The 43,612-nt window shown below is 67.4% G+C and carries 38 protein-coding genes and 1 pseudogene; 21 read left to right on the forward strand and 18 right to left on the reverse strand.

The window, feature by feature from the left end; genetic code table 11:
• The first annotated feature begins 162 nt into the window (after nucleotides 1-162).
• Entirely contained in the window at nucleotides 163-900 is a 738-nt protein-coding gene (locus AU192_RS15435) for a hypothetical protein (protein WP_064397669.1), read from the forward strand.
• A 7-nt stretch (nucleotides 901-907) separates the two neighbouring features.
• Nucleotides 908-2,491 carry an HD domain-containing phosphohydrolase gene (locus AU192_RS15440; RefSeq protein ID WP_064397734.1) on the forward strand — a complete coding sequence of 528 codons (1,584 nt, stop codon included), beginning with the start codon at nucleotides 908-910 and terminating at the stop codon, nucleotides 2,489-2,491.
• Nucleotides 2,492-2,500: 9 nt separating this feature from the next.
• Here AU192_RS15440 and AU192_RS15445 read toward each other — a convergent pair whose 3' ends face one another.
• Entirely contained in the window at nucleotides 2,501-3,634 is a 1,134-nt protein-coding gene (locus AU192_RS15445; protein ID WP_064397672.1) for an NAD(P)/FAD-dependent oxidoreductase, read from the reverse strand.
• A 60-nt stretch (nucleotides 3,635-3,694) separates the two neighbouring features.
• A complete protein-coding gene (locus AU192_RS15450; protein WP_064397675.1) occupies nucleotides 3,695-4,063 on the reverse strand; it encodes a VOC family protein in 369 nt (122 codons plus the stop codon).
• 57 nt (nucleotides 4,064-4,120) lie between these two features.
• Here AU192_RS15450 and AU192_RS15455 point away from each other — a divergent pair, with 57 nt between their 5' ends.
• Nucleotides 4,121-4,849: a DUF3060 domain-containing protein gene (locus AU192_RS15455; protein WP_064397735.1), complete on the forward strand. Its 729-nt coding sequence runs from the start codon at nucleotides 4,121-4,123 to the stop codon at nucleotides 4,847-4,849.
• On the opposite strand, the gene AU192_RS15460 is transcribed toward AU192_RS15455, so the two are convergent.
• Complete coding sequence (locus AU192_RS15460) at nucleotides 4,846-5,742, reverse strand: haloalkane dehalogenase (RefSeq protein WP_064397676.1); 897 nt, start codon at nucleotides 5,740-5,742, stop codon at nucleotides 4,846-4,848. The two genes, AU192_RS15455 and AU192_RS15460, sit on opposite strands and share 4 nt — an antisense overlap.
• 172 nt (nucleotides 5,743-5,914) lie before the next feature.
• Between AU192_RS15460 and AU192_RS15465 the strand changes: the two genes are divergently transcribed.
• Nucleotides 5,915-6,154 (forward strand): hypothetical protein, encoded by a 240-nt coding sequence (locus AU192_RS15465; protein ID WP_064397679.1) that lies wholly within the window; start codon nucleotides 5,915-5,917, stop codon nucleotides 6,152-6,154.
• 58 nt (nucleotides 6,155-6,212) lie between these two features.
• Here the strand turns inward: AU192_RS15465 and AU192_RS15470 are convergent, their stop codons facing one another.
• From AU192_RS15470 to AU192_RS15480, 3 genes are read right to left on the reverse strand one after another with little or no spacing between them, the layout of a single operon-like run.
• A complete protein-coding gene (locus AU192_RS15470; RefSeq protein WP_064397681.1) occupies nucleotides 6,213-7,061 on the reverse strand; it encodes a sulfurtransferase in 849 nt (282 codons plus the stop codon).
• Between the two features lie 2 nt (nucleotides 7,062-7,063).
• Nucleotides 7,064-7,672, reverse strand: a complete 609-nt coding sequence (locus AU192_RS15475; RefSeq protein WP_064397683.1) for an HD domain-containing protein — start codon at nucleotides 7,670-7,672, stop codon at nucleotides 7,064-7,066.
• A gap of 14 nt (nucleotides 7,673-7,686) precedes the next feature.
• Nucleotides 7,687-8,166, reverse strand: coding sequence for an LppP/LprE family lipoprotein (locus tag AU192_RS15480; protein ID WP_066810635.1), 480 nt, complete (start codon nucleotides 8,164-8,166; stop codon nucleotides 7,687-7,689).
• Between the two features lie 94 nt (nucleotides 8,167-8,260).
• Here AU192_RS15480 and recC point away from each other — a divergent pair, with 94 nt between their 5' ends.
• The 9 genes from recC to AU192_RS15525 all read left to right on the forward strand — a co-directional run bounded on the left by recC (nucleotide 8,261) and on the right by AU192_RS15525 (nucleotide 24,378).
• Nucleotides 8,261-11,503, forward strand: coding sequence for an exodeoxyribonuclease V subunit gamma (gene recC, locus AU192_RS15485; RefSeq protein WP_064397688.1), 3,243 nt, complete (start codon nucleotides 8,261-8,263; stop codon nucleotides 11,501-11,503).
• Nucleotides 11,503-14,790: an exodeoxyribonuclease V subunit beta gene (gene recB / locus AU192_RS15490; protein WP_064397737.1), complete on the forward strand. Its 3,288-nt coding sequence runs from the start codon at nucleotides 11,503-11,505 to the stop codon at nucleotides 14,788-14,790. Before recC ends, recB begins: the two co-directional genes overlap by 1 nt.
• A 5-nt stretch (nucleotides 14,791-14,795) precedes the next feature.
• Nucleotides 14,796-16,475 carry an exodeoxyribonuclease V subunit alpha gene (gene recD, locus AU192_RS15495; protein WP_064397739.1) on the forward strand — a complete coding sequence of 560 codons (1,680 nt, stop codon included), beginning with the start codon at nucleotides 14,796-14,798 and terminating at the stop codon, nucleotides 16,473-16,475.
• Between the two features lie 243 nt (nucleotides 16,476-16,718).
• Nucleotides 16,719-18,323, forward strand: coding sequence for an SLC13 family permease (locus AU192_RS15500; protein ID WP_064397690.1), 1,605 nt, complete (start codon nucleotides 16,719-16,721; stop codon nucleotides 18,321-18,323).
• A complete protein-coding gene (locus tag AU192_RS15505; RefSeq protein ID WP_064397692.1) occupies nucleotides 18,320-19,366 on the forward strand; it encodes a tartrate dehydrogenase in 1,047 nt (348 codons plus the stop codon). The genes AU192_RS15500 and AU192_RS15505 overlap by 4 nt, the downstream gene beginning before the upstream one ends.
• A 145-nt stretch (nucleotides 19,367-19,511) precedes the next feature.
• A complete protein-coding gene (locus AU192_RS15510) occupies nucleotides 19,512-19,835 on the forward strand; it encodes a WXG100 family type VII secretion target (protein WP_064397694.1) in 324 nt (107 codons plus the stop codon).
• 9 nt (nucleotides 19,836-19,844) lie between these two features.
• Nucleotides 19,845-22,139, forward strand: a complete 2,295-nt coding sequence (locus AU192_RS15515) for a TPR repeat domain-containing protein (protein WP_064397697.1) — start codon at nucleotides 19,845-19,847, stop codon at nucleotides 22,137-22,139.
• Between the two features lie 41 nt (nucleotides 22,140-22,180).
• Nucleotides 22,181-22,627 carry an SRPBCC family protein gene (locus AU192_RS15520; protein WP_064397699.1) on the forward strand — a complete coding sequence of 149 codons (447 nt, stop codon included), beginning with the start codon at nucleotides 22,181-22,183 and terminating at the stop codon, nucleotides 22,625-22,627.
• Nucleotides 22,624-24,378, forward strand: coding sequence for a sulfatase family protein (locus tag AU192_RS15525; RefSeq protein WP_120275666.1), 1,755 nt, complete (start codon nucleotides 22,624-22,626; stop codon nucleotides 24,376-24,378). Before AU192_RS15520 ends, AU192_RS15525 begins: the two co-directional genes overlap by 4 nt.
• Here the strand turns inward: AU192_RS15525 and AU192_RS15530 are convergent.
• Both AU192_RS15530 and AU192_RS15535 read right to left on the reverse strand, forming a co-directional pair.
• Nucleotides 24,302-25,519: a fatty acid desaturase family protein gene (locus AU192_RS15530; RefSeq protein ID WP_064397703.1), complete on the reverse strand. Its 1,218-nt coding sequence runs from the start codon at nucleotides 25,517-25,519 to the stop codon at nucleotides 24,302-24,304. The two genes, AU192_RS15525 and AU192_RS15530, sit on opposite strands and share 77 nt — an antisense overlap.
• Before the next feature lie 264 nt (nucleotides 25,520-25,783).
• Nucleotides 25,784-26,203: a pyridoxamine 5'-phosphate oxidase family protein gene (locus AU192_RS15535; protein ID WP_174523646.1), complete on the reverse strand. Its 420-nt coding sequence runs from the start codon at nucleotides 26,201-26,203 to the stop codon at nucleotides 25,784-25,786.
• 168 nt (nucleotides 26,204-26,371) lie between these two features.
• Here AU192_RS15535 and AU192_RS15540 point away from each other — a divergent pair, with 168 nt between their 5' ends.
• From AU192_RS15540 to AU192_RS15550, 3 genes are all read left to right on the forward strand, one after another.
• Entirely contained in the window at nucleotides 26,372-27,247 is an 876-nt protein-coding gene (locus AU192_RS15540) for a formylglycine-generating enzyme family protein (protein ID WP_064397743.1), read from the forward strand.
• Nucleotides 27,248-27,329: 82 nt separating this feature from the next.
• Nucleotides 27,330-27,662, forward strand: a complete 333-nt coding sequence (locus AU192_RS15545; RefSeq protein WP_064397705.1) for a hypothetical protein — start codon at nucleotides 27,330-27,332, stop codon at nucleotides 27,660-27,662.
• 264 nt (nucleotides 27,663-27,926) lie between these two features.
• Complete coding sequence (locus tag AU192_RS15550) at nucleotides 27,927-29,291, forward strand: flavin monoamine oxidase family protein (RefSeq protein WP_064397707.1); 1,365 nt, start codon at nucleotides 27,927-27,929, stop codon at nucleotides 29,289-29,291.
• Between the two features lie 16 nt (nucleotides 29,292-29,307).
• Here the strand turns inward: AU192_RS15550 and AU192_RS15555 are convergent, their stop codons facing one another.
• Nucleotides 29,308-30,294: an ERCC4 domain-containing protein gene (locus AU192_RS15555; RefSeq protein WP_064397710.1), complete on the reverse strand. Its 987-nt coding sequence runs from the start codon at nucleotides 30,292-30,294 to the stop codon at nucleotides 29,308-29,310.
• Nucleotides 30,295-30,373: 79 nt separating this feature from the next.
• On the opposite strand from AU192_RS15555, the gene AU192_RS15560 reads away from it, so the two are divergent.
• Nucleotides 30,374-32,710: an AAA family ATPase gene (locus AU192_RS15560; protein WP_082695029.1), complete on the forward strand. Its 2,337-nt coding sequence runs from the start codon at nucleotides 30,374-30,376 to the stop codon at nucleotides 32,708-32,710.
• A 3-nt stretch (nucleotides 32,711-32,713) separates the two neighbouring features.
• Here AU192_RS15560 and AU192_RS15565 read toward each other — a convergent pair whose 3' ends face one another.
• Together AU192_RS15565 and AU192_RS15570 are read right to left on the reverse strand one after the other, a co-directional pair.
• Nucleotides 32,714-33,088 (reverse strand): type II toxin-antitoxin system death-on-curing family toxin, encoded by a 375-nt coding sequence (locus AU192_RS15565; protein WP_064397712.1) that lies wholly within the window; start codon nucleotides 33,086-33,088, stop codon nucleotides 32,714-32,716.
• Nucleotides 33,085-33,291, reverse strand: coding sequence for a hypothetical protein (locus AU192_RS15570; protein WP_064397715.1), 207 nt, complete (start codon nucleotides 33,289-33,291; stop codon nucleotides 33,085-33,087). The genes AU192_RS15565 and AU192_RS15570 overlap by 4 nt, the downstream gene beginning before the upstream one ends.
• Before the next feature lie 68 nt (nucleotides 33,292-33,359).
• Here AU192_RS15570 and AU192_RS15575 point away from each other — a divergent pair, with 68 nt between their 5' ends.
• Nucleotides 33,360-34,007, forward strand: a complete 648-nt coding sequence (locus AU192_RS15575; protein WP_082695030.1) for a DUF2293 domain-containing protein — start codon at nucleotides 33,360-33,362, stop codon at nucleotides 34,005-34,007.
• Between the two features lie 79 nt (nucleotides 34,008-34,086).
• On the opposite strand, the gene AU192_RS15580 is transcribed toward AU192_RS15575, so the two are convergent.
• The 4 genes from AU192_RS15580 to AU192_RS15595 are packed head-to-tail and all read right to left on the reverse strand — an operon-like array spanning nucleotide 34,087 to nucleotide 38,252.
• Entirely contained in the window at nucleotides 34,087-34,410 is a 324-nt protein-coding gene (locus tag AU192_RS15580; protein ID WP_064397720.1) for a hypothetical protein, read from the reverse strand.
• A complete protein-coding gene (locus AU192_RS15585) occupies nucleotides 34,403-35,218 on the reverse strand; it encodes an SPFH domain-containing protein (RefSeq protein WP_064397721.1) in 816 nt (271 codons plus the stop codon). Before AU192_RS15585 ends, AU192_RS15580 begins: the two co-directional genes overlap by 8 nt.
• On the reverse strand, nucleotides 35,218-35,862 hold the full coding sequence (locus AU192_RS15590; RefSeq protein WP_064397723.1) for a hypothetical protein: 645 nt from the start codon (nucleotides 35,860-35,862) through the stop codon (nucleotides 35,218-35,220). The genes AU192_RS15585 and AU192_RS15590 overlap by 1 nt, the downstream gene beginning before the upstream one ends.
• Nucleotides 35,859-38,252, reverse strand: a complete 2,394-nt coding sequence (locus AU192_RS15595) for a nitric-oxide reductase large subunit (protein WP_066811274.1) — start codon at nucleotides 38,250-38,252, stop codon at nucleotides 35,859-35,861. Before AU192_RS15595 ends, AU192_RS15590 begins: the two co-directional genes overlap by 4 nt.
• 161 nt (nucleotides 38,253-38,413) lie before the next feature.
• Here AU192_RS15595 and AU192_RS15600 point away from each other — a divergent pair, with 161 nt between their 5' ends.
• Nucleotides 38,414-39,430 carry a TIGR03617 family F420-dependent LLM class oxidoreductase gene (locus AU192_RS15600; protein WP_064397725.1) on the forward strand — a complete coding sequence of 339 codons (1,017 nt, stop codon included), beginning with the start codon at nucleotides 38,414-38,416 and terminating at the stop codon, nucleotides 39,428-39,430.
• Nucleotides 39,431-39,434: 4 nt separating this feature from the next.
• Here the strand turns inward: AU192_RS15600 and AU192_RS15605 are convergent, their stop codons facing one another.
• From AU192_RS15605 to AU192_RS15615, 3 genes are all read right to left on the reverse strand, one after another.
• Nucleotides 39,435-40,313: a hypothetical protein gene (locus tag AU192_RS15605; RefSeq protein ID WP_064397727.1), complete on the reverse strand. Its 879-nt coding sequence runs from the start codon at nucleotides 40,311-40,313 to the stop codon at nucleotides 39,435-39,437.
• 63 nt (nucleotides 40,314-40,376) lie between these two features.
• On the reverse strand, nucleotides 40,377-40,730 hold the full coding sequence (locus tag AU192_RS15610) for a hypothetical protein (protein WP_064397729.1): 354 nt from the start codon (nucleotides 40,728-40,730) through the stop codon (nucleotides 40,377-40,379).
• Nucleotides 40,731-40,792: 62 nt separating this feature from the next.
• On the reverse strand, nucleotides 40,793-41,548 hold the full coding sequence (locus AU192_RS15615; protein WP_064397731.1) for an SseB family protein: 756 nt from the start codon (nucleotides 41,546-41,548) through the stop codon (nucleotides 40,793-40,795).
• Between the two features lie 191 nt (nucleotides 41,549-41,739).
• Between AU192_RS15615 and AU192_RS15620 the strand changes: the two genes are divergently transcribed.
• A complete protein-coding gene (locus AU192_RS15620; RefSeq protein WP_120275669.1) occupies nucleotides 41,740-42,054 on the forward strand; it encodes a type VII secretion target in 315 nt (104 codons plus the stop codon).
• A gap of 9 nt (nucleotides 42,055-42,063) precedes the next feature.
• A pseudogene (locus AU192_RS15625) lies at nucleotides 42,064-43,612 on the forward strand (hypothetical protein); the annotation flags it as partial.

Raw genomic sequence — 43,612 nt, forward strand, 5'->3', positions numbered from 1 at the left:
AACGAGCCATACCTCATCGTTTCGTGCTCACCGGCCAACACAAAGGACATCCATCGGCATTTCGCAACAGCCACTCACCGATCGAAGTCACTCACAAATCGCAACAGTTTTGGGGCGCTTGCCTCATGTCGGCGGCCTGCCCGGCGGCGCAGGATCACGACCATGACCAAAACACCTCAGGCCTTCGCGGCCGCCACCAAGACCATGCCGCTGCCCGATGGCGACGAGGAGCGTGTCGTCGGCTTCGGCGTCATGGGCCTGCCGTTCTCCAACGGCCACTACCTCGCCTACCGGGATTTCCCCGAGACGTCGTTCTCCCCCGCCTACAAATCGGTGTGGCATCGCACGCCGGATGGGGTGTGGACGTTCTACGCCACCACACCGGGACCGCAGAGCTGCTCGCGGTACTTCAGCTCGGCGACACCGGTCGACCCCGTCGTCTGCGCCATCAACGCCGCGTGGCTCACACCGTGGTCGCTGTCGATTTCCATTGCCGGAGCGCTGGATTGGCGCGTTGACATCGCAACCACAGCGGCCACCCGCCTGATGAGCGTCCTCGGGTCACGCATCCCCGCCGCCGCGGCGCGCAACCGCCCAATGCTGATGGCGATGAGCCGCATCGTCGGCCCGGTGCTGGGCGTCGGCAAGGTTCGGCTGACCGGCAACCTGCCCAACGGGCAGGAATTCCGCATCGCACCCCGGCGGGTGTGGGCAGTGGCCGACTCGTCGGCCGTCGCGCACGGCGTCGACCTCGGTCCCGTCGGGCCGCACCCGATACAAGGCAGCCTGGCCGACTTCCAGCTGCCGCAGCGGGGTATCTGCGTGGTCGCCCAGGGCCGGTTCGAGGCGTTCGACGTCACTCGTCACCGCGATGCGGTCCGTCTGGACCTATCGCACTGATCCGGCGATGCAAACGGTGCAGAATCGGGCTGTGGCCGGCGCTCGAACCCCGCAGGAGCCTCCGACCCGGGCGGAAGTGCTCGCGGCGCTCTCTGTCGCGGTCGACCTCGGACTGGGTCAGCCCGCCGAGCACATGCTGCGATCCGCACTCATCGCGACGCGAGTGGCCGACCGGCTGAACCTCACTGCCCGGCAGCGTGACTGCATCTACTACACGACGCTGATCATGTGGATCGGTTGTCACGCCGACTCGCACGAGTACGCCCGGTGGTTCGGCGACGACATCGCGGTGCGACGAAGCTCCTACCTCGTCGACTGGTCGGGCCTGCCGTATCAACGCTTCCTGCTGACCAACGTCGGCCGCGGGGAGTCACTGCTGACCCGGTTGAGGACGGCGGCGACGCTGTATCCCAATGCGCGAGGGCATATCTCGCAGCTGATCCACTCGCACTGTACGTCGGCCGGCCTGCTTGCCGAGCGCATCGGCCTGGACGCCGACGTACAGCACGCGCTGCGGTACACCTTCGAACGCTACGACGGCGGCGGACTGCCGACCGGCGCGTCCGGTGACGCGATACCAATCGAGATGCGGGTCGCTCAGGTCGCCGACATGGTCGAGGTGCACCAGCGCGAGTACGGCATCGACGGCGCGGTCGCGATGGCGCGCAGCAGGCGCGGGGGTCAGTTCGACCCCGCGGTGGTCGACGCGTTCGTCACCGATCCGGCCGACGTGCTCGCGGTCCCGTCGACCGGAGACGTGTGGGCGACGGCCCTGCAGCACGCACCCGATCGCGGAACGCGCCTGGACTCCGGGTCGCTCGACAAACTGCTGATGGCCCTCGGCGAGTTCGTCGACCTGAAATGCCCGTTCACACTGGGACATTCACGCACGGTGGCCGATCTCGCCGCAGCCGCCGCCGAGGTGCTCGGGCTCGACGACGAGGCTGTCGCGACGACACGACGCGCCGGGTATGTGCACGATCTCGGCCGCATCGGGGTGTCGAACCAGGTCTGGTCGAAACCCACCGCGCTGACCATGGCGGAGTTCGAGCGCATGCGCCTGCATCCTTACCTGACCGAGCGGATCCTCTCTCAGGTGCCGGCCCTCAAGGACATCGCGTCGGTGGCGGCCAACCACCACGAGTGTCTCGACGGCTCCGGGTACCCGCGGGGTCTGGGTGCACGGCAGCTGACGATGCCCGATCGGTTGCTGGCGTGTGCGGTCAGCTACCAGAGCGCGCTGGAACCGCGGCCGTACCGGGAGGCGCTCGGCCCCGCGGGCGCGGCGAGGCGGTTGCGCGAACGGGTGTCGAAGGGGCAACTGGATTCCGCGGCCGCCGATGCGGTCCTGCGCGCGTCCGGGCACGCGTCGCGCAGGCGCCAGCCCCGCCCGGACGGTCTCACGAGCCGAGAGGTCGAGGTGTTGCGACTGGTCGCACAGGGCGCGAGCAACAAGGCAATCGCCGCCACGCTGGTGCTCAGCGAGAAAACGGTGCGCAATCACGTCGAGCACGTGTACGCCAAGATCGGCGTCTCGAATCGGATCGGGGCCAGCGTGTACGCACTCGAGCACGGCCTCGTGCCGGGCTGAAGACGTCCGTCAATCCGCGCCGAGCAACTCACCGGCGCGGCGGTGGTCGTCGTCGGCGTTGAGGGTCAGCACACCGACGACGTCGCCGCCCGCCTCATACCAGACCGTGAACCCGGTGTGGTGGTCGACGAACCGGGCCTCGTCGAAGTCGACACCCCAGCCGCGGTACTTGAGCACGGAAGTGCCGATGGTGCAGGAGAACCCGGGCACGGTGTCCCAAACTGCGCGGTAGCCGGCCGCGGTCAGGCCGGCGACATGGCCTTGATGCGCGGCGTCGCGCCAGTGTTCGGCGGCGATGGGCCTGCCGGCGGTGACGTTGTGCGCCAGCGCCGCATCGCCCGCGGCGTACACGTTGCGTGCCGACGTGTGCATGTGCGCGTCGACGACGATGCGCCCGTCGCGGGTCTGAAGTGCGGCGGTTTCGGCGAGGCGGATGTCGGGGCGCACACCCGTCGCGCACACGACGAGGTCGGCGTCGACGGCCTCACCGCTGTCCAACACCACGCGGGTGTCCTCGACCGCGGCGACGGTCGTCTCACCGGCGAACCGGACCCCGTTGTCCGACAGCAGTTTCGCGACGCGCTCACCGGCCTCGACCCCGAACCGGCGCTGCAGCGGGACGTGTTCGCCGGCCACGACCATCGTCGCGACCCCGCGCTCGGCCAAACAGGATGCGGCCTCGCAGCCGATCAGGCCGCCGCCGATGACCACGGCGCAATCGGAGTAGCGGGCGGCCATCTTGAGCGCGACAGCGTCGGCGAACGACCGCAGCGTCAGCGCCGACTCGACACCCGGGATGGGCGGTCGCACCGGGATGGACCCGGAGGCGACCACGAGATGCCAGTAGGGATAGCGCTGACCACCCGCTGTCACGACCTCCTGGCGGTCCACGTCGATGCGCTCGACGGTGATGCCGCGGACAAGGTCGACGGCATTGCGTTCGAACCAGTGCTCGCTGTGCAGCGCGAGCTTGGTGTCGCGGCCGCACAGGAAGTCCTTGCTCAGCGGCGGCTTCGCGTACGGCAGCGCCGGGTCGGTGGTCAGGACGCGCACGGGGATATCGGGGTGCTTGCTGCGGAACGTCTCCGCGGCGCTCACCCCGGCAGCACCGCTGCCCACGGCAACGAACCCTGGAGCCACCACGGAATGTGAGTACCAACTTCGGGCCCGCGATAACCGTGGGTCAGCAAATCGCCTTCGCCGCTAGTCGGTGATGCCCCAGACCAGACAGAACGTGTGTCCGGCGGGGTCGCGGAACACCCGGAACTTCGCGTCCTCCTCGGCGTCGGAGACCCGGGTGGCGCCGAGGTCGAGCACTTGATGTTGGGCGGCGTCGGGGTCGTCCACCGCGATGTCGAGGTGGAACTGTTGCGAACCGCGCGGATCCGGGAAGCGGGGCGGCTCGTGTTCCGGCGAGAGCTGGAACGCCAGCCGTCGGCCCTGCGGATCGGTGAGCACCACCCAGGTGTCGTCCTGCTTCTCGATCTGCCCGCCCAGGACGTCCGCGTAGAAGGTGGCCAGCCGCATCGGGTCCCGGCAGTCGACGACGGTGGATCGCAGCTTCCCAATCATGATCGTCGGGTTGCCGTTATTCAGGCGGCACAAACGACGGTGTGGCACCATCTGCGCATGAAACCCGAGGACGACCCGGAGGCGCGTATCCGGCAGCTGGAGCAACCGCTGGCCGACTACGGCGCGGTCGAATTGGGCACCTCACAGCCGCCCGGCACCGACTACCAGACGTCGGCCCTGCCCCCGCCGGTCTACGGTCCGCCGCACCAGCAGCCCTACCCCGCGCAGTCTCCCTACAGCGCACCGCCGTTCGGTGTCTCGTTTCCCCCGGGGCCGACGAAGAGCGGCGCGCCGTTCGGGTTGATCTTCGGGTTGGTTGCGGTCGTCGTGGTGGTCATCGTCGCAGGCATCGGCGCGCTTGTGTGGACGTTGTCGTCGGCGACGGAGGAGATCGCAGGCCGGCCCGGCATTTCCATCGCGACCGGGGACGATCCCCGCGGCGGCAGCGTGACGATCGGGCCGTCGCGCGAGGCGCCGACGTGGCTTCCGGACGACGAGCCGCCCAAGGTCGCCGTGGCACCGGCGGGCGGGCAGTACAGCGTGTCCGGGGTCGACGAAAACGAGACGATCGAGTGCAATGGCGCCAACATCAGCGTCAGCGGCGTCAACAACACGGTAACCCTGCTCGGTCACTGCCTGAGCGTGTCGGTGTCGGGCGTCGAGAATCAGGTCACCATCGACAGTGTCGACCAGATCGGCGCGTCGGGGTTCGACAACCAGGTGACCTACCACTCCGGGAACCCCGAGGTGAACGTCACCTCGAGAAACACTGTCACCCGGGGTTAGGTGCGCCAGCCCAGTATTCGCTCGGCCAACTCGGGTCCGCAGTCCTCCTGTACGAAGTGGCTTCCGTTGATGCGGGCGTGGGGTTGCCCGGCTGCGCCGGGAACATGGTCGATCAGCGGACGGTCTGCGCGGCCGAGGATGGGATCCTTGGCGCCGAACACGCACAGGAACGGTTTCTCCCAGCGCCCCAACGCTTCCCAGGCCGCGCGGTTGGCCGGTAATGCCGGATCGTCCGGCTCGGTCGGTACCAGCGCCGGGAACGCGCGCGCCCCAGCCTGAAATCGTTTGGCGGGAAACGGCGCATCGTATCCGGCCCGGATGCGTGCGGGTACGTCGGTGACTGTGCCGAAGGCGACGATGCGTCCGGCAGGCAGTATCGGTGAGTGACGCGCGAACGCCCGCCAGATCCGAAAAGGTAGGTTGGCCGGGGTCTGACCGGCAGGCAGAAAGCCGTTGGCGACGACGATGCGCGCGACGCGGTCGTCTTGTTCGGCGGCGATGCGCAATCCGATCAACGAACCCCAGTCCTGCACGAAGATCGTCGTGTCGCGCAGGTCGAGCGCCGAGAACCACGATGTGACCCATTCGACGTGACGCTGATACGTGTAATCCTCGATGCGACTGGGCTTGTCGGAGCGGCCGAACCCGATCAGGTCGGGTGCCAGTACCCGGTAGCCGCCGGCGGCCAGCGGCGGAATCATGGTGCGGTACAGGTAACTCCACGTCGGTTCGCCGTGCAACAGGACGACGACCTTGCCGTCGTGTGGGCCTTCGTCGACGTAGTGCATGCGCAGCGCCTCGGTGTCGGACGCGGTGACGTCGACGTAGTGCGGCGCGAAGGGATAGCCCGCGAGGTTGGTGAAGCGGTCGTCGGGCGTGCGCAGAACGTCCATGGTGAGCTCCTGTCCGCCTCCTGCAGCTTAGGACCTGTCCCCCGATCGGTGGACACATGATTCGTCCGGTTCACCCGCCGGTCGGTCGACAGACATCGGCGCCGCGGTGCAGCACTGTTGAGTCATCGCCGGAGAACCGGCGCACAACCGGACTCGACGAGGAGATCCCGACATGAACGCCAACACCGCCCGCCGCACCGCCCAGTTCTTCGCCCTGCCGATCGTGGCAGCCGGAATCCTGGCCCTCGCCCTCGCCTTCGCCGGAGCCGCCAACGCCGAGACCAACTCCCCCGCGCCGCGGCCGCCCAGCATCGTCGCAACGCCGACGGTCACCGCGCACCCGGCCCCCGGCGCCCCCCACACTCACGGCATCCCTCATCTGCAGCAGGTTCAGCCCGGCTACCAACGCTGACCCCACAGCCACTCATCACAGAGGTCCTCCAGGTCGCTCTATCTCTGGAGGGCCTCAGTCATGGTCGGGAGCCGCGCGCCACCGGGCGCGACGGGTCCGAACTCCACTGCGACCAGGAACCGGGGAACAGCGCCGCGTCCACACCCACCGCCGCCAGGCCCGCGATCGTCAGCGCCGCGGTGACGCCCGACCCGCAGTAGACCGCCACCTCCCCGTCGCCTACATCCCCGAACGCTCGGGCCAGCTCGTCGTCGTCCAGCAGGGCCCCGCCGTCGCTCAGCAGGCTGGTGCTCGGCACGTTGACCGCGCCGGGGATGTGGCCGGCGACAGGGTCGACCGGTTCGACGTCGCCGCGGAACCGTTCGGGGGCCCGCGCGTCAAGCACCAGCCGGCCCGGCTCGAGCAGCGCGTCGGCGGTGACGGTCCGGCGAGCCCCGGCGTACAGGTCGTCGTGGGCGACGGTCACGTCGCCGGGCGCGGGTTCGACGACGCCGAATTCCAGTCGGCCGCCCGCCGCAGTCCACCCCGCGAGCCCGCCGTCGAGGATGCGGACGTCGTCGATGCCTGCGGCGGTCAGCACCCACCAGGCGCGTGCGGACCCGGCGCGGTTCCAGTCGTCGTAGACGACAACCGGCACCCCGGCCCGCACGCCCCACCGGCGGGCGGCGGCTTCAAGCGCCGACCCGGACGGCAACGGGTGCCGCCCAAGGTCTTCGACGGTGTGATCGCTCAGATCGTCCTCGAGCGACACGTAGACCGCACCGGGCAGGTGCCCCTGTTCGTATGCCGCGCGGCCGTCGGGTTCCGCGAGGCTCCACCGCACGTCCAACAGCGTCAGGGTTTCACCAGCATCCAGCCGCCGCGCCACCTCTGCGGCCGAGATCCACACCGTGTCGCGTGCGCTCATACTCAGACGGTAGCGGCGACCGGCGGGCCGATCTCCTCGGCCAATGTCTCGACGACGCGGGACAGTTCGTCGACCAACCAGCTGTCGCTGCGGCGCCGGTACACCTCGAGCAGCGAGCGGTAGTACCACAGATGCTCGTGCGGGTCGTCGGTGTTGAAGCGCTGCCACACCTTCGGACCGAAGCGGCGCAGGTCGCGCAGGATTGCCCTGGCGTTGTCCAGCTTGTCGGCCATCGACACGCGAATCGTGCTGTCGGAGGCGGTGTTCAGGTGTTCGATGTAGCTCTGCTTGCGCTCGCGCCACGGCGGTTTGGGTGTGACGACGGTGTCGCTGCACTCCTCGACGATGGCGGCGACCTCGGGTCCGAAGCGCTCCTCGATGAGCACCAGTGTCGCGTCACCGCCCTGATCCTCGGCGGCGTCGTGCAGCAGCGCGGCGATGGCCTCGGTTTCGGTGCCGTCGGCCTCGATCACCAGCCCGGCAACCGACAGCAGGTGCCCGACATAAGGGACCTCGCTGGCCTTGCGGGTCTGGGTGCGGTGCAGTTCTGCGGCGAACCCCAGCGCCTCGTGGAATTTCGGGCCAAGGCGCGGTGACGTCGTTTCGCTCACCTCGCGCTCCTTCCTCAGGCCGTCGGTGGCGGCGGATCGAGCATCACGGCGCGGTCGCCGTTCCAGCGGTACCGGGCGCTGTGGATGGCCGCCGGCTCGCAGGCAGTGCACTCGCCCGGCACCTTGTAGGTCAGCACCACCATGTCGTCGCTGCTGGCCGCGGTGTCCAACGAGGTGAAGCCGTACGCCTTGGAAGTGCCCGTTCCCAGGTATTCACCGCGATGGAACAGCAGCGCCTGCACGGGCGAGCTACCGGTGCCGCCCTCGGTGGTCACCAAAATCGTGGACAGTTCCGCGCACGGGTCGTAGTTGCTGTCGACGGGCGTGGTGTCCCACTTGGCGCCGGTGAGCGGCTCGAACGGCAGCTGCGCGAACGCAAGGCGCAGCGCGTCGGCTTGGTCGGGACCGCAAGATGGCTGCGCGTTCGCGACCGGCATCGCGATCAACGGGATACAGGCGGCCACGGTCATCATCGCGGCCATCGAACGAAACATCGAGTGTTGGCTTCCCTGGCTTCCTCGCTTGCAAACGTCGACCGCCACCGTAAACCCCGCGCCGCGTCGGACCGACCTCCTATCGTGGGCTGCGATGGCGCTTCACATCCATCGGGCAGAACGCACCGATCTTCTCGCCGACGGGCTCGGCACGCTGCTTTCCGATCCCCTACCTGACCCGTTCGCCGAGGAACTGGTGATCGTTCCGGCCAAGGGTGTCGAGCGCTGGCTGAGCCAACGACTGAGTCACGCGCTCGGGCGTGGCGCCGGCAGCGACGGCGTCTGCGCCGGCATTGCGTTTCGCAATCCCCGTTCATTGATCGCCGAGCTCACCGGCACCGAGCAGGATGACCCGTGGTCGCCAGACGCGATGGTGTGGCCGCTGATAGAGGTCATCGACGCCACCTGCTCCGAGGATTGGTGCACACCGCTGGCCACCCACCTCGGCCACTTCGAAACCGGCGAGGAAAAGGAGCTGAGGCAGGGCCGGCGTTACGCCGTCGCCCGCAGGTTGGCCGGGCTGTTCGCCTCCTACGCCCGCCAGCGCCCGCAGCTGCTGATCGACTGGGAGAACGGCGCCGACGGCACCATCCCGGCCGACCTCGCCTGGCAGCCGCCGCTGTGGCGCGCTCTCATCGAGCATATCGACGCCGACACGCCGCACATCCGGCACGCCAAAACCGTTGTGAGGCTGATGGAGTCGCCGACCGATCTGCCTGACCGGCTGTCGTTGTTCGGGCACACCCGGCTGCCCAGCACCGAGATCGAACTGCTCGAGGCACTCTCCACCCATCATGACCTGCATTTGTGGCTCCCGCATCCCAGCGACGACCTCTGGCAGCAACTCAAGGGAACACACGGCCAGATCCCTCGTCGCGAGGACACCAGCCATCGCCGTGTCGGCCACCCTCTGCTCGCCACGCTCGGCCGCGACCTTCGCGAACTGCAGCGTGCGCTGCCCGACGACGCCCGCACCGACGAATATCTCGGCGGCCGGCCCCACCCGAACACGCTCCTCGGGTGGCTGCAATCCGACATCGGCGACAACACGATCCGGCGAGAAGACCGGAGGCACAACGCCATTGACCGTTCGGTGCAGGTGCACAGCTGCCACGGGTCCGCCCGCCAGATCGACGTGCTCCGCGAAGTCCTGCTCGGACTGCTCGCCGACGACCCGACGCTCGAACCGCGCGACATTCTCGTCATGTGTCCGGACATCGAGACCTACGCACCGCTGATCGTGGCCGGTTTCGGGCTGGGCGACATGATCAAGGGCGTGCATCCCGCACATCAGTTGCGGGTGCGTCTCGCCGACCGGTCCCTCGTCCAGACCAATCCGCTGCTCGGGGTCGCATCCCAGTTACTGGCATTGGCCGGGGGGCGGGCCACATCCAGTGAGGTGCTCAACCTCGCGCAGGCCGCGCCGGTGCGGGCCCGCTTCGGGTTCACCGACGACAACCTCGAGGACATCACCCGCTGGGTGCGCCAAGCCAACATCCGCTGGGGCTTCGACACCGAGCACCGCCGGCCGTATGGCGTCGACTTCGTCCAGAACACTTGGCGTTTCGGCATCGACCGGGTGCTGGCGGGGGTGGCCATGTCCGACGACTCCCAGGCCTGGCTCGACACCACGCTGCCCCTCGACGACGTGAGCAGCAACCGGGTCGACCTTGCCGGCCAGCTCGCCGAGTACATCGACCGCCTGCGACATGCCGTGCAATCCCTGACCGGGACACGACCACTCGAGCAGTGGCTGCAGGCACTGACCGACAGCATCGCCTTGCTGACCCGAGTTCGCGACGACGACGCCTGGCAGACAGCGCAACTCGAGCGCGAGTTCGCCGACGTGCTGGCCACCGCGGGCACTCGCGCAGACACCTTGATGCGGCTGTCCGACGTCCGCGCCCTGCTCGACCGCCACCTCGCGGGCCGGCCGACCCGCGCGAACTTCCGCACCGGCACCCTGACGGTGTGCACGATGGTGCCGATGCGGTCGGTGCCGCACCGGGTGGTGTGCCTGGTCGGTCTCGACGACGGAGTGTTCCCCCGGCTGGGAGTGGTCGACGGTGACGACGCGCTCGCCCGTGAGCCGATGACCGGAGAGCGCGACATCCGGTCCGAGGACAGGCAATTGCTGCTCGACGCCATCGGCGCGGCCACCGAGACGCTGGTGATCACCTACACCGGCGCCAACGAGTACTCCGGTCAGGAACGACCGCCCGCCGTTCCGCTGGCCGAACTGCTCGACACCCTGGACCGCACCACCGAGCACCCGGTCCGCGACACGATTGTGGTGCACCATCCACTGCAGCCGTTCGACACCCGCAACGTCATCCCCGGCGCGCTGATCCCGAAGGAGCCGTTCACGTTCGACTCCACGGTTCAACGCGCGGCGCTCACCCGCGCGGCCGAACGCGCGGAACGGCCGGCATTCGTCTCGGGACCGCTACCCCCGCCCCCACCCGACGACGTCGTACTCGCCGATCTCGCCGGGTTCTTCCGCGATCCCGTCAAGGGGTTCTTCCGCGCGATGGAGTACACGTTGCCGTGGGAGGTCGACGGTGTCGAGGATGCGATGCCCGTCGACATCGATGCGCTAGAGGAGTGGACGGTCGGCGATCGCGTGCTGCGGGACATGTTGAGCGGCATGGATCCCGACCAGGCGCGCCAGGCCGAGTGGCGGCGCGGCACACTGCCTCCCGGCCACCTCGGATGGCGTCGCGCTAATGAGATCTGTGAGCAGGCCTCGCTCATCTGCGACGTCGCGCGACCGTACCGAGGCGCCGATGCGACGGCGATCGACATCGACGTCGAGATCGGCGGTGGCCGGCGGGTCACCGGAACCGTCACGCCGGTCTACGGTGAGCGGCTGGTCTCGGTCACCTACTCCAAGCTCGACGGACGCCATCTGCTGCAACCGTGGATCCTGTTGCTGGCGTTGCTCGCTCACGAACCCGGTCGCGAGTTCAAGGCGATCAGCATCGGGCGGGCGCGCCGCGGCACCACGCCACGGGTCGAGTCCATGGGCAGGCCGGCCGAGCCCGCCCGCGATCTGCTCGCCGATCTGGTGGCGATGTACGACCAGGGCCGCCGCGAACCGCTCCCGCTGCCGGTGAAGACGTCCTATGCGTGGGCCGAAGCCGTGCACGGCCACGGTGATCCCGAGCAGCGGGCCGGTTACAAGTGGCGGTCCGGTATGTATCCCGGCGAGGAGGCCGAACCGGCCTACCAACTGGCATTCGGCAAGAACACGTGGTTGGCGCACCTCGTCGGACGCGGCCTCGACACCTACGCCGGGCGGCTGTGGCTGCCGATGCTGCGGGCGCTGGAGACCTGATGCAACCCTTCAACCTCCTGGGCGACCTGCCCGCCGAACGCTCCACCACCGTGCTGGAAGCCAGCGCAGGCACCGGTAAGACATTCGCGTTGGCCGGGCTGGTCACGCGCTACCTCGCCGAGGGTGTCGCGACGCTCGACCAGATGCTGCTGATCACGTTCAGCCGCGCGGCCAGCCAGGAACTGCGAGACCGGGTCAGGCGCCACATCGTCGACGCCGTACAGGCTTTCGTCGACCCGTCGAGCGTCGACACCAACGAGATCATCGAGCATCTACTCCTGGGCACCCCCGACCAGCGCGTTGAGCGCGAACGCAATCTGCGCGACGCGCTGGCCGCGTTCGACGCCGCGACCATCGCCACCACACACCAGTTCTGCCAGCTGGTGCTCAAATCGCTGGGCGTCGCCGGCGACAGCGACTCCCGCGTCACTCTGGTCGAGAGCCTCGAGGAACTCGTCACCGAGATCGTCGACGACCTCTACCTGCACCACTTCGGCCGCGAACGCGACAACCCGCTGCTGACCTATGCCGATGCGCTGCGGCTGGCCAAGCAGGTCGTCGAGCACCCGGCGACCGAGCTGCGGCCGAAGGACCCCGCACCGGATTCACGCGCGGAGGTCTGCGTCCGGTTCGCCAGAGACGTTCTCGACGAGCTGGAGGTCCGCAAGCGGCGCAAGGGGATTCTCGGTTACGACGATCTGCTGAGCCGGTTGGCCGATGCGCTGGAGGCCGATGACTCCCCGGCGCAGCTGCGCATGCACCAGCGTTGGCCGAGCGTGATGGTCGACGAGTTCCAGGACACCGATCCGGTGCAGTGGCGCGTGATCGACCGCGCGTTCAGCGGACGTTCGACGCTCATCCTGATCGGCGACCCCAAGCAGGCGATCTACGCGTTCCGCGGTGGCGATATCGTCACCTACCTGAGCGCCGCCTCGAAGGCCGACGTCCAGAAGACGTTGGCCACCAACTGGCGCAGCGACGAGGCGCTGGTGAACCGACTGCAGGCGGTGCTGCGCGGCGCGCAACTGGGCCACGAGAAGATCGTCGTGCACGACGTCGCCGCCAAGCACGAAGGTTCGCGGCTCGTCGGCGCCCCGTGCGACGATCCGTTCCGGTTGCGGGTTGTGCGCCGAAACACGTTCGGCCGCAGCGGAACCAGCGTCCTGCCGATCGATCAGCTGCGCGCCCACATCCCCAAGGATCTGGCGGGCGACATCGGTGCGCTGATCGACGCCGGCGCCACGTTCGACGGTCGTCCCCTCGGTGCGGGTGACATCGCGGTCATCGTCGAGAACCACCGCGATGCGCGGGTCTGCTACCGGGCGCTGTGCGACGCGGGCATTCCCGCGGTGTACACCGGCGACTCCGACATCTTCAGCTCCGACGCCGCCGAGGACTGGTTGGCCCTGCTCGAGGCGTTCGACCAGCCGCACCGGCCCGGCATCGTGCGCGCGGCGGCCGCGACAATGTTCTTCGGTGAGACCGCCGAGTCACTCGTCGACGGCGGCGACCGCTTGACCGACCGCGTCGCAGAGACGTTGCGGGAGTGGGCGGGTCACGCCCGGGAGCGTGGGGTGGCGGCGATCTTCGAGGCCGCGCAACTGGCCGGCATGGGCGACCGCGTGTTGTCGTGGCGCAACGGTGAGCGCCAGATGACCGACCTGGCCCACATGACCCAGCTCCTGCAGGAGGCCGCCCACCGCGAACACTTCACGCTGCCCGCGCTGCGGGACTGGCTGCGGGCCCAGCGCGACGAACGCAGCGGCGCCGCTGAGCGATTCCGCCGCCTCGACAACGACGCTGCGGCCGTTCAGGTGATGACTGTGTTCGTCGCCAAGGGCCTGCAGTTCCCTGTCGTCTACCTGCCGTTCGCGTTCAACCGTCACGTGTTCGAACCCGAGCTGGTCCTCTACCACGAGGGCGACACGCGGTGCCTGCACATCGGCGGCAACGACAGTCCCGATTTCCACGCGGTGTCCAAGGTGGGCCGCGAGGAGGACGCCAGCGACGACAGCCGCCTGCTGTACGTCGCGATGACGCGGGCCCAGTCGCAACTGGTCGCCTGGTGGGCGCCCTCCCGCGGCGAACCGAACGGCGGACTGTCACGGCTGCTGCGCGGCCGGCGGCCCGGCGAGCCGGTGGTGCCGGATGTCGTTGTCCCCGACAAGGTTTCCGATGATGACGCGATGGCGCACTTTAAGGAGTGGGAGGCCGTCGGCGGTCCGGTGATCGAGGAGTCGGTGCCTCGTCCGAGGCGTGTGCGCCCGGAGCCGCCCGGTCCCGAAGAAGTCCGGGCCCGCCACTTCCACCGTGCCATCGACACGGCGTGGCGCCGAACGTCCTACAGCGGGTTGATCCGCGCGGTCGAGGCGACACCGGTCAGCAGTGAGCCCGAAGTGGTCGAGCTCGACGACGAGGTCGCCGAAATCCCGTTGACGACCGAGACGGTCGGCGCCGACGTGTCCTCACCGATGGCCGAGCTGCCCACCGGCGCGAAGTTCGGCTCGCTGGTGCACGCGGTGCTCGAGACCGCGGATCCGTTCGCCGCCGACCTCGCCGCGGAACTTCAGGCTCGGATCCGTGAGCATTCCGTGTGGTGGCCGGTCGACGTCGACGCCGGTGAGCTGGCGGCGGCGATGGTGCCGATGCACGACACACCGCTCGGGCCACTGGCCGGCGCCGCCACACTTCGGCAGATCGGGCTGCGGGACCGGATGCTGGAGATGGACTTCGAATTCCCGTTGGCGGGCGGCGATTTGCGCGGGTCTGCACCCGACATCCGGCTCGCGCACGTCGGCGAGCTGCTACATGCACACCTACCCGCGGACGACCCGCTGGCCTCGTATGCGGAGCGGTTGACCGGAGCGGGCCTGGGACCGCAGCCGCTGAAGGGCTACCTGTCGGGCTCGGTGGATGCGGTGCTGCGCATCAACGACAGTTACCTCGTCGTCGACTACAAGACGAACTGGCTCGGCGACCCCAACCGGCCCCTCACCGCGGCGGACTACTCACGCCCGCGGCTGGCCGAGGCGATGCTGCACTCGGACTATCCGCTGCAGGCGTTGCTGTACAGCGTTGTACTGCACCGCTTTCTGCGGTGGCGGCTAACCGGGTATACGCCCGAACAGCATCTGGGCGGAGTGCTGTATCTGTTCCTGCGCGGGATGTGCGGGCCGGACACCCCGACCGAGGACGGTCATCCCGCCGGTGTGTTCAGCTGGCAACCGCCGACGGCGTTGATCACCGCGTTGTCGGATCTGCTCGACGCGGGCAGGGCCGCGGCGTGACCGGCGTGGAGTGGCGGCGGGCGATCAGCGCCACCGGACTACTGCGCACCTTCAGCGACGCCGACGTCCTCGACGCGTCGGATGTACATGTCGCACAACGGCTCTGCGATCTCGTCAAGGCGCCCGACGAACGGGTCGCGCTCGCTGTTGGGCTTGTGGTGCGCGCACTGCGCAACGGGTCAGTGTGCCTGAACCTGCGGACCGTCGAGCAGCAGGTCGGCATCGACGGGCTACCGTGGCCCGCCGTCGACGATTGGTTCTGCGCCATCGCCGCGCACCCGCTGACCGGCCCGCCACCGGCGCTGCACGTCGACGGGGACCTGCTGTACCTCGACCGGTACTGGCTCGAGGAGCAGCAGGTGTGCGACGACATCCTGTCGATGACCGCCGTGCGGCCGACCCCGCCGACGCCGGAGCTGGACAGGCTGTTCCCGCCGGGCTTCGAGGAACAGCGCGCCGCCGCGGAACTGGCGCTGTCGCAGGGTCTGACGGTGCTCACGGGCGGGCCGGGCACTGGGAAGACCACGACCGTCGCCCGCCTGCTCGCGCTCCTCACCAGCGGGACACGGCTGCGGATCGCGCTGGCGGCGCCGACGGGCAAAGCGGCCGCGCGCCTGCAGGAGGCCGTGCAATTGGAGGTGGACAGACTCGACTCCGCCGACCGCCAAGCGTTGTCCGGGCTGCACGCGACGACGTTGCACCGCCTGCTCGGGAGCCGGCCGGATACGTCGGCGCGGTTCCGGCACAACCGCCACAACAGGTTGCCGCACGACGTGATCGTCGTCGACGAGACGTCGATGGTGTCGTTGACGATGATGGCGCGACTGCTGGAGGCGGTGCGGCCGGAGGCCCGGCTCATCCTGGTCGGCGACCCGGACCAGTTGGCGTCAGTGGAGGCGGGTGCGGTCCTCGCCGACCTGGTCGACGGTCTCGGCGAGAACCGCATCGCGGAGTTGAAGACGTCGCACCGCTTCGGCGAGTCGATCGGGCGGCTGGCCACCGCGATCCGCACCGGCGACGAGAACATGGTCATCGAGGTGTTGCGCGCGGGCGGCGACCACATCGAATGGGTGGACACCGAGGAGCCGTCCGAGCAGCTCCGTAAAGTATTGGTGCCGAACGCGATTGCGCTGCGAACGGCGGCGGTTCTCGGTGATGGCGACGCGGCGTTGGGCATCTTGGCCGAACACCGGCTGCTGTGCGCGCATCGCCGCGGCCCGTTCGGGGTGCGGTACTGGAACCACCAGGTCGAGCGGTGGCTGTCGGAGTTGACCGGCGAGCCGATCTGGTCGACGTGGTACGCCGGGCGGCCGGTGTTGGTGACCGCGAACGACTACGGGCTCAACCTCTACAACGGCGACGCCGGGGTGACGGTGCTGCGCGACGGGATGCTGCGCGCGGTCATCGCCGGCACGGAACGGTTGGAGTTCGCGACCAGCCGGCTCGCCGAGGTCGACACGATGCATGCGATGACCATTCACAAGTCGCAGGGCAGCCAGGCCGACGAGGTCACGGTGCTGCTGCCGCCCGAGGATTCGCGGCTGCTCAGCCGCGAGTTGTTCTACACCGCGGTGACCAGGGCGAAAGAGAAGATCCGGGTCGTCGGCCCGGAGGCCTCAGTGCGGGCCGCCGTGCAGCGCCGGGCCGTGCGCGCGTCGGGCCTGGCGCGTCGCCTACGCACCTGACTTCCCGCGCGCCCCCAACCCTCGCCCGCCGCCCGTGCCCCTGACTTCTCCCGCGCCGCCCGCGCCGCCGACTTCTGGCGCGAACGTGGGTTACCCGCACACTTTTCGCGCCGGACGCGTGCGGGTAACCCACGTTCGGCGACCGGCCGGACGCGCTCGCGATGTTTAGCCCCGCCCATCGACCGGGCACTCCTTCCCGGCGATTGTGGCGTTGCACACACCACCGGGTGGACGGAGCCGGCAATGAGCACGGAGAACCAGGTCACACCGACCGACGTCGACAAGGCCCTGCTCGGCAGCGCGACCTACCGAAGCCTGGGCGAACAGAAGCTCTCGCCGCGAGAGGAACGGTTCGAGAAGGGCCGCCGCACGCTCGGCCTGTTCCTCGCCCCGCTGCTGACCGCCGTCTTCCTCGTCCTGCCGATGGACATCCCCCGCGAGCAACAGGTGCTCGGCGCGGTCCTACTCGGCGTGATCGCGCTGTGGATCACCGAGGCGGTGCCGATCCCGATCGGCGGCCTACTCGGCGTCGCGGTCGCGGTGTTCCTCGGGGTCGCACCCGTCGACGATGTGCTCGGCCCGTTCGGATCCTCGACCATCTTCACGTTCATCGGCGCGTTCATCCTCGCCCAGGCGATGCTCAAACACGGTGTGGCGCGGCGCTTCGCGTTCCGCATCCTGGCCCTACCGCGGGCCGGCCGCTCGACCACCGGCGTCATCATCGCGTTCGGCGTGATCACGGCCCTGCTGTCGGCGTTCGTGTCCAACACCGCGACGGTGGCGATGCTGTTGCCGACGGCGATCGGCATCCTGTCGGTGATCGCCAAGCTCCTCCAGCAGCGCGGCGACGTCGAACCCGACTTCGACCCGCAACGGCTGCGGGTGGGCGCGGCCCTCATGCTGATGCTCGCCTACGGCGCCAGCGTCGGCGGCCTGCTCACTCCGGTCGGCAGCCCGCCGAACCTGATCGGGCGCGGGCTGATCGAAGAGGCCACCGGCGAGCGGATCAGCTTCGGACAGTGGATGGTGCTGGCGATTCCCATCTGCTTCGTGATGTTCCTGCTGCTGGCGCTGATCCTGCTACGGCTCAACAAACCCGAGATCAAACGCATCGACGGCGTCGCCGAATACGTGGCCAGTGAACGCGAGAAACTGGGCAAGCTGTCGCGGGCCGAGAAGAACACGCTGATCGCGTTCGGCGTCACCGTGACGCTGTGGATCCTGCCCGGCGTGTTCGCGGTGATCACCGGAACCGAGTCCACCACCTACGAATTCGTCAGCGACCGCCTCGACGAAGGCGTGGTCGCGGTCTTCGGCGCCTCGCTGCTGTTCCTGCTGCCCACCGACTGGCAGAGCCGCGAGTTCACCCTGCGCTGGAAGGACGCCGCCGAAATCGACTGGGGCACAATCATCCTGTTCGGTACCGGAATCATCTTCGGCTCGCTGATCTCCTCGACCGGGCTAGCCGAGACCATCGGCACCTCCGTCAACGACGCGCTCGGCCTGACGAGCGGCATCGCGATCACCATCTTCGCGGTGATCCTGGCGATCATCGTCTCCGAAACCACAAGCAACACCGCGTCGGCCGCAGTGGTGGTGCCGATCGTGATACCGGTGGCGGTGGCCGCGGGCATCAACCCGTTCGTGCCGGCGCTGGCGGCGACGTTCGCGGCGTCGTTCGGCTTCATGCTGCCGGTGTCCACCCCACAGAACGCGATCGTCTACGGTTCGGGCGTCGTCCCGATCACGAAGATGATCCGCTCCGGCGTCGCCTTCGACATCGCGGGCGCTATCCTGATCATCATCTTGCTGCCGCTGATGATCAGCCTCTTGGGATTGGGTACATGACCGATATCGCCGTCATTCCCGGTGACGGGATCGGTACCGAGGTTATCGCGTCGGCGCACGCGGTGCTCGACGCGGTCGCGAAGAAACATGGAATCGCGTTGTCGTACACCGAGTTCGACTGGTCGTGTCAACGCTACGCGGACCAGGGCGCGATGATGCCCGACGACGGAATCGAGACACTGCGCGGATTCGACGCCATCTTCCTGGGCGCAGTCGGGTGGCCGGGCGTGCCCGACCACGTGTCGCTGTGGGGTCTGCTCATCCCGATCCGCCGCGCGTTCCGCCAGTACGTGAACATGCGGCCGATCCGGGTGTTCGACGGCGTCGAAAGCCCGCTGCGCACGGCGCAGGATGTCGACTTCGTCGTGGTCCGCGAGAACGTCGAAGGCGAGTACAGCGAGATCGGCGGACGGCTCAACCGCGGCTTTCCCGACGAAATGGCGGTCCAGGAGTCGGTTTTCACGCGCAACGGCGTCGGCCGCATCGCGGACTTCGCGTTCGAGCTCGCCCGCACCCGCCGCGGGTACGTGACGTCGGCGACCAAGTCCAACGGCATCGTGCACACGCTGCCGTTCTGGGACGAGGTCGTCGCCGAGCGGGCGTCGCACTACCCCGACGTGCGGCTCGACAGCGAGCACATCGACGCGCTGGCCGCCAAGTTCGTGCTGCAGCCACAGCGATTCGACGTCGTCGTCGGCTCGAACCTGTTCGGCGACATCCTCAGTGACCTCGCCGCCGCGGTCGCGGGTTCGATCGGGATAGCACCGTCGGCCAATCTCGACCCCACCAAGCAGTACCCGTCGATGTTCGAACCCGTACACGGATCGGCCCCCGATATCGCCGGGCAGGGCATCGCCAACCCGATCGGCGCGGTGTGGTCGGCGGCGCTGATGCTCGAGCATCTCGGGCACGCCGACGCCGCCGGTGAGGTGATGGGCGCCATCGAGTCGACGCTGGCCGCGCCGGAGACCCGGACCGGCGACCTCGGCGGGCGGGCGTCGACCGCCGAAGTGACCGACGCGCTCGTCGCGCGGTTGGGGTAACCGATCCCAGCAAACTTCTGCACTCCACCGACACCCCGCTGGGACCGCCCCAAAATTCGTGCATCTAGGGGTATCGCGGCGATGGTAATGTTGGCCGGCAAACATGTGTGTCCCTTGGACCGCCGGCGAGCGTTGGGAAAGGCGAATGAGCGACAACCTGCGGGTAGACCCCTTGGAGGTCCGGATGGCCGCCGACCACGTCAACGCGGCCGCCGACAGCCTGAGGTCTGCCCACGGCACCGCGCACGAGCGAATGGGCGCCGCCGCGCCCGGCTGGATCGGCTCGAGCGCCTCGGGACTCTCAGCAACCACCACGAAGTGGGAAGAGGAGTCCGCCGCGCATTACACCGAACTCGTCAAACATGCCGAGGATCTGCGCTCGGCAGCGGCGAAGTATGTACGCACGGACGACAATGCTGCTACCGAAATCGAGTCTGCGGGATCGAATTTGGGCACCATGGGGCTCTGACCCGTGGGGATGACGTTGGCCGACGTTGCGCGTTGGCAACCCGAGCAGATCGACGAGGTCTCCAAAGCCGCGGCGCACCGGGCTCGCACCAGCGGTGAGACCGCCGAGGCGCTGCGCAATCTCTCGGTGTTCGGGTCGTGGAAAGGCCGGGCCGGCGAGGCCGCGCAGCAGGCCATCGAGCAGTCGGCCACCAAGCTCGACACCACGCAGAAGGAAGCCATTCTGGTGTCGCTCGGCGCGCAGAAGGCCGCGGCCGATGCCCGCTCGGTCAAGAACGACCTCAACAGCCTCGTCGACTACGCGGCCGCCGCCCCGGCGGTGCAGCTGGACCTGAACACCGGCACGGTCACTCCTCCCGACACGACCGGGTGGACCGACGAGGAGATCGCGCAGCTCGAGAAGAAGATGGCCGAGGTGGAGAACCGCGCGGTCGCGGTGCTGGCCGCCGCCGAGGAGGTCGACGGCGACCTGGCCCGGGTGCTGTCCGCGGCCACCGGCGGCGATCCGACCGCCCCCGCCGAGCAGGGCAGCGCCGACGGCGAATCGCTGCAAGACGGCGAGCTCACCCCCGAAGAGCTCGCGCGACTCGAGGAGAACACCACGCTGACCCCGCAGGAGCAGGAAGCGTTGGCGCGCGGTGAGCTGGTACTGCCGGCCAGCCAGATGGACTACCTCAACCAGCTCTCGCGGTCGCTGGATGGCAAGAGCCCGGCCGAGATTCGCGCGATGATGGACAAGCTCGGCCCGAACGGGGGTCGCGTCGCCGACGCGCTGCAACTGGTGTCCAACGAGAACATCACGGTCGCCGGAGCCAACCCCGAGGCCAAACCCGGCGACGCCGGATACGTGCCGGCTCGCGGTGGTATGCAGAACCTGCCGTCGGGCATCCGCGAAACGTTCGAGGCGCCGCTGCGCGGACCCACCGCACCCACCCCCGGAACCAACGACAAGGGCAACCCCACCCTCGAATGGCCCGACCCGTACAAGCCGTTCCCACACCTCGACGAATACCGCGATGTCGCCGCGATCGTGTCCGCCGGTGACGCCAAGCTGCAGCAGGGCACCGCACTTGATGCCGCGCTACTGGACAAGTCCGAGCAGATCCTGCAGAACATGCACGAGGCCCCCGACATCGCTTGGAAGGAGAACATCGGGCTGGGTCAGCGTCTCGTGGACCCCACCGTGCAGGACATGCTCAACGCGGCAGGACGGGACCCGATGGCCGTCCACGATGCGCTCGCGGGAGCGGACGGCAAGACGTCCAACGGCGGCTTCATCGAGGACCTGTTCACCCACCAGTGGGCCGACAACGGTGCGGCGGCAGGCAATCTGCTCAACGGCACCGGCGCCGGCGCCGGCGCCGTCCCGACGGACCTGACCGATCCCACCCAGGTGTTCCAGGCCGAGCAGGCGGGACAGACCATGCACGCGGTCGACAAGTGGGCCGGCGAGAACTCCCCGCGGTTGCTCGACATCCCCGGCACCGGCGGACAGTCGCTCGGACAGGTCAATCCCGATCTCGCGCGTGCGCTCGCCGACGCCAACAAACCCTACATCGACGACATGCTGGGCAATCCGCTCGACCACACCCGTGGGTTCGCGCCGCTCGACGATCTGAAGAATCCCGAGATGCCCATCACCCGAGACCTTTTCGCGGTCATCGACACCGATCCCGAGGCCGCCGCCACTCTGAACAGCCAGGCCTACGTCAACGGCATGCAGTACCAGGCGAATTTCGAGCAGTCCATCATCGACGGCGGCACCGTCGACACCGCGGATCTGCAGTCGGCGGGCACACTGCGCGGCATCATCGACTCCGGTGCCAACATCGCCGACAACGACGCCATCAAGTATGGCAACCTGCAAGAAGTCCGCGCATATGAGAGCCGCGAGCGCTGGTTCGAGTTGGCCAAGGCTGCCGGTGGTGAAATCCCCGGTGTCAAGACAATTCTCGAGTACTACGACAAAATGCCCGACGACCCTCTGCACGGAATCTTCATCGGAGATGCGCCGGTGCCGAACGACCCGACCTACATCGTCCAGGAGAGCTCCGAAGCGCTACAGTACGCGGTCGCCCAGCGGTTGCTTGACAACAACATCGGCGATCCGCGTTTCTTCGCCGAGGCGGGCCTGATCGATCCGGCCACCGGCCAGCTCAAACCGCTCGAGAACGGTTTCGCCGACTTCCGAACCGCGCTCACCAACTACTTCAACGGAATCGATCCGACGGTGAAGGGGGGCATCGAGGACTACGAGGACGCCTACCGTGACGCCCTGCCCCGGCCGCCCGCTCATACCGGGTAGGTTCGCCTGACGGCATCGTAAGTTTCACGTACGGTGGGGCCGTGGCCGAAGCCGACCGCAACCGCGTCATTGTCGCGAGCCCGACGCAGATCTGGGATGTACTCGCCGATTTCGGAGCCATCGCGTCGTGGCTCGACGTCGATCACTCCTCCATCCTGACGCGCGGTCCGGACGGCGCGTTGGTCGGAACGGCGCGGCGCGTGCAGATCGGCCGTAACACGCTGGTCGAAACCGTCACCGAATGTGATCCGCAGTATGCCCTCGCCTACGAGATCGAGGGCCTGCCCAAGTTCCTGGGCAAGGTGAGTAACCGCTGGAAACTCGAACCGACCAGCGGTGGCGAGACGGTCGTGACGATCACCAGCACCGTGCGGAAGGGCCGCGGCAGAACGCAGCAACTCGTCGAACGGTTAGCCAGCCGGGCGTTGGCCCGCGGATCCGACAAAATGCTCGCCGCGCTGGCGAAGCGATTGGAGAACACCCCATGACAGATCGGCCCGACATCATCATCGTGATGACCGACGAGGAGCGCGCGGTGCCGCCCTACGAGGCGCCCGACGTCCTCGCTTGGCGCCGCGACACGCTCACCGGTCGCGCCTGGTTCGACGAGCACGGCGTGAGCTTTCAACGGCACTACACCGGATCGCTGGCCTGCGTGCCCAGTCGCCCGACGATCTTCACCGGCCAGTACCCCGACCTGCACGGCGTGACCCAGACCGACGGCATCGGCAAGGTCTACGACGACTCCCGCATGCGTTGGCTGCGCCCGAACGAGGTGCCCACACTGGGCAACTGGTTCCGCGCCGCCGGTTACGACACGCACTACGACGGCAAGTGGCACATCTCGCACGCCGACCTGACCGATCCGTCCACCGGTCAGCCGCTGGCCACCAACGACGAGCACGGCGTCGTCGACCCGAAGGCCGTGCAACGCTATATCGACGCCGATCCCCTTGCACCGTACGGTTTTTCGGGCTGGGTCGGCCCGGAACCGCACGGCGCCCCGTTGGCCAACGCGGGGCTTCGGCGCGATCCGCTGATCGCCGACCGCGTGGTGGCGTGGCTGCGGGACCGCTACGACCGCCGCCGTGCGGGAGACGTCGACGCCATGCGGCCGTTCCTGCTGGTGGCCAGCTTCGTCAACCCGCACGACATCGTGCTGTTCCCGGCGTGGCAGCGGCGCAGCCCGGTGCGCCCGTCGCCGCTCGACCCGCCGCCGATCCCGCCGGCGCCGACCGCCGATGAGGACCTGTCGACCAAACCCGCCGCGCAGATCGCCTACCGGGAGGCCTACTACTCGGGCTACGGACCGGCTCCGGCCATCGACCGCACCTACACCCGTCAGGCCCAGCGGTACCGGGACCTGTATTACCGGCTGCACGCCGAGGTCGACGCCCCGATCGATCGCGTGCGACGCGCGGTCACCGAGGGCGGCTCGCAGAACGCGGTGCTGGTCCGCACGTCGGATCACGGCGACCTGCTCGGCGCGCACGGCGGACTGCACCAGAAGTGGTTCAACCTGTACGACGAGGCGACGCGGGTGCCGTTCGTGGTGGCGCGGATCGGTGACCAGGCCACGCAGCCGCGGACGGTGACGGCGCCGACATCGCACGTGGACATCGTCCCGACGCTGTTGGGCGCCGCCGGTGTCGACGTCGAGGCGGCTGCGGCGAAGCTGGCCGAGACCTTCTCCGAGGTGCACGATCTCCCGGGCCGCAATCTGATGCCGGTGGTCGACGGCGCGGCGGTGGACGAATCGCGAGCGGTGTACCTGATGACCCGCGACAACGTGCTCGAGGGTGATACCGGCGCATCCGGTATGGCCCGCAAGCTGAAGATGTCGACGAAACCCCCTGCACCTCTGCGGATTCGGGTGCCGGCGCACGTCGCGTCCAACTTCGAGGGACTGGTGGTGCGCGTCGACCAGGCCGGCGGCCAGGGGCACCTGTGGAAGCTGGTGCGCACGTTCGACGATCCGGCGACGTGGACCGAGCCGGGGGTGCGTCATCTCGCGGCCAACGGCATCGGTGGCGAGGCCTATCGGACGTCGCCGCTCGACGACCAGTGGGAGCTGTACGACCTCACCGACGACCCGTGCGAGGCCCGCAACCGGTGGACGGATCCGGACCTGCACGACCTGCGTCAGCACCTTCGCATGCAACTCAAGCAGGCCCGCGCGGAATCCGTTCCGGAGCGCAACAGTCCGTGGCCTTACACCTCGCGCCGCTCCCGAGTGTGACGGACCTTCCTGGCCAAGCGAACTTCTGCTCCGAAGCGGTTTCCGGGGCGTCGTGGCTCGTCGCCGTGAGGAAGCGGTCCGGGAGGGCCAGTTTGTGGATGGTCCGCAGCGTCAGAAGGTATTGGCGCACGAGTGAGCCGCTGGTGTAGGGCAGGTCGTATTTCTCGCAGACGGCCCGCACCCGCACGGCGACCTCTGCCAGGCGGTTGCTCGGAAGGTCGGGGAACAGGTGGTGTTCGATCTGGTAGCACAGGTTGCCGGTCGAGAATGCCAGCAACGGGCCGGCGTCGATATTGGCCGCGCCCAGCATCTGCCGCAGATACCATTCGGCGCGGCTCTCCTCATCGAGCGCTTCGGCGGTGAATTTCTCGGCTCCATCGGGGAAATGGCCGCAGAAGATCACCACATAGGTCCACAGGTTGCGCACGAGGTTCGCCGCCGCGTTCGCGGCCAGGGTGCGACGCCAGCGCCGTCCGCTCAGCGCCGGAAACAACGCATAGTCCTTGACGCCCTGGCGGGCGATCTTGCGGATCAGCTTCTTTCTCTCGCGCTTCACCCTCGCGGTGTCACCCTCGGCGCGGTCGCGTTCGGAATGAACACCATGCAGCGCGATGCCCCACTCGAAGATGGCCGCCAGCAACAGGTTTCGTAAGGGCTGCAGGAGATGGACCGGTTGCCAAGGCTCATCGCGGGTGATCCGCATGATGCCGAACCCGAGGTCGTCGTCCACACCCACCACGTTGCTGAACATGTGGTGGCGATAGTTGTGCGAGTACCTCCATTGCGCCGAGACAGCGACCATGTCCCATTCCCATGTAGTGGAATGGATTTCCGGATCGTTCATCCAATCCCATTGCCCATGGGACACGTTGTGGCCGATCTCCATGTTCTCGACGCACTTGGCGAACGCCAACGACGCCGTACCGACAAGCCAGCCGGTGCGCGACCGGCTGACGCCGATGAGCATCCGGCCCGTCACTTCGAGTGCTCTTTGGAAGATGATCGCGCGTCGGATGTAGGCCGCGTCGCGTTCCCCGAGCGACTCCTCGATATCTCTGCGAATGGCGTCCAACTCGACACCGAGGGCCTCGATGTCCGCTTCGGTCAAGTGGGTGTAGGCACCGACGTCGGTGATTGCCAATTGTCGTCCTGTGTTCGTGCGGGCGTAAGCGGGCTCGTGTCCGAACCATTGGTGACAGCGGAGCACCAACCGGAATCGACGAAGGACAACGGCAGCACGTCGGCTGCGACCAGTCTAGAGAAATTCCGCACACGCCGATGCCACGGAGGAAACCGGCAGATCAGGGGGCCAAGCGCTTAGGCGCGTCTCGCCAGTAAGATTCGCGACGCCCAGCGGTCTACGAGTGCGAAGCAAGCACGCACGTGCAAGAGAGAAAGGGAGTTGCTACTCCGACGAGTAGTCGACGCTCAGCCAGCGCTTCGGGCGCATACGGATGATGACCGACGTCGACGTGAGGTTCTGGTCGGTGAAGGTGTTGCCTTCTTCTTCACCGAGGTAACGGATGGCGATCTCGCGGACGATCGCGTCCTCGGCGGGTTCGATACCAGTCACGTCGCCCTCCGCGGTGACATACCGATACGGCGGCGCCTCGTCCTGCGCGGTGATCGAAAACCGGCCGGCATTCTCGATCAGCCGGTGCTTGGTCGACGCCGACTCCGTCCACAGCAGCACCTCACCGCCCGGCTGGTAGCCGTACCAGATCGGCACGCTCAGCGGCGCCCGGTCGGGGCGCTCGACGGCGATGACGCCCACGTGGACGTCGGACAGGAACTTCTCGCGCTCATCGGTCGTCATCTTCGCCATACGCCATCCAACCGCTGCGTTGCCGATCACATTCCCGTCGCGGTAGGACCTCAGCCCCTGCCCGTCGCGCACGTCATGCGGAGTACGCGGGCGGTGACCTGCCGCGACGGGTCGGCACCTACACGGGTTCGCGTCGGGGAAGCCGCCACAACGCCTAGCCTGGACGTGATGCTGACCGAACTGATGGAGCTGCCCGCGGGCACCTTCCAGATGGGATCGGCCGACTTCTATCCGGAGGAGGCGCCCGTCCACGAAGTGACGGTCGCGGCGTTCGCGGTCGAGCGCCACCCCGTCACCAACGCGCAGTTCGCCGAGTTCGTCGCCGACACGGGTTACATCACCCTCGCCGAACAGGAGCTCGACCCCGCCGCCTACCCGGGAGCCTCGCCCGACGACCTGGTGCCCGGCGCACTCGTCTTCCGCCAAACCCGCGGCCCCGTCAACCTGCGCGACTGGCGGCAATGGTGGACCTGGGTGCCGGGCGCCAGCTGGCGCCACCCGTTCGGGCCCGGATCGTCGATCGACGACCGCCCCGACCACCCCGTCGTACAGGTGGCGTATCCGGATGCGTCGGCCTACGCCGCCTGGGCGGGCCGCCGCCTGCCGACCGAAGCGCAGTGGGAGTACGCCGCGCGAGCCGGATCCCAATCCCGATACGCCTGGGGCGACGAAGCGCAGCCGGACGGACGCCTGATGGCCAACGTATGGCAGGGCCACTTCCCGTACCGCAACGACGGCGCGCTCGGCTGGGTGGGCACCTCCCCGGTGGGCACGTTCCCGCCCAACGCATTCGGACTCGTCGACATGATCGGCAACGTCTGGGAATGGACGACGACGCCGTACGCGCCTGGCCACCGCCCCGAAGCCCAGAAGTCCGGTTGCTGTGCGCCGCCCACCGGCGACCCGTCGAAATTCCAGACGCTCAAGGGCGGCTCACACCTCTGCGCGCCCGAGTACTGCCATCGCTACCGGCCGGCCGCTCGGTCCTCTCAGTCGCAGGACAGCGCCACCACGCACATCGGGTTCCGGTGTGTCGGCGCGTGACGTTGTGCGACAACATCTTCGCGGCGCCTCGACACACACGCGGACCTGACTTGATGTCGGACCCCGCGCATACAGTGCGGGCATGATCACATCGGTCGCCATCGCACTGGCCCGTCCGCGCGGGCGCTTGCTCCGCTATTCGGCTTGCTCGCAGGACCGATGTTGGACTGGAACCGTGCGTGCGGACTCTGTTGACACGGCGATTCTCGACGTCGTACGCCGGGTCCGTGAGGAGGCGGGGTGTGAGCGGATCCGGTTCGTGGTTCACCTGCCGCCGCGGAGCACGCTGTGGGCGCTGCGGGACGAGGTCGCCTTGTTGATTCCCGGTGCATACTTGGAGCGGCCGCGGCTTGCCGACGAGGAACTTGTGCGCGCGGCGTACGAAGAACTCCGGGTCGAGGCGTCGACCGCATGACCCGACTACGTTGAGCGACAAGGTCTCCGACACCAAGGTGGACCACCGTCGCTGAGAAGCACTCACGCAGACGCTCGAGGCCGCAATGAACGGCCGACGGTCGACCCGAAAACATCGGCACCCACGAGACTTTGCCGACGCAACGGTTGATTGACAGGTACGACAATCAGGCGTTGAGTCTGAATGCCTTCGCGCCTGCATGAGGGCGCGCCGAGGCTTGCACTCGGCCGCCCGGCCCCGCGCAAATCGATCGAAGGGGCTGTCATGGCAGACGTGGATTATTGCGTCGTGGGTGCCGGGTTCGCCGGTCTGACCGCGGCATTGCGCTTGAAGCAGGCGGGCCAGTCGGTGGCGCTACTGGAGGCTCGCGACCGTATCGGCGGCCGTACTTTCACCGAGGTTCGTGACGACGGTTCGTGGATCGACCGTGGAGGCGCGTGGATCGGTCCCGGACAGGACGCGATCTATGCGCTCATGAAGGAATTCGGGGTGCCGAGCTACAAGCAGTACACCGACGGTGACGCGATGATGTTCATCGACGGCAAAAAGTACCGCTACACCGGGACGATCCCGCTGTCGATGAGCCCGTGGGCGGTCGCCAACTTGGGTGCGGTCTTCCTCGAACTCACGCAGATGTGCAAGGCCATCCCGGTCGAGGCGCCGTGGACCGCGCGCAAGGCGCAGAAGTGGGACCAGATCAGCTGGGCGGCGTGGCTGGACAGAAACACGCTGTCGAAACCGGCTCACGAACTGCTCGAGAGTTCGGTCTCCGGGCTGTATACGTCGGCGGCGTCGGAGATCTCGTTGCTGTTCGTGCTCTACCAGATGGCATCGGCCGGCGGACCGAGCTTCGTGCTGGGCGTCAAGGACGCAGCCGAGGACGCGCGGCCCGTCGGCGGTATGGGCGCCATCCATCGAGCGGTCGCCACGGAACTGGGTGACGCGATCCACCTGTCGCAGCCGGTGCGCAGCATCGAGCAGAATGTCGACGGGGTGATAGTGCGCTCCGACGACATGGTGGTCAACGCACGCCGGGCGATCATCGCGGTGCCGATCTCGATTGCCAGCCAGATCACCTATGAGCCAATGCTTCCCGCGGATCGATCATTTCTACACCAGCGCATGCCGAGCGGAGCGGTCTACAAGATCGCGCTGGTGTTCGACGAACCGTTCTGGCGGGCCGACGGCCTGTCGGGGCAGTCGTTCGCACCGGGATCACCGGCGAACCTGACGATCGACTCGTGCACGAACACCGGCACTCCCGGCATGCTCACCGTCATCACCGAGGGACCGGAGGCACGACGGTTGACGAATCTCGATGACGACGAGCGCAAGCGGGCGGTGCTCGCCGCTGTCGCCGAAAGGTTCGGTGACAAGGCACTTTCGCCGGTGGACTATGTCGAACAGAACTGGACCGTGGAGCGGTACTCCGGTGGCGGGATGATCGCGCACGCCCCGCCGGGTGTGCTCACCGAATTCGGTCCCGCGCTGCGTGAGCCGTGCGGACGGATCCACTGGGCCGGTACCGAGACCTCGGCAGTGATGTATGGCTTCATCGACGGGGCCGTACGATCCGGCGAGCGGGCCGCGGCGGAGGTCATCGAGCGCGAAGCGATGGCCGTAATCTGACCGCGAGCGCACGGCGTCACTGGACGTCGTTGGCTTCCCGCCAGGCCTGCCAGATTTCCGGACGCAGTCGACCCCGATCGGGCACCGGCAGCCCGGCGTCCCGCGCCCAGGCGCGGACCGAGGCGGTGCTGGGCCCGGACTCCGTAGATGACGATGACGACGAGACCGTGACCGGTACCGTGACGATGCGCCGCACCGTCGCCTCCTCGCTGACCGCCCAGGTATGGGCCGCGGCGAGGAACCGGTACGTCCACTCCTCGGCGAGTCGCCGGGTCTCGCAGAACACGATAGGCACTGTCGGCCAACGGATCTGCAGCTCGGCGAGGTTGTCGGCGACGACCGCTGGACGCACATAGTCCACGCGGAACAGCTGCGAGTACCGGTCCTCGACGACGACCGCTGCGCGCGGAAGCGACGCCAGGTGCCCCACCTGGTAGCGGAGCTTGCCGCTGGTCAGACTGGATACCAGATCCGACAACGACTTTCGCTCTACGCTGGCCACCAGTGTCCCGTCGACGGCGACCCCGTAGTCGCCGCAGGGCAGCGCTCGTTTCTCCAGGCTGACCTGCTGGGTGCCGAATGTGTACGCGTACCGTTCGTGCGCGTCCACCAGGATCGGCAACCGCTCGATGCCTTGGGCGCGCGCGGTCGGTGTCCGGACGTTGGGTCGCGCCTGTTTACGCGTGCGCGGCGACTGCCAGAACACGGTCTCGCGGCCTCGCGCGGTGGTGAAGACGATCTGCGATCGGTTCTCCCGGCCGCGTGTGAGGATCACATCGATGGCACCACCTCGCCGTTGACAGCTTTGCAGCGGTAGCCGTTCGACGATCTCGGCGTCGGCGGGCCATTCCTCGATTCTCATCGGATGGCAGTACAGCGCCTTGACCCGAGGCCAGGTGTCCGACGTCCGGAACAGCAGGTCGCCGCCCGGCTGCGGCACACGTAGCAGGTAGCGCAACCGGGAATCCTCCTGCGGATTGACCGCGATCAACAAGTCCGCCACATGTTCAAGTGTGCCGCATCCGACACTGCCGAAAACGGCAGTCGTGGTAACTCCCGCGCACGCGGGTACTGTGCCACCCGTGAGCGGGGAACTGATCCTCACCGACGAGTTCCGCGACGCGTTGGCGCTCCTTGCCGGCGGCCGGCACCTGTTCCTCACGGGTAAGGCCGGCACCGGCAAGTCGACGTTGATTCGGCACTTCATGGCGGAGACCGACCGCAACGTCGTGGTGGTCGCGCCGACGGGTATCGCGGCGCTGAACGTCGACGGCTACACCATCCATCGGCTGTTCGGGTTCCGCACCACGACGACGCTTCACGACGTCACCGGCGGCCAGTACCGGCCGGGTCGGTTCGCCAAGACACTCGCGTCGTTGCAGACGTTGATCATCGACGAGGCGTCGATGGTTCGCGCCGACGTCTTCGACATGGTCGCCACGGCGCTCGAGCGGTTCGGTCCCGAACCGGGAGCACCGTTCGGCGGCGTGCAGATCGTGCTCGTCGGCGACCTGTACCAGCTTCCACCGGTCGTCGGCGACGGTGAGGAAGGCTACTTCACGACGGTCTACGACACCCCGTACTTTTTCTCGGCCCGCAAGTTCGACCGCGACGACTTCCCCACCGTCTCGTTGACGACGGTGTTCCGTCAGCTCGGCGACGACCGAATGACGGCCATCCTCAATGAGATTCGCGAGGGGGTGCTGCTGGGCCACGCCCAGGAGCAGCTCAACGCCCGCGCCGACAAGGACTTCGTGCCGCCCGACGACGAGTTCTGGCTGACCCTGGCGCCGACGAATCGGCTGGTGACCGCACGCAACCGGCAACAGCTGGAGCGGTTACCCGGCGACGAAATGGTGCACCGCGCCAGCGAGTCGGGCGACCTGTCGCTGTTCGACAAGCCGATCGAGGACGAGCTGCGGTTCAAGGTCGGCGCGCAGGTGATGATGCTGAACAACGACCAGGGCGACCGGTGGGTCAACGGCTCGCTCGGCCGTGTCGTCGGGGTGGGTTACGACCGCTACGGCGCGGTTGTCGAGGTCGAGTTCACCGACGGATCGTGTGCGGAGGTCACGCCGTTCACATGGGAGGCCACCCGTCCGGTGGTCGACGGCGGGGCGTTGCGGCGCGAGGTGATCGGGACGTTCACCCAGCTGCCGTTCAAGCTGGCGTGGGCGATCACGATCCACAAGAGTCAGGGCCAGACGCTGGAACGAGTGGTCGTCGACCTCACCGGGGGCATGTTCTCGACCGGGCAGCTATACGTTGCGTTGAGCCGCTGCACCTCGTTGGCCGGTCTGGTGCTCAAACGCCCCGTGCTGCCCAAAGATCTGAAGACCGACCGGCGGATCGCCCGGTTCCTGCGTAGTTCGGTCGGCGGTGCCACGGCGCGCAAGTACTGCGCGATCGGGATGCTGACCGTCGGCGACGAGGGCCGAATGTCTCGACCCAGGCCAGTGGAACTGGCGGTGGCGTTCGACGATGGTACGGGGGTCTCGACGCTGATCAACCCGCAGCGCGATCTCGCCGATGCGCGAAGCGCCTACGGCATCAGTGTTTCCGACGTGCTGCTGGCGCCGACCCTGCGCGAGGCCTGGGCGGTGATCGCGCCGATGTTGGCGGGCTGCACGCCCGTCGGGCCGGCGGTGGACGAGACGCTGGGGCTGATCGACTTCGAACTCAAGAGGCTCGGACATGTGGCGGTGATGCCGTTGGGCATCGAGTTGCGTAAAGCGCGCGTGTCGGGGCGAACGGCGTTGGAACGTGCGCGGTCGGCGCTGGCGGCACACGCGCAGGCTGATGTCGAGGCTGGCTCGACGGCGTTCGAGGAACCCGAACCGGCAGAATCGGTTTCGGGCCTGTTGGTCAGCCGTGATCCGGACGTGCCGACACCGAAGGCCGATCATCTGCCCGGGTTGTCGGCGCTGTTGCGGATCAGCCGCGACGTGGGGGCCGTGATGCTGGGCGCATCGGTGCACCGAAACCTCGACTCGTCGTGGGACGCGGCGGCGCGGTCGGCAGTGGCTGATCAACTGCGAGCGGCCGCTTCCCGCTCGTTGCTGCCTGACGAGGTTGTCGCCCGGCTGCACAACGCGTCCGCGCTGTTAGGCATCGACGTGGTGAGTGACGCGGTGTTGGTGGCGCGGCACGATATCGAAGACGCACTGGTGCCAGGGGCGCGGATCTGTTTCACCGGAACGGCTTTGGATTCATCGGGTCGCGTGGTGGAGCGCGAGGAGATCGAGCGGCTGGCCGCGAAAGCGGGTCTCAAGCCGGTGCGGTCGGTGACCAAGACGCGGTGCGAGGTATTGGTGACGGCCGAGGCGGGCACACAGTCGGGCAAGGCGCGCAAGGCCCAGGAGTACGGCAAGCCGGTGTTCACCGCCGAGGAGTTCTTCGCCTGGCTTGCGGAGCGTTGAGCCTTAGTCGCACCATGCCCGGAGCTGCGCGGCGATTTCGGGCACGTCGTCAATCGCACCCGAGGCGATGGCGATCATGAAGTCGAAGCGAGCGTCCTCACTTGCGGTCACCCACTGCCCGTTGAGGCCAAGAAACACCTGACAGGCCGTCCATGCCAAGCGTTTGTTGCCGTCGACGAGGGCACGGTTGCGGCAGAGTGAATGCAGGACGGCGGCGGCTTTGGTGTCGATGTCCGGATAGACCTCGGCTCCGGCGACGATGGTCCTGGCGCGCACCACCGCCGACTCCAGTAGGCCGTAATCCCTGATCACCACCTCGCCGGAGATTGCCCGCCCCGCGATCAGCAGTAGGTCATCGAGATCCAGATAGACGGTCACGTATCAGCTAGCCGCCGCAACACACCCTGTTCGCGTTCAATCACCCTGTCTAACACCGCTTTCACATCGGCCAGATGGGCACGACGCTCGATGTACTCGTCGATGGCCGAGAGTGCCACGGCTTGCATGGAACGGCCCTCGGCCTCGGCCTGACGGCGCAGCGCCTCAGTCTGTCGTTCGCTGGTACGGAGAGTCATACCCATGCGGGCGATGATACCACTTTGATACCACAGTCGGTCGTGGTGTCGGACTTCTGGCGTACCGTCGGCGCATGGCCGGCGGGGATGTACGAGTCAGACATGCGGAGGAGGAACCGTATGTGACGGAATGTGCCAAATGCTCTGGCGCGTCCGGCGTCTTCCTCAGAACGAAGTCCGGCACGGTGTGCCTCGATTGCGCCGGGTTCGGCCATCTGGAGTTCCTGCCCGCGGGCAGCGCAGCGCTCACCCGGCGCGCCGTGAAGCTCAGCCGGTCACCGGTCGTCGTGATGCGCAGGAACCTTCGGCGCTTCCGCTACGGGGGGCACAGCTTGTACGAGAGGCAGGGCATCCTGGCCGAGCCGGCGGTGATCGAGGCTACCGCGGTGGCCAGCCTCGCTGACGCCGGTGTACGCGGCAGCGATGGCATTGCTGCGATCATCCGGGACCAGTTCCCCGGCTGTCCGACCGATCGTGCCGACGCGATCGCGCTGCACACCGCCGTCAAGTCGCGTGATCGAGCCCGACGGCTGGCGGTGCCCGAGATCGGACACGATGCGGTCCGTGGGGCGGTCACAGCCTCGGTGCTCCATGTCGACACCGACTACGACCGGCTGGTGGCGTCGGGCCTCGACCGCGACACTGCGCGGGCGACGGTGACCGATCGCGTCGAGGAGGTGCTTCGCGCTTGGCGCGATGGCGTCGCGCTGCTCGACGCCTGATCATGACAGTTCTGCGGTGAGGATTGAAATGCAAGGGAATTCAAGCCCTGAGCGCGGGATCAACGCCATAACCAAGCGCTCAGGGCTCGACGGCGTCGTCCTTCCGGTGGAAGTGCCGCCACAGCCGCGCGCCACCCGAAAGCGCCACCAATACCCCGATGCCGCCGATCACGATGCCGGCGAACAGCGACAGGAACATCGGATCCACCGACTCCCCCACCGTCCCGGCTCCGATCATGCCGCCGACCAGAAACCCGAACAGCGGCGCCAGGACGGCGACCGCGGTTCCCAGCAGCGCCCGCCACAGGCCGGGCGGGGTGGGCTCGAGCACCACCGGACGACCGTCGTCGACGGCGTCACCGTTCTGGTCGACGGTCGCGGGTTCAGGTGTGTTGCTACTCATCGGATTTGACCCTCCTGATGTGAGGAATCGCGCCGCCGGGAGCCGCCGGATCGTCCCGAGAGCCTTCGAGGAACGGGCGCACGATGTCCATGGGAATCGGAAACACGACGGTCGAGTTCTGGTCGGCGCCCAGTTCCAGCAGCGTCTGCAGATAGCGCAATTGCAGCGATGCAGGGCTCTCGCTGAGCGTGATCGCCGCGTCCCGCAGTTCGGTCGACGCCTGCAGTTCGCCGCGCGCGCTGATCACCTTGGCGCGTCGCTCCCGTTCGGCCTCGGCCTCGCGGGCCATCGCGCGCTGCATCATCTCGGGAATCTCGACGTCCTTGATCTCGACGACCTCGACGACGATCCCCCACGGCTCGGTCTGCTTGGCGATCGATGCCGCGAGATCCTCGTTGAGATCGGCGCGGTGCGCGAGCAGCGTGTCGAGGTCGGCCCGCCCGACGACCGAACGCAGCGTGGTCTGTGCGATCTGTGACGTCGCGATCGCGAAATTCTCCACGGCCATCACCGATTTCGTCGGATCAGTCACCCGGAACAGCACCACGGCATTGACCCGCGCGGTCACGTTGTCGCGGGTGATGACCTCCTGCGGCGGGATCGTCAGGGTCACGGTTCGCAGGTCCACTCGCACGAGCTTGTCGATGCCGGGCACCACGACGACGATGCCGGGCCCCAGCGGTCCGCGCAGCCGGCCAAGGCGGAACGCCACCCCACGCTCGTACTCCTTGACAACGCGTATCGACGCGACCGCGACCGCTAGCAGCACGATCGCGAAGAACACGACGACAACCATCCACGCCTCCATCAGAGCACCTCCCTCGGCTCAGCCCGCCGATCGGACGCATACGAGCTTCGACGACGGATCTCCGCTTCAGCCAGCCGCTTTCGTTCCTCGAGGTTGTCGTCGAGCGACTGGAACACCACCCCGTCAGGGACGGCCGGGGTGCGTCGTAGGTGCGACCACAGCGGCAGGCTCATCACACCGACCACGACGGCGGATCCCACCAGCAGCAAGGCCTCCGGCACGGTGTCGGCCGCCAGGGCCGTCGCCGACGGCAGGATCACCGCGATGGCGCTGACGGCACAGGCGATTCCGCGATGGAAGCGCGCCGCCTCCGACGCCGGCCAACTGTCGATCGCCCGGCTCACCTCGCGGCCGTCGTGCGACGAGGTACACGTGTGCTTGACCGGGCAGGCGTTGCAGATCGACGGGGTGCCTCGGTAGCGCATGACCCGGTTGTCGGGGTCAAACGACGTGGGCCACAACCACTGATCCTCCGGACACTGCCAGGCGTCGTGGTCCTCGTGGTAGACGAACGCACCCGTCCGGTGCCCCTCGACCTTGGCCGCGGCGCGGCGGGCGAACGTGTCGATGCCGTACGCGATGGCGACGAGAACCAGCGCGTAGCCGATCGTCAGCCACGCCGCGATCCCGATGCCGGCGATCACGGACCCTCACCGCTTTCGTCGGGCGGCACCCGTCGGTCCGAGGCATAACGGCTGCGTCCCGGTACCGCCATACCGGTGCGGTCCTCCTCGGCGTGGGCGTGCTCTTCGACGAACAACGTCTCGGCGGGCAGCGTGTGCGTGGTCGCCTTGATGCCGTACCGCACACCCAGCCAGGCGATCCAGAGGAACGGCAGCACGCCGCCGAGGATGAACAGGAAGTCGCCGGGCATGCGCAACCACTCCAGCACAGCGTTGCCCGACTGCGTGATGTAGTTCAATGTCCGTGCCTCGTAGTAGCCGTCGTTCACCGAATGCCACAACTGCAGGACGCCGAGCGGCAGCAGGGTGGCGAACACCATCCACGCCAGACCGATGTTGAGCGACCAGAACGACAGCTTGGCCAGCTTCTCCGGCCAGCGCTGCGGCGGGATGATGTAGCGCAGCGCGAACAACGCCAAGCCGACGGCGAGCATGCCGTAGACGCCCATCATCGCCCCGTGCGCGTGGTTGGCGGTCAGCGCGGTGCCGATCTGGTAGTACGACACGATCGGCAGGTTGATCAGGAAGCCGAAAATGCCTGCGCCGACGAAGTTCCAGAACCCGACTGAGACGAGGAACATCACCGCCCACCGGTGCGGGAACGGCGCGCTGCTGCGGGATTGTTGCCGCGAGCCGAGCTGCAGGAACGTCCACGCCTCGACGGTCAGGAACGTCAGCGGGATGACCTCGAGAGCGGAGAAGAACGCGCCAAGAGCCATGTGCTCCACCGGTGTTCCCGAGAAGTACAGATGGTGCATCGTCCCGATGACGCCACCCATCGAGTAGAGGATGACGTCGAGGAAGATCAGCTGGATGGCGATCTTGCGCCGCACGACGCCCAGCATCACGAAGATGTAGGCCACCATGACCGTCGTGAACAGTTCGAGGAAGTCCTCCACCCACAGGTGCACCACCCAGAACCGCCAGAACTCGGCGACGGTCAGATGCGTCTCGGTGCCGGCGAGCATGCCGACGGCGTAGAACGCGGGAATGGCCAGACCGGCGTAGAAGAACAGCCACGGCATGTTCAACTTGCTCTCGGTCTTCAGCCGGGACCGGATCGCGCGGAAGATGATCGCCATCCACAGGAACAACCCGATGACGAGCAGCGCCTGCCAGAACCGCGGCAGGTCCAGGTACTCCCATTGCTGGTCGAAGAAGATCGAGCCTTTCGCCCAGTCGACACCGAACGTGCTCAGCGCCGTGCCGATCAGCGTGCCGGCGACGACGACGAACAACGCGCCCAGCAGACCGTAGGTCAGCCAGGACTGCCGGCGTGGTTCGCGGCCGGAGATGATCGGCGCCAGGAAGATTCCCGCGGCAAGGAACGATGCCGCGGTCCACAGCAGCGACAGCTGCACGTGCCAGGTCCTCGCCAAGTTGAACGGGAGGATCTGCGCCAGGTCGAGGCCGAAGAAGTCGCTCAATTCGGCACGGTAGTGCTCGATCGCGCCGCCCAGTATCGCCTGGGCGAGGAAGAGCACCGCGACAACGAGAAAGAACCAGGCGGTCGCCTTTTGCGACGGGGTGATCGCCACCTCACCGGGTTGGCGGAACTTCAGCGACGGCGTTTCGGTTGCGTGCCAACCGATTTTGCGGCTCCATCGGCCGTAGAGGGCGAACAGCGCGCCGAGCCCGGCGAGCAGCGCGATGAGCGACATCGCCGACCAGACCAGGATGTCGGCGGTAGGCGTGTTGTTGACGCGCTCTTCCGGTGGCCAGTTGTTGGTGTAGGAGTAAGAGTGGCCGTCACGTTGCGCCGCACTGGCCCAGGCGGTCCAGCTGAAAAACGCTGTCAGCTCCTTGATTTCCTGCGGGTCGGTGATGACCTGCGGGATGAGGCCGTATTCGGTGGAGTCGGTGCCGAAGAGGTCGGCGTAGTAGTTACGGATCTCTTCGAATGCGCTTACCTGCTCGGCAGTGAACTGCAGGGTTCCGGTGGCCTCGTCGTAACGGTTGGTCCGCATCATCTCGACGACGGCGGCGGTCGGATCCTGCACTCCGGCGTCGCGCAGCTCCTGTCCGACATGGTCGGCGGACAGGCGAAGGTATTCGGCGGTGTAGTCCGGTCCGAGATAGCCGCCGTGGCCCATCACGGACCCGTACTGCTGCAGCCCGCGGCGCAGGAAGATCTGCTGGCCGGCGGTGATGTCCTGCGCGGTGAAGAGTGTCTGGCCGTCGGGGCCGACAACGCGCTGCGGCTGCGGCATCGAGTCGGAGTAGGTCCTGGCGGCCAGCATGCCCATGATCAGGAAGCCGAAGACCATGACCAGGGCGACGCCCTGGACCCAGCCCTTCGATATGGCGAGTTCGGCTTTGCTCGGAGCGGGCTCCAGGAACTGCTCGGTCATTGCCATGCCCTCCGACGAGATCGGGTTCATATTCGAAGCGTGTTGCCAAGGTAGCGAAACGCGGCTTCAAATTGGTGGAGGTTCGAAATTCCGCGTCGGCGTTCGTAGTTGAGTGAAGCCTTTCCAAACTTCCGGGACGACTCGGGCGTAGGGTGCCACCTGTGCATGTCGACGTGATGACCACCCCGCAACCGCTGCAAGACATCGGTGACCTGGCCAGGCGTACTCAGGCGGCCGGATTCGACGGGTTGTTGTTCACCGAGACCGGCCGCACGCCGTACATGAACGCGGCGGTGGCGGCGCAGGCCGCGCCGGGGCTGGAATTGTCGACGGGTGTGGCGGTGGCGTTCCCGCGCAGCCCGTTCGTCACGGCGGCGACGGCGTGGGAGTTGCAGGAGGCGTCGGGCGGCCGGTTCCGTCTCGGGCTGGGCACGCAGGTCCGCACCCATGTGGTGCGCCGCTACGGGGTGGACTTCGAGCGCCCGGGCCCGCGGCTGCGGGACTACGTGCTGGCGGTGAAGGCGTGCTTCCATGCGTTTCGGACGGGCAAGCTGGAACACCGCGGGGACTTCTACAGCCTGGACTTCATCACCCCGCAGTGGAACGCGGGACCGATCGACGCGCCGGATCCGATGGTCGATGTGGCCGCGGTGAACCCGTGGATGCTGAGGATGGCTGGCGAGGTGGCCGACGGGATCCATGTGCATCCGCTGGGCGAGCCGGGATATATCGCGCGACATGTGCTGCCGAATGTGACTGAGGGAGCTGCGAAGTCGAGTCGATCACCGGATGATGTGGCGGTAATCGTGCCGGTGATGACCATCGTCGGCGACACCGACGAGGAGCGTCACCGCGAGCGGGAGCTGGTGCGCACCAGCATGAGCTTCTACGGCAGCACGCCGAACTACGCGTTCATCTGGGACGAGGCGGGTTTCGAGGGCACGACGGCGCGCATCCGCGAAAAGCAGAAGGCTGGTGACCTCAAGGGCATGGCGGAGTGCATCACCGACGAGCACATCGCGACGTTCGCGACGGAAGCGACGTGGGATGGGTTGGCGGACACGCTCATCGAGAAGTACGGCCCGGTGGCGTCACGCGTCGTGCTGTACAACGCGCTGGCCGATCCGGAGCGATTCGAGCGCTACGGCGAGGTGGCGCAGCGCATTCGGGCCCGGTAGCGGATCACCACTCGCCGCCGCATTCGGTACAGGTCCAATCGTCGTTAAGACGGCGGGTACAGCCGCGGTAGTCGTCCCACGGCGGGAAGTCCAGATGGAAGACGTGCCCGAACTGCGCGCTCTGTGTCCGTTGGGCGCCGCAGTAGGGGCACCGCGGATGCTGGGAGAACAGGTAGTCGATCAGGCTCGTGAGGCCGCTGTCACGCATGGCGGTGTCGCAGCGCAGGCATAGTACGCCGGGCCAATCGGCAGGAAGCTCAGGCAGCCAACACTTGTCGGGTATCGGCCCGTAGAAGTAGGTCGGCACGTTGGTGGCTTCCATGATCACCGGCTGAGGTTGCGGGCGTTCAGGGAAGTCGACAGTGCGGATGCGGAAGGCGTCGCGGGCATGCTGGCCGAGCAGGTCGAGAACGGCGCCGCATCCGGTGCACCTGCCGCGGCAATGGAGCAGGACGGCCGCCGCGGCCAAGGTGGAGTGGCCGAACCGGGTCGATCGCTTGGCCCCGGCGTCACAGTCGGTCAACGCGAGGGCCATGCGGGTGGCCGCGTCGCCGCGGAGCTGCCACACCTTGCGCGGGTCCTCGTCGTCGGCGAACCTCACGAGCCGTGCCACGGTGTCGAGATCCACCAGACCGGGGCTCGGCAGGCCCCAGGTGATCTCGGCGCGGTCGAAGCGGCCGTCGGGACCGATGCGGCCGAGGCGCGTCATGACCGACGGCGGATCGGTGTTCAAGACGATGGCCACAGGGTCGCCGACGTGGGCTTCGCCGAAGCCGTAGCGCCACGGCCGGTAGGGCGAGCGATCCTCCAGCAGAGTGATCACCGCGTCCTTCCAGACGGCTCCTTCGATGATGTGCAGGCGTTCGGTTGCAGTTTGCGTCACTACACCATTATTCCAGGTGGGTATGACAATTCACTTCTTCGACAGTTTGCTGACAGTGTTTAGTCACCACAGGACGGCGATGGCTGCGGCGGTGAACGACAGCACGCCGATCGACCAGAACATCGGGCGCGGGATCGGGTTGCCGGTGCGCTTCTGACGGGCGCTGCCCATGCCGAGAAGTCCACCGAGTACGACGAGGATCACCAGCTTGATGCCGATCGTCGGATAGTTGAGCTCGACGCCGGCGGGCCACGGCGCAGCGAGAGCGAGTCCGGTGAGAAGCGACAGCAGCAGGCCGTAATCCATGGCGCGCGTCGTGCGGAAGCGCCGCGACAGGGCTTCGGCCGCCCAGCCGCCGAAGGTGATCGCGAAGCCGACGATGTGCAACAGTACAACTACGTTGCGTAGTAGTTCCATGGGGAGAGCTTATCCCGGATGGTTCCGATCGCGCAGAATCGACCCAATGAGGATGCGCAGCATCAGCCGTCAATCTCTGCTGCCGAGAAGGCAATTGACGGCCCTGCCGGGTTGATCACTATCCCGCCGTGCCCGTTCTTCCGAACCATGTCCAGCACTCTGAGCGTGGTGAAATCGCCGACCCCATCGAACGGGTTGTGCGCGGCGACCTCGGGAGCGCTGGTGAAGCCGACAAGAGCTGTTGAGCCGTCACCCAGGGTCATTGATCGAATCAACGTCTTGCCCGGTACGGAGTTCCCGTCCGCACCCAGCAGCAACGGTCCCTCCGTCAGCAGGACTCGCAAGACATCCTCCCTGTCGGCGTCCCCGGCATCCAGTGCGGCGAGCGCCGTCTTCAACGGCTCGTTGTTCGGGTTCCGCAGCGCGAAATCGATGTCCGCCGCAGACAGCCCGCACGTCGGACCTGCAGGATCTATATAGAGCCAAGCGTCCTGGCGGCTCCGTGCGAAACTCAGCGCACCCGTCGCCGGAGTGACCATCGACTGGGTGCGAGTGTCCGGAGGGTAGAGGCGGGGAATCTCCTCCTGCCGGGTGAACACATAAAGCGCCCGGCCGCCATCGGGCCCCGTACCGCCACGGAATTGCAATTCGGATCCGGCGCCGAACGAACCGTCCTGAGGCTCGTCGGACCCGGTGATGTCGAAGAGCAATTCGCTGTACATGCACGACCGAAGCACATCGAGGGCAGTTCGCTGATTAGGTTGGGCCGCGAACTCCCCCACCGCCCGGCGGACGGTCGCGTTGTCGACGAGAGTCATGCGCCGCCTCCGATCGCCATGGGGAACGCCATGTTGCATGAAACCACTCGCGGCGGGGCGACGACTGGGCGCCTTCGTCTCATGGGTGCCGTCCGCCGCGCCTTGGGGCGGTCTCTCCCTGCCAAAATTTGCCGCGTCGGACTGCACCGCAGCGCTGTTAGTGTGCGGCTAGGCCCAGTGAAGGGGGGAGGGTGTCGGACTCGAGTGAGCCGCTGAAGGTCGATCCGATCGAGTTGCGCATGACCGCAGACAAACTGGACGGCCAGGCCAGCGGGTTTGAGACCGCACATCAGGCGGCGCAGGCGCGGGCGGGTAGTACGGCTCTTGGATCGGGGGCTTGCGCTGCGGCGTTGCCGAAGATGGTGGCCGCGTGGGAAGCCGACGGTGCACGTTTCGCCGCGGATTTCACCAAGCACGCGCGGGCACACCGCGCGGCGGCCGACAGCTATGTGCGCACCGATGCCGGGGGCGCCGAGGGTATCGAGGATGCCGGTTCTGCGCTGTGAGATGACATCGTGGCGCTGACGCTGGCCGACCTGAAGCAGTGGCCACCCGAGATCGCCGACCTGGCCCGATCCGCGCGCGCGGCCTGCGACAACCACACCAACTCTGCTGAGTTCTATCGCTCGTTGATCACGGTGTCGACTTGGGAGGGACAGGGCGCACAAGCGGCCAAGTCGGCGATGACGGCCACGGCTGTCGACCACGAAAGCGTGGCTGACAATCTCGGTACGGCCGCGAGCCGCATGGAACGCATCCACCACGACGCCGAGACCCTGGCCCAGACCATCACAGGCATTCTCGACGATGCCGCCGCCGCGCCGACCGTGCTCATCGACGAAAGCACCAACCAGGTGATCGCGCCCGACACCAGCCACATGACCGAGGAGTACGCCGCGCAAGTGGCGGCCAAGGTCGCCGACCTTGACCAGCGCATCGGCGCCGCGCTCGCCGACGGACAACGCATCGACACCGAGCTGGCGGGCGCGATCACCGCCGCCAGCGGGGCCACCGAGCCGGTGCGCAAGACAGCAGGCGATCTGCTGCTGCCCGCCACCGGTGAGCAACGTAAGGATCCCAGGTCCGGCGAACCGGCATCCCAACCCGAGAGCCTTGCCAGCGCGTTAGATCAGCTCGCCGGCGCACCTGTTGACCGGCCCGCCCCACCCCCGCAGCCGGCGCCACTGGACCCGGCCAAGGTCGAGCAGTTCAAGAGGCTTGCCCGCGAGACGATGTTGCGTGACGGGGTGCCGCCCACCCAGATCGAGCAGCGGCTCGACGCGATGGTCGCCGCAGCACACAAACCGCTACCAGCCTCCAGGCCGTCCGAGAACGGATCGATGCCCAAGCCGAGTTTTTCCGACGGATTCGCCGACGGTTGGTTCAACACCGAAGAGGGCATCAAAAACCTGATCGGAGCCAATGGATGGGAGGACTTGAAAGACTCCTGGACCGACATGGCCAAAGGCACGTGGCAACGGGTGACCAATCCGATCGACTCGATCACTGCGGATCTCGACCACCTGACCAAGTATCCCGGCCACTACCTGGGCGAGGTCGCCGGCGGAACCGCTCTCACCGCGCCCAGCGCCATACTCGGCGGCGAAGGCGCACTCCTGGCTCACGGCGCACGAGGAGCCATACCCGACGAGATCATCGACTTGCCAAGTGCCACAGGGACAGTCAATCACTCGACCCTGCCCGAATCTACCTACGAGCCACCGGCCAGTGGCCATCCCCCATCACCGGTTGGCGATGCTGGCTACTCACCCGACGCACCCATCATTGCGTCCACTTTGAACGAAGCGTTCGCGAACGGAAGCCCAGTAGCGGACCTTGCCCGCGAGCTCGCAAACCTTTCCACGCATCAGTTTGGAAATGCCGATCGCGTAGTTCTCGGCAAGTGGGATGGGTTAGACGGCGGATACATCGGCGAGGCCCGAGTCAACGGCGGAATCTACTACGACACCGGACCAGACGCCTGGAATGAACCGCCCTGGTTCTGCCGGAGGCTCGATCTATTGGATTGCGACCAGGGGCTGGTCGCTCCGTTGGGCATCGTAG

Source organism: Mycobacterium lehmannii, from assembly GCF_001499925.1.
Lineage (GTDB): Bacteria > Actinomycetota > Actinomycetes > Mycobacteriales > Mycobacteriaceae > Mycobacterium > Mycobacterium lehmannii.

Bases quoted from the DNA above. Each gene is read 5' to 3' on its own strand.
- AU192_RS15435 (WP_064397669.1), top strand. From the start codon at position 163: ATGACCAAAACACCTCAGGCCTTCGCGGCCGCCACCAAGACCATGCCG.
- AU192_RS15440 (WP_064397734.1), top strand. From the start codon at position 908: ATGCAAACGGTGCAGAATCGGGCTGTGGCCGGCGCTCGAACCCCGCAG.
- AU192_RS15450 (WP_064397675.1), bottom strand. From the start codon at position 4,063: ATGATTGGGAAGCTGCGATCCACCGTCGTCGACTGCCGGGACCCGATG.
- AU192_RS15455 (WP_064397735.1), top strand. From the start codon at position 4,121: ATGAAACCCGAGGACGACCCGGAGGCGCGTATCCGGCAGCTGGAGCAA.
- AU192_RS15460 (WP_064397676.1), bottom strand. From the start codon at position 5,742: ATGGACGTTCTGCGCACGCCCGACGACCGCTTCACCAACCTCGCGGGC.
- AU192_RS15465 (WP_064397679.1), top strand. From the start codon at position 5,915: ATGAACGCCAACACCGCCCGCCGCACCGCCCAGTTCTTCGCCCTGCCG.
- AU192_RS15470 (WP_064397681.1), bottom strand. From the start codon at position 7,061: ATGAGCGCACGCGACACGGTGTGGATCTCGGCCGCAGAGGTGGCGCGG.
- AU192_RS15480 (WP_066810635.1), bottom strand. From the start codon at position 8,166: ATGTTTCGTTCGATGGCCGCGATGATGACCGTGGCCGCCTGTATCCCG.
- recC (WP_064397688.1), top strand. From the start codon at position 8,261: ATGGCGCTTCACATCCATCGGGCAGAACGCACCGATCTTCTCGCCGAC.
- recB (WP_064397737.1), top strand. From the start codon at position 11,503: ATGCAACCCTTCAACCTCCTGGGCGACCTGCCCGCCGAACGCTCCACC.
- AU192_RS15500 (WP_064397690.1), top strand. From the start codon at position 16,719: ATGAGCACGGAGAACCAGGTCACACCGACCGACGTCGACAAGGCCCTG.
- AU192_RS15505 (WP_064397692.1), top strand. From the start codon at position 18,320: ATGACCGATATCGCCGTCATTCCCGGTGACGGGATCGGTACCGAGGTT.
- AU192_RS15510 (WP_064397694.1), top strand. From the start codon at position 19,512: ATGAGCGACAACCTGCGGGTAGACCCCTTGGAGGTCCGGATGGCCGCC.
- AU192_RS15515 (WP_064397697.1), top strand. From the start codon at position 19,845: ATGACGTTGGCCGACGTTGCGCGTTGGCAACCCGAGCAGATCGACGAG.
- AU192_RS15525 (WP_120275666.1), top strand. From the start codon at position 22,624: ATGACAGATCGGCCCGACATCATCATCGTGATGACCGACGAGGAGCGC.
- AU192_RS15535 (WP_174523646.1), bottom strand. From the start codon at position 26,203: ATGGCGAAGATGACGACCGATGAGCGCGAGAAGTTCCTGTCCGACGTC.
- AU192_RS15540 (WP_064397743.1), top strand. From the start codon at position 26,372: ATGCTGACCGAACTGATGGAGCTGCCCGCGGGCACCTTCCAGATGGGA.
- AU192_RS15545 (WP_064397705.1), top strand. From the start codon at position 27,330: ATGATCACATCGGTCGCCATCGCACTGGCCCGTCCGCGCGGGCGCTTG.
- AU192_RS15550 (WP_064397707.1), top strand. From the start codon at position 27,927: ATGGCAGACGTGGATTATTGCGTCGTGGGTGCCGGGTTCGCCGGTCTG.
- AU192_RS15570 (WP_064397715.1), bottom strand. From the start codon at position 33,291: ATGGGTATGACTCTCCGTACCAGCGAACGACAGACTGAGGCGCTGCGC.
- AU192_RS15575 (WP_082695030.1), top strand. From the start codon at position 33,360: ATGGCCGGCGGGGATGTACGAGTCAGACATGCGGAGGAGGAACCGTAT.
- AU192_RS15580 (WP_064397720.1), bottom strand. From the start codon at position 34,410: ATGAGTAGCAACACACCTGAACCCGCGACCGTCGACCAGAACGGTGAC.
- AU192_RS15585 (WP_064397721.1), bottom strand. From the start codon at position 35,218: ATGGAGGCGTGGATGGTTGTCGTCGTGTTCTTCGCGATCGTGCTGCTA.
- AU192_RS15595 (WP_066811274.1), bottom strand. From the start codon at position 38,252: ATGACCGAGCAGTTCCTGGAGCCCGCTCCGAGCAAAGCCGAACTCGCC.
- AU192_RS15610 (WP_064397729.1), bottom strand. From the start codon at position 40,730: ATGGAACTACTACGCAACGTAGTTGTACTGTTGCACATCGTCGGCTTC.
- AU192_RS15615 (WP_064397731.1), bottom strand. From the start codon at position 41,548: ATGACTCTCGTCGACAACGCGACCGTCCGCCGGGCGGTGGGGGAGTTC.